Origin of the sequence: Streptomyces sp. TRM70350 (assembly GCF_019219825.1) — a bacterium.
Classification (GTDB): Bacteria; Actinomycetota; Actinomycetes; order Streptomycetales; family Streptomycetaceae; genus Streptomyces.
Genome location: NZ_JAHUXH010000027.1, coordinates 1 through 57,671, shown reverse-complemented (window position 1 = coordinate 57,671; position 57,671 = coordinate 1). Strand labels below are relative to the sequence as shown.

Sequence of the window (57,671 nt, the reverse complement as noted above, 5' to 3'; positions counted from 1 at the left end):
GCCGAGGGCGCTGCGAGGCGGTGCACCGCACCTTCGGGGGTGGGGTTTTCCTCAGTGAAAGAGGGGGCTGTGCACCATCGAGCGGTGCCCCCTCCTGCCGCGAGACTCATCGGCGTACCACTGCGCACGCGAGTGAACTGCTGACTGATATAGGAGACATACGGTGACATCGGCTGTAACCATTCCCAGGCACGGGGGCACTGGAGGGCGTACGGCCGTTGCCGCGCGGGCGCGGCAGGTCGTCAAGGCATACGGGGCCGGGGAGACCCGCGTCGTCGCCCTCGACCATGTCGACGTGGACATCGCCCGCGGCCAGTTCACCGCGATCATGGGTCCGTCGGGGTCCGGCAAGTCCACCCTGATGCACTGCCTGGCCGGGCTCGACACCGTCACCAGCGGGCAGATCTACCTCGACGAGACCGAGATCACCGGTCTGAAGGACAAGAAGCTGACGCAGCTTCGCCGGGACCGGATCGGGTTCATCTTCCAGGCGTTCAACCTGCTGCCGACGCTGAACGCGATAGAGAACATCACGCTGCCCATGGACATCGCCGGTCGCAAGCCCGACAAGGCGTGGCTGGACCGGGTCGTGGACACCGTCGGGCTCGCCGGGCGGCTGAAGCACCGGCCGGCGCAGCTCTCCGGCGGTCAGCAGCAGCGCGTCGCCGTGGCGCGGGCGCTGGCCGCGCGGCCGGAGATCATCTTCGGTGACGAGCCGACCGGGAACCTCGACTCGCGCGCGGGCGCCGAGGTGCTGGGCTTCCTGCGCCGGTCCGTGGACGAGCTGGGGCAGACCATCGTGATGGTCACGCACGACCCGGTGGCCGCGTCGTACGCGGACCGGGTGCTGTATCTCGCCGACGGCCGGATCGTCGACGAGATGCACCGGCCGACGGCCGAGGCCGTCCTGGACCGCATGAAGGACTTCGACGCCCGGGGGCGCACGTCATGACCGTGCTGAAGACCTCGATGCGCAACTTCCTCGCGCACAAGGGGCGCATGGCCCTGTCGGCCGTCGCCGTGCTGCTGTCGGTGGCCTTCGTGTGCGGCACGCTGGTGTTCACCGACACGATGAACACGACCTTCGACAAGCTGTTCGCGGCCACCGCCTCGGACGTCACGGTCAGCGCCAAGGGTTCGTCGGACACCGGTGAGACCACCGCCGACAACGGCAAGCCGCCGGTCATGCCGGCCTCCGTCGTCGACGAGGTCGGCAAGGCGGACGGCGTGAAGTCGGCCGAGGGGACGGTCTTCTCGACGTCGGTGACCGTCATCGACGCCGACAAGGACAGCCTCTCCCCGACCAACGGCGGGCCGACCATCGTCGGCAACTGGAACGCCAACGACGCCCGCACCATGGAGATCACCTCCGGTTCCGCACCCGAGGGCGCCGACCAGGTGATGGTCGACGCGGACACCGCCGACAAGCACGGCCTGAAGCTGGGCGACGAGATCGGCGTCATCACCGCCGTCGGCACGCACCGGGCGAAGGTCTGCGGCATCGCCGACTTCACCGTCACCAACCCCGGCGCCGCGATCTTCTACCTCGACACCAGGACCGCCCAGCAGACCCTGGTCGGCGAGACCGGGGTGTACACCAACGTCAACGTCACCGCCGCGCCCGGCGTCAGCGACGCCCAGCTGAAGAAGAACGTCGCCACCGCGCTCGACGGCGGCTACAAGGTGCAGACCGCCAAGGAGGTCGCGGACGCCAACGCCGAGGACGTCCAGGAGTTCATGGGCGTCATCAAGTACGCGATGCTCGGCTTCGCCGGGATCGCCTTCCTCGTCGGCGTCTTCCTGATCATCAACACCTTCTCCATGCTGGTCGCCCAGCGCACCCGCGAGATCGGCCTGATGCGGGCCATCGGATCGAGCCGCGGGCAGGTCAACCGCTCGGTGCTGATCGAGGCGCTGCTGCTCGGCGTCGTCGGCTCCGTGCTGGGCGTCGGCGCGGGCGTGGGGCTCGCGGTGGGGCTGATGAAGCTCATGGGCGCCATGGGCATGAACCTCTCGACGGACGACCTGACCATCGTGTGGACCACCCCGGTGGTCGGCCTCGTCCTGGGTGTCGTGGTCACCGTCCTGGCCGCCTACCTCCCGGCCCGCCGCGCCGGAAAGGTCTCCCCGATGGCCGCGCTGCGCGACGCGGGCGCCCCGGCCGACGCCAAGGCGGGCGCCGTCCGCGCCGTGCTCGGCGTGCTGCTGACGGGCGCGGGCGGGGCCGGCCTGTACCTGGCGGCCGCCGCCGACAAGGCGAGCGAGGGTGCCCTGTGGCTGGGCGCGGGCGTGGTGCTGTCGCTGATCGGCTTCGTCGTCATCGGTCCGCTGCTGGCGGGCGCGGTGGTGCGGGTGCTCGGCGTGATCGTGCTGCGGATGTTCGGCCCCGTCGGCCGGATGGCCGAGCGCAACGCGCTGCGCAACCCGCGCCGCACGGGCGCCACGGGCGCCGCGCTGATGATCGGGCTGGCGCTGGTGGCCTGCCTGTCGGTGGTCGGCTCGTCGATGGTCGCCTCGGCGACGGAGGAGCTCGACAAGAGCGTCGGTACGGACTTCATCGTGCAGTCCGACAGCGGCCAGCTGATCACGCCGCAGGCGGTCGAGGCCGTGAAGGCGGCCGACGGCGTGGACCGCGTCACCGAGTACAAGTGGACGCAGGCCGACTTCACCACCCCTGACGGCAAGACGTCCAAGGACACCGCCATCACGGCCGCCGACCCGACGTACGCGCAGGACCTGCGGGTGGAGACCGTCGCGGGCAACCTCGCCGACGCCTACCGGCCCGACTCGATGTCCGTGCACGAGGAGTACGCCAAGGACCACGGCATCAGCCTCGGCTCCAAGGTCGCCGTCGACTTCGCGGACGGCTCCACCGCCCAGCTGACGGTCCGGGCGATCACCAGCAGCGACGCGGTGATCGACCAGGGCGCGATGTACACCTCGATCGACACCCTCGCCAAGTACGTCCCGGCCGAGAAGATGCCCCTCGACAGGCTGCTGTTCGCCTCGGCGAAGGACGGCCAGGAGACGGCCGCGTACACGGCGCTGAAGGCGGCGCTGGACGACTACCCGCAGTACAGCGTCCGGGACCAGACCGACTACAAGGAGGCCCTCAAGGACCAGATCGGGCAGCTGCTGAACATGATCTACGGCCTGCTGGCCCTCGCGATCATCGTGGCGATCCTGGGCGTGGTGAACACGCTCGCCCTGTCGGTGGTCGAGCGGACCCGGGAGATCGGCCTGATGCGGGCGATCGGCCTCTCGCGCCGGCAGTTGCGCCGCATGATCCGCCTGGAGTCGGTCGTGATCGCCCTCTTCGGTGCCCTGCTGGGCCTGGGGCTGGGCATGGGCTGGGGCGCCACGGCCCAGCAGCTGCTCGCCCTGGAGGGGCTGAACGTGCTGGAGATCCCGTGGCCGACCATCGGCGCGGTGTTCGTCGGCTCGGCCTTCGTGGGCCTGTTCGCCGCCCTGATACCGGCCTTCCGGGCGGGCCGGATGAACGTTCTCAACGCCATCGCCACCGAGTAGCCACCGCACACGGGGGTTGCGGGGGAGGGCCCGGCGTCGAGGAGTCCTGGGGGACTCACGGCGCCGGGCCCGTCGCATGCGCGCGGCAGCGGGGCGTCGTCCTCCTGATCCGGTGTGTGGGTCGGCCAGGAGGGTGACACCCGCGGCGGCGACGTACTCTGGAGAACCCCGGCCCGCCCCGCGTGTCGGGTGGTTCGCGTTGCCCACCCCTGCCGCGAGCCAGCCCCTGACATCAGTTCCCTGTCATCCCGGACGGAAAGCCCCCCATGAGCCTGCACGGTCTGCTCGACGCCGTCGTCAAGGACGCCGCACTCGCGGAAGCGATCAAGGCGGCCACGGACGGCAACCGGATGCACGTCGACCTGGTCGGCCCCCAGGCGGCCCGCCCCTTCGCGGTCGCCGCGCTGGCCCGCGAGAGCGGCCGCCCGGTGCTGGCGGTGACGGCGACCGGACGCGAGGCGGAGGACCTGGCGGCGGCCCTGCGGTCGCTGCTGCCGCCGGAGGGCGTCGTGGAGTACCCGGCGTGGGAGACGCTCCCGCACGAGCGGCTCAGCCCCCGCAGCGACACCGTGGGCCGTCGCCTGGCCGTGCTGCGCAGGCTGGCCCACCCCCGCCCCGACGACCCCGAGACCGGCCCGGTCTCCGTCGTCGTGGCACCCGTGCGGTCCGTGCTCCAGCCGCAGGTCAAGGGCCTGGGCGACCTGGAGCCGGTGGCGCTGCGGACCGGGCAGAGCGCCGACCTCAACCAGGTCGTCGACGCCCTCGCCGCCGCCGCGTACGCGCGCGTGGAGCTGGTCGAGAAGCGGGGCGAGTTCGCCGTACGCGGCGGGATCCTCGATGTGTTCCCGCCCACCGAGGAACACCCCCTGCGCATCGAGTTCTGGGGCGACGACGTCGAGGAGATCCGCTACTTCAAGGTCGCCGACCAGCGCTCCCTCGAAGTCGCCGAGCACGGCCTGTGGGCCCCGCCCTGCCGTGAGCTGCTGCTCACCGACGACGTACGCGCACGCGCGCGTGCCCTCGCCGAAGAGCACCCCCAGCTCGGCGAGCTGCTCGGCAAGATCGCCGAGGGCATCGCCGTGGAGGGCATGGAGTCGCTCGCGCCGGTCCTGGTCGACGACATGGAGCTGCTGCTGGACGTACTGCCCAAGGGCGCCATGGCCGTCGTATGCGATCCGGAGCGGATCCGCACGCGTGCCGCGGATCTCGTGGCGACCTCGCGGGAGTTCCTGCAGGCGTCCTGGGCGGCCACCGCCGGCGGCGGTGAGGCGCCCATCGACGTCGACGCGGCCTCCCTGTGGTCCATCGCGGACGTCCGCGACCGGGCGCGTGAGCTGGACATGATGTGGTGGTCCGTCGCGCCGTTCGCCGCGGACGAGGAGCTGGACGCGGACACCCTCAAGCTCGGCATGCACGCCCCGGAGAGCTACCGCGGCGACACCGCCAAGGCGCTCGCGGACACCAAGGGGTGGCTCGCCGACGGCTGGCGCACGGTCTTCGTCACCGAGGGCCACGGCCCGGCCGCCCGCACGGTCGAGGTGCTCGGCGGTGAGGGCATCGCGGCCCGGCTGGAGGCCGACCTGGGGGAGATCTCCTCGTCCGTGGTGCACGTGGCGTGCGGCTCGATCGACCACGGCTTCGTCGACCCGGCCCTCAAGCTCGCCGTGCTCACCGAGACCGACCTGTCCGGCCAGAAGGCGGCCGGCCGCGACGGCGCCCGCATGCCCGCCCGCCGCCGCAAGACCATCGACCCGCTCACCCTGGAAGCGGGCGACTACATCGTCCATGAGCAGCACGGCGTGGGCCGCTACATCGAGATGGTGCAGCGCACCGTGCAGGGCGCGACCCGCGAGTACCTGGTCGTGGAGTACGCCCCCGCCAAGCGCGGCCAGCCCGGCGACCGCCTCTACATCCCCACCGACCAGCTGGAGCAGATCACCAAGTACGTCGGCGGCGAGGCGCCCACGCTGCACCGGCTCGGCGGCGCGGACTGGACGAAGACCAAGGCACGTGCGAAGAAGGCCGTCAAGGAGATCGCGGCCGACCTGATCAAGCTGTACAGCGCGCGGATGGCGGCGCCCGGGCACGCGTTCGGCGCGGACACCCCCTGGCAGCGCGAGCTGGAGGACGCCTTCCCGTACGCGGAGACGCCCGACCAGCTGACCACCATCGCCGAGGTCAAGGACGACATGGAGAAGTCGGTCCCGATGGACCGCCTGATCTGCGGCGACGTCGGCTACGGCAAGACGGAGATCGCGGTCCGGGCCGCCTTCAAGGCCGTACAGGACGGCAAGCAGGTGGCGGTCCTCGTCCCGACGACGCTGCTGGTGCAGCAGCACTTCGGGACGTTCAGCGAGCGGTACGCGCAGTTCCCGGTGAGTGTGAAGGCGCTGTCCCGGTTCCAGACGGACACCGAGGCCAAGGCGGTCCTTCAGGGCCTGCGGGAGGGCTCGGTGGACGTCGTCATCGGCACGCACCGCCTGTTCTCCTCGGAGACGAAGTTCAAGGACCTGGGGCTGGTCATCGTCGACGAGGAGCAGCGGTTCGGCGTCGAGCACAAGGAGCAGCTGAAGAAGCTGCGCGCCAACGTCGACGTGCTGACGATGTCCGCCACCCCGATTCCGCGCACCCTGGAGATGGCGGTGACCGGCATCCGCGAGATGTCGACGATCACCACCCCGCCCGAGGAACGGCACCCGGTGCTGACCTTCGTCGGCCCCTACGAGGAGAAGCAGATCGGCGCCGCCATCCGCCGTGAACTGCTGCGCGAGGGCCAGGTCTTCTACATCCACAACCGGGTCGAGTCCATCGACCGCGCGGCGGCCCGGCTGCGCGAGATCGTCCCCGAGGCGCGCATCGCCACCGCGCACGGGCAGATGTCGGAGACGGCGCTGGAGCAGGTCGTCGTCGACTTCTGGGAGAAGAAGTACGACGTGCTGGTGTCGACGACGATCGTCGAGTCCGGCATCGACATCTCGAACGCGAACACGCTGATCGTTGAACGAGGGGACACCTTCGGTCTGTCGCAGCTGCACCAGCTGCGCGGGCGCGTCGGGCGTGGGCGGGAGCGGGGGTACGCGTACTTCCTGTACCCGCCGGAGAAGCCGCTGACCGAGACCGCCCACGAGCGGCTCGCCACCATCGCCCAGCACACGGAGATGGGCGCGGGCATGTACGTGGCCATGAAGGACCTGGAGATCCGCGGCGCCGGAAACCTCCTCGGCGGCGAACAGTCCGGCCACATCGCCGGTGTCGGCTTCGACCTGTACGTCCGGATGGTCGGCGAGGCGGTCGCGGACTACCGGCGGCAGCTGGAGACCGGCGGGATCGAGGAGGAGCCGCCGCTCGAAGTCAAGATCGAACTGCCGGTCGACGCACACGTCCCGCACGACTACGCGCCGGGCGAGCGGCTGCGCCTGCAGGCCTACCGTTCGATCGCCTCCGCCAACTCCGAGGAGGACATCAAGGCCGTACGGGAGGAACTCGTCGACCGGTACGGCAAGCTGCCCGAGCCGGTGGAGAACCTGCTGCTGGTGGCCGGCCTGCGCATGCTCGCGCGCGCGTGCGGCGTGGGCGAGATCGTGCTCCAGGGGAACAACATCCGCTTCGCGCCGGTGGAGTTGCGGGAGTCGCAGGAACTGCGGGTCAAGCGGCTGTACCCCGGGACGGTCATCAAACCGGCGGTGCACCAGGTGCTGGTGCCGCGTCCGAAGACGGCGAAGGTGGGCGGGAAGCCGCTGGTCGGGCGGGATTTGCTGGGCTGGGTCGGGGAGTTCCTGGCGTCGATTCTGGGGTCGTAGGGGCGGAGGGCGTAGGGGTCGGGTCGTTGGGCTCGGGGTCGTAGGGCTCGGAGGTCGCAGGGCTCCGTGGTCGTAGGGCTCCCCGAAGGGTGGCCGGAAGGGGTGCCTCGGCGGCAAGGTCCCCACGGTCAGGCGGAGCGGAACAGCATTGTCGCCAGCGTCCGGAACACCGCCTCGGGGTCCCGGTCGCCCACCGGGTCGTCGAGGTGTGGACAGCCCCGACCTGGCGGAGGCCGCCGCCCTCGCCCGGCGTGCGGCCGAGGCGGCGAACCCGGCGGGCCGCCCGCTCGCCGCGGCCAACTCCGCGCTGCCATGGCCAAAGGCCCCGCACCGACAAGTGAAGCCGCCCGCGGATGTGGGCGCCGCGGACGGCTTCTCTTCCGGGGTGGCTCGGTGGGCCGCCGCCCGGGTGTCCTGCCCCGCGCGGTCGGCCAGGAGTCCCCGTGGGTCTCCGGCCTACTGCTGTTCGGGCCTGTCGCGGTCCATGCCGAGCCTGCCCTCGATGTTCTGCTGGGCGGCGTCGACCTGGTCCTGGTGCTTGCTGCCCGTCGCCTCGTTGGCCTTCTTCTCCGCGGCATCGGACATTTTCCTGGCCTTGTCCTGTGCCGCCCTGTTCTTGAACCTGTCGAAGATGCCCATCCAGAACTCCTTCCGGAGGTGACTCAGAACCGACGATACGCCGGAGATGCGAGGTATGCCGTGTTGGGCCCGCTGTGGTCTGGACCTCTCGGCCGCTACCGTGGCACCAGGCACAACCCGCCCGTGGGCGGGCGGAACAAGCTGGGCAGGGGGAGGGGCGCACCGTGATGCGTCTGAGGGGCGGGGCCGCGTCCGCCGCTGCGGCGCTGTGCGCCGTGGCAGGCTGCAGGAAGCGGGCTGTGACGCCCGTGCTATCTCTATGGTTCGGCCGTTCACGGAGGCGTTCGTGCCGTTGGCGCGGGGGAGGGGTGGGCTGTGCTGCGTGAGAGGCAGGTGAGGCACAACCGAGGGGCAGGCTCGCTTCTTCACACTGGCCTGGCGGTGTTCGCCGCCATGGCGTTCGCCGCAGGGTGCGACGGTCTTCCCAGCGGCGGCTCCTCGACCGGTGGTGGCGCGGGGGTGCCAGGGGGGCACGCCGTCAGCCCGTTGAAGAACCCCGACGGTACGAAGTCCGGCCTTGCGTCCGTGACGAACAAGGCCGACAAGGCTGAGGCCCGCAAGCTCATCGAGACCGTGCCGACGAAGGGGCGAGGGCCCAAAACGGGCTACGACCGGGACAAGTTCGGCTATGCGTGGATGGACACAGCCGACGGTGTTCCTTTGGCGCGGAACGGCTGTGACACTCGGAATGATCTTCTGAGTCGCGATGGCCGGAACCTGCGTTTCCGGTCGGGTTCCGACTGCGTGGTCGTCGCTATGACACTGCAAGACCCGTACACGGGCAAGACCATTGAATGGCGCAAGCAGCAGGCCGCCGAAGTGCAGGTAGACCACGTGGTGCCGCTGTCGTACAGCTGGCAGATGGGCGCCTCGCGCTGGCCGGAGAGCAAGCGCGAGCAGTTTGCGAACGACGTGCTCAATCTGCTTCCGGTCGAGGGCCGTGCCAACTCGGCGAAGGGTGACTCAGGGCCGGCTTCCTGGCTTCCCCCGAACAAGCCCATTCGGTGTGCGTACGTGGTCCGCTTCGCCCAGGTCGCCCTCAAGTACGAGATGCCGGTGACCGCAGCCGACCACCAGATGATGCTGCGGCAGTGCGCCGATTGAACTGCGGGCGGCCATGGCTCATCGGGGCAGGATCGGCCGCTTGGCGTTGACGTATGGAGCTGACGCAGCCCTGTCGTCGTCAACGACCCCGTGGGCAACGCCCATTACCCGCGGATCGCCGCCGAACTGCCGCAGTACGTTCAGTTTGCCCAGGACGAGCACGGTGAGGTCGTCGCGCACGCGCACAGCGTTCCCTTCGCGCTCGCCGCCCACGGTCGCGGCGAACTGCCCGGCCGGGGCTGGGACGAGGTGCTCGCGTGGGCCTTCTCCGACCTGCGCCACAGAGTCCGCCCCGACACGGTCAGCGCCATCTCGATCGTCGTCGCCCCGCACGCCCAGGGCCTCGGCCTGTCCGGCCGGATGCTCGCGGCGATGCGCGACAACGCCCGCGCCCTCGGCTTCCGCGAGGTCGTCGCCCCCGTCCGCCCCAGCGCCAAGCACCTCGAACCCCGTATGCCCATGGAGGAGTACGCCCGCCGGGTGCGCCCGGACGGGCTCCCGCACGACCCCTGGCTGCGCGTGCACGCCCGGGCCGGTGCCACGCTCCACTCCGTGGCACCGGCGTCGATGACGGTGGCCGCCCCCCTGGAGGAGTGGCGCCGCTGGACCGGGCTGCCCTTCGACACGGCGGGCGACATCGAGGTACCCGGGGCACTGGTGCCGGTGCGGTGCGAACCGGAGCACGGGTACGCGGTGTATGTCGAGCCCAACGTGTGGATGCGGCACGCCGTTTGAGCCCGGCGCGGGCCCCCGGGCGGGCGTCCCCCTGGGCGGACGGCTTCGGACCAGGTGGGTTCGGATCAGGTTGGTTCGGACAGGTGGGTTCGGATCAGGTGACCTCGGATCGAGCGGTTGGCTCAGCCCAGCTCGTCGAGGTCCAGGATCTCGCCGGAGGGCTTCTGCGCCGGGACCGGCTCGTCGTAGTCGCTGAACGTGAGGGTGCCCCGGTCGCCGGCCGACGTGCTGTCGACGCGCAGCAGATACGGCTTGCCCTCGGTGGCGACGTACACCGTGTAACGGTCCTTGCCGTCCTTCTCCCGCAGGGTGACCGCCGGTGTGCCGTCGACGGTGGTGGTCTTTCCACGGGTCGCGTCCGAGTTCACGTCCTCGGCGCCGTCGAGCATCGTGTCCAGGTCGCAGAAGCTCGCGATGTCCATGGCGTCCTCGCCCTTCGCGGACGTCTTCGTCCACTTCCCGGCCAGCATGTCCACCACCGCGTCGACCTCCGCCGCTGCCTCGCCCTTGCTCTGGGCGCGCAGGAACGCCTCGTCGTACCGCATGTAGATGGTGTCGCCCGTCTTGATCAGATCGGCTTTGCCCCCGTCCAGGCGCATGGTGCCGGCGCACTCGTTCCGCTTGTTCAGGGCCATGTCCATGTGGATCGTGCCGCCGGTCTCGTCGTCGGGGACGTCACCGGTCACGCGCAGCGACGAGGCAGCGGTCGTGGCATCGACGGCCCGATCGGCGATCTCACCGCCGGTCAGCCCGGCGAAGGGTTCCGGCTTGCTGTCCGCCTTGTCCTGGCCAGGCAGGCAGCCGGTGAGGCCGACAGCGGTGGTGGCGGCGAGGCAGAGGGCGGCAAGAGTGGTACGGCGCATGCGAGTTCCTTGGTCGTGATGAGCGGGCGCGTGGTGAGACGCGCTGGTGGTGGGTGTTGTTGGTGGTGGGTGTTGCGGAGTGGTGCTGGTGTGTGGGGATGCGCGGCGCGCGGAGTGGCCGGGACGCCGGGTGCTCTGACAGGCGGGCGTGGGGTGGCCGGGATGCCGGGTGCGCTGTGAGGCGCCCGCGCCCGTTGGCCGACCAGGCTCAGCCGGTGTTCTTCAGCCCTGGCAGCGGGACGTCTTGAAGTACGCGTCCGAACCGACCTGGAAGTCGCCGTCCCCCGGGAGCGCGGCCTTCTTCTCGGCGGCCTCACCGGCACCCGAGCCACCCTGCTCGTCGGCGGGCCTGCGCTCCGCGGACGCCGAAGAGCCGCTGTTGGCGCCGCTGGAGTCGCCGGTGCTGGCGTCACTGGAGTTCGCCGATACGGCGCCGATGACGGCGACGCCGACGATGACGCGGAACGCGATCTTTGCTGTCATGCCCATGGCTGCATCCCTCCCCGACTGCATGGTGACTGCCACCGTCCGGCAGTTCGCCCGTTCGCGAGGTCAATGAGAGCAGAGCCTGTGAACCCAGTCAACAACGTCCATGCGATTGAAGACATACACGGCGTGAACACCTGGATCTTCCGCAGCGCCGCTATGCTCGGCGTCACAAGGGGAATGAGCACGGGGCGACACCGGACGAGCACCGGACGAGGGGAGTCAGGCGGGTGCAGGACAACGCGACAGAGGTGACCGCCGCCGGAATCGCCCGGCTCGCCGGCGTCGGCCGGGCCGCCGTGAGCAACTGGCGCCGCCGCCACGCCGACTTCCCCAAACCGGTCGGCGGCACTGAGACCAGCCCCTCCTTCGCTCTCGCCGAAGTCGAGGCCTGGCTGCGCCGCCAGGGCAAACTCGCCGAAGTCCCGCTACGCGAACGGGTCTGGCAACAACTCGCCGGTCACCCCGAGGGCCCGGTCGTCGCACTCACGCACGCCGGCTGTGTACTGCTGCTCATCCATGACCGGCCGACGGTGTGGCTGGAGGTGAGCGCCGGTTCCGACGAGCGGCTGGCGGCGATGCTGCCGGGGGCGTTGGAGCAGGTGATCGTGCCTCGTTTCGGTGGGCGGCGGGTTCACGGTGGCGCGGCTGGGTCTGCCCGTGTGAACGCCGGTCCGCCTGTGAACGAGGCTCCGCCTGTTCACGCCACACCGGGCGGCGCCACCACACCAGGCGCCCCCACCGCACCTGATGTGAACGCCGCGCCTCGCGTGAATATCGCCGCCCCTGTTCACAGCGCGCCCAGCGCTGCCACAGCCGCTGCCGCTGCCGCAGCCAAAGCACCCACTGTGAACTCCCCGCTCCCCGTGAACACCACCCCCGCTGTTCACGTCCCCAACGGCCCCGCCCTCCTCCCCTCCGCCCCCCTCCTCCGCGGCACCGCCGAACTTGCCGCCGAGCTGGGCGCCCGTCAGACCTTCGAGTTCCTGCTCGGCCGCCACCTCGACGCCAACCCCCGCCAGTACACGCTCACCCCCACCGAACTCGCCCGCCTCATGGCCGACCTCGCCGGCCCCGCCCGCACCGTCCTCGACCCCGCCTGCGGCACCGGCGCCCTGCTGCGCGCCGTCGCCGCCGCCCCCGGCCAGGAGCTCTACGCCCAGGACAGTGCCCCCGAGCTCGCCGCGCTCACCGCGATCCGGCTCGCGATGCACGGGCGGGCCACAGTCCGCGGTGCCGCGGGCGACACCCTGCGCGCCGACGCCTACCCCGAGCTGCGCGCCGACGCCGTCCTGTGCCATCCGCCGTTCAACGAGCGCAACTGGGGGCACGACGAACTGGCGTACGACCCCCGGTGGGAGTACGGCTTTCCCGCGCGCACCGAGTCCGAGCTGGCCTGGGTTCAGCATGCGCTCGCCCGGCTGACGGACGGCGGCACCGCCGTGCTGCTCATGCCGCCCGCCGTCGCGTCCCGCCGCTCCGGCCGCCGTATCCGCGCCGATCTGCTGCGGCGCGGAGCCCTGCGCGCCGTCATCGCGTTGCCGGTCGGGGCGGCACCGCCGTACAACATCCCCCTCCACCTCTGGGTGCTGCGCAGGCCCGAGAAGGCGCCCGCGCAGCCGGAGGTTTTGCTGGCCGATGCGGGGCAGTTCGCGAGCGAGCGGCGTGGCGGGCCCGACTGGCGGGCCGTGCGTGACGCCGTGCTCGACACCTGGCGGGACTTCGACCGGGCGGGCACGCTCGCGGAGCGGCCGGGGCTGGCGCGTTCCGTGCCGGTCATCGAACTGCTGGACGACGACGTCGACTTCGCTCCCGCCCGGCACCTGCCGCCGCCCATCGCGGCCGACGGGGCCGAGCAGCTCACGGCGGTGCGCGAGCGCCTCGGCGAGACCCTCCGGCTGACCTCCGACCTCACCCCGCCGCCCGCGCACACCGCACCGCCCGCGCGCTGGCCGCTCACCACCGTCGGCGAACTCGCGCGCGGGGGCGCGCTGGTGATGCGTACCGGTGGAAACGGCGGCCACGCGCGCGTGCCCGTGCTCACCGATCACGACGTCCTCGCCGGAACCGCACCCTCCGGCACGCTTCCCGAGAGCGACGAGGAAGCCGTGCTGACGGAGGCCGGGGACGTCGTCGTGCCGGTGCTCGGTGGTGGCGCGGTGGCGCGCGTCATCGACGAGACGACGGCAGGTGCCGCCCTGGGGCGCAACCTCGCCCTGCTGCGCCCCGATCCCACGGCGCTCGACCCGTGGTTCCTCGCCGGGTTCCTGCGCGGCACCGCCAACAACCGCCAGGCCAGCAGCTACGCCTCCACCGCCACCCGCCTCGACGTGCGCCGCCTGCAACTGCCCCGGCTCGCGCTCGACGAACAGCGGCGCTACGGCGCACGGTTCCGCGCCCTCGACGAGTTCGAGCGGGCGCTCAGGCACGCGAGCCGACTCGGGGAGCAACTCGTACGCGGAATGTACGACGGCCTGACGGACGGCACGGTCCCGCCCGCGTAACCACCCCGCGGGCTCCACCCACCCGGTCACGCCGCACGAGTCGTACGAAGTGATCGGTGTGACAACGGTTCGGTACAACCCGGGACCGGTTGTCGGTGTCGACCTATACGCTCGAAGCGACCATCACCCGACTGGCGTTGCCCGACGCCGGTCGACCCGGTACGCGCACTTCAGGCACCAGGAGCAGTCATGCATGGCCACGGCTACCCGCAGCCGGTGAAGCAGCCGCCCCCGACGGCGTGGCTGGTGCTCGTGCGTGTGGTGTTCGTGGTGATCTCCATCCTCAGCCTCGGGTTCCTGACCTGGACGATGCTGCTGCGCCTGGCCATCGTCACGCGCAGGTCGCTGGACTGGGGCCTGTTCGTGGCCGTGCTGGCCATCGACATCCTCGCCATGGTGCTGCTCGGTACGGAACCCGGCGAGGAGATCCACACCGCGGGCGGCTGGACCGGCCTCGCGCTGCTGCTGGGCACGCTGGTGGCGGTGATCGCGTACTACCTCGCCGCGGAGGTACGCCACTTCCACCAGCTTCGTTACGGCAGCGGGTACGCGCCGGGCCCGCCCCCGGGGTACGGCACCCCCCAGCCGCAGCCGCCGTACACCACCTCGACGACCGTGCCGCCGACGCCGACGCCTCACACCGCGCCCACCCCTCCCACACCTCAGAGCGCCCCGCACGCCCCCCAACCCCCGCTCCCGCAGATCGCGGCCACCCCGCACACCCCGCCCCCCGCCACCCCCACACCCCAGCCCACCACCGCGCGCCCCCCGATACTCACCCCGCCCCCGCAGCGCCCCGCGCCCGCGCGCATCGACCAGGTGCGGGCCGAACTGGACGAGCTCAGCGACTACCTGCGTAAACAGGGCGGGCAGCGCGACGGCGAACACGAGGGCGGAAGGTGACCGTGACGACAGGACGTGTCGTCGCCGGCCGCTACGAACTGGCCACGCTCATCGGGCAGGGCGGCATGGGCCAGGTCTGGACGGCGTACGACCAGCGGCTGGACCGGCGCGTGGCGGTGAAGCTGCTGCGCCCCGACAAGGTGGCCGGGCAGGAGGCCGACGAACTGCGCCGACGCTTCGTGCGCGAGTGCCGGGTGACCGCGCAGGTCGACCACCCGGGCCTGGTGACCGTGCACGACGCGGGCAGTGAGGGCGAGGAGCTGTTCCTCGTCATGCAGTACGTCGACGGCGCCGACCTCTCCGACCATCTCGCCGAGCACGCCCCGTACCCGTGGCAGTGGGCGGTCGCGGTCGCCGCGCAACTGTGCGCCGTACTGAGCGCCGTGCACGCCGTGCCGATCGTGCACCGCGACCTCAAGCCGCGCAACGTGATGGTGAAGCAGGACGGCACGGTCACGGTCCTCGACCTCGGCGTGGCCTCGGTCATGGACACCGACACCACACGCCTGACGCACACCGGTTCGCCGATCGGCTCGCCCGCGTACATGGCGCCCGAGCAGGCGATGGGCGGCGCGGTCGGCCCGTACACGGACCTGTACGCGCTGGGCGTACTGATGCACGAACTCCTCAGTGGCGAGGTCCCGTTCGCGGGCTCCACGGCGCTCGGGGTGCTGCACCGGCACCTGTACGAGCCCCCGCTGCCCGTGCGCCGGACCCGCCCCGAGGTCCCCGAGGCGCTCGAAGCCCTGGTCCTGCGGCTGCTCGCCAAGGACCCGCAGCACCGGCCGGGCTCCGCGCAGGAGGTGTACGAGGACCTGGCGCTGCTGCTCCCCGCGCGCGGAACCCCCAGCGGTGCACCCCTCGATCCCACGCGCCCCTTCCTGCGCCCGCACGCCCCCTGGCCGGACCGCGCGCGCACGCCCGCGCCCCAGCCCGCCCCCGTGGCGCCGGTCGCCGAGAAACCGGACGTCGCGAGCGCTGTCGACGAGGTCAAACGCCTCCTCGGCGAGGGCCGTATCACCCAGGCCGTCGACATCCTCGGCGCGATCCTGCCGACCGCGGCCGAGCAGCACGGCGAGCACTCCCCGGTGGTGCGCACGCTGCGCAAGCAGTACGCCGCCACGCTCATGGACGACGGCCAGTACCGGCGCGCGCTGCCCGAACTGCGCCGCCTCGCCGACGAACGCGCCGCCGAGGCCGGGCAGGCCGACCCGCAGTCCCTGCGGTTCCGCTACGAGGCCGCCCAGTGCCTCGAACAGCTCGGCGAACCGGCGGCGGCGCTGGCGGCGTACCGGGCGCTGCTGCCGTACTACGAGAACCAGTACGTCTCCGGCGACCCGGAGCTCGCCCACGACGTCCGCCGCCGCATGGGGCACCTCCTGCTCGCCCTCGGCGACCGCGCCGCCGCGCACGACACGCTGGTACGACTGCTGCACGACGTCGAACGGCTGAACGGTCCGGGGCATCCGCTCGCGGTGGAGGTGCGGCGGACGTTGCAGTGGCTGGGACAGGTGCGCGGGTAGTCCCCCTGCGGCCGGGTGGCGTGGCGGTGCCCGAAGTCCTGGTGAATCGTTGGTCGAATGGGTTGGCCAAAGCTGGGCTGCTGCCTACCATCGATCACCGCAAGACTTTGTGCACCGTCGCACAATCTCCCGGGGAGGCTCCCTTGCACCGCCGTCGCCGCACCGCGCTCCTCCTGTCCGCCGCGATCGCCGCGGCTCCCGTCCTGACCGCATGCGGAAACGGCGCTCATCCGGGCGCGGCGGCCGTCGTCGGCGGCCAGCGGATCACCGTGGCGCAGCTGGAGACCCGGGTCAACGAGGTGCGCGAGGCGCAGCGGGCGTCGGTGGGCGACGAGGCGCAGTACGCGCAGGTGATCGCCAAGACCGGCAGCCTGACCCGCGACACCCTGCACGGCATGGTCCTCGACCGGGTGCTGCACCGCGCCGCCCAGGACGCCGGCGTCTCCGTCAGCCGCAAGGAGGTCCAGGAGATGCGGGACGGCCTGGAGGAGCAGGTCGGCGGTGCGAAGGCGCTGGAGACGACGTGGTTGCAGCAGTACGGCGTGGCGCCGCAGCGTCTGGACGAGAACCTCCGCCTCCAGCTGGAGGCCCAGAAGCTCGCCGCGAGGCTCGGCACCGACACCAGCCAGCCGGCCTTCTGGAAGGCCCTCTCCGACGCCTCCCAGAAGCTGAACGTCGACCTCAACCCGCGGTACGGCAGCTGGGACGTCCAGAAGAGCAGCCGCGTGGACGTGAAGACGCCGTGGGTGCGGGAGGTCACCACCGGGCAGGGGCAGCAGACGGCGTAGCGGGACGGCAGAGGGCTTTCGCGGTACGGCGCACGGCTCGGCGGAGGGTGCTCGCGTACGGCGCAGGGCGTTCGGCGGTATGGCGGACGGTCCTCGCGGTACGGCGCACGGCTCGGCGGAGGGTCCTCGCGTACGGCGCAGGGCGTTCGGCGGTATGGCGGACGGTCCTCGCGGTACGGCGCACGGCTCGGCGGAGGGTGCTCGCGTACGGCGCAGGGCGTTCGGCGGTATGGCGGACGGTCCTCGCGGTACGGCGCACCGCCCAGCGGTACGGCGCACCGCCCAGCGGTACGGCGCACCGCCCAGCGGTACGGCGCACCGCCCAGCGGTACGGCGCTCGGCGGCACGGCGAACGGCATTCACGGCACGGCCGTCCCACGGCCGCATACGCCGACACAGCGATCAGACGCCGTTCATCCGATGATCGCACCCCCGCCTGTGGATAACTCACGGCCTTGTCGGCGGCGTGGGTTACGTTCGGATCGTGAACGCAACCAGCTTCGACAGCGCTCCTGACGCCGGTCAGGGCAAGACCACGCACCCGGAGACCGGCACCCCCGCCCCCGGCCGTATCGTCCTGCTCACCACCAGCCACCGCGTCGCCCCCGGCCTGCTCTCCTGGCCCGCGTGGCAGGCCCTGCACGCCGCCGACCGTGTGCTGTGCGCGGACGGGGCGCACCCGCAGCTGCCGTATCTGCGCGAGGCGGGGATATCGGTGGAGGAGGCCGCCCCGACCGCCGAGGAACTGGTCGATGTGTGCGCCGACGGGCGGACCGTGGTCGTCGTCGCCACCGGTGAGGGCGAGCCGGAACTGACCGACGGCCTGGCGCGGCTCGCCGGCAGCGGGCGGTTCCGTATGCCGGAGCTGGAACTGCTCCCCGCCTCCTACGACCTGCCCGGCGCCCGACTGCTCGACCTCGTCCAGGTCATGGACCGCATCCGCGCCGAGTGCCCCTGGTCGTCCCGGCAGACCCACCAGGGCCTGGCGAAGTACGGCATCGAGGAGGCGTACGAACTCGTCGAGGCGATCGAGGACGGCGACCGCGACGAGCTCCGGGAGGAACTGGGCGACGTCCTCCTCCAGGTCGTCTTCCACGCCCGGATAGCCGAGGAGGACCCGGACGCCCCCTTCTCCATCGACGACGTCGCGGCCACCATCGTCGCCAAGCTCATCCACCGTCACCCGCACGTCTTCGGCGAGGAGACCGCCTCCACCCCCGAGGAGGTCAAGGAACACTGGCTGCGCACGAAGGCCCAGGAGAAGCAGCGGACCTCGGTGACCGAGGGCATCCCGCTGCACCAGCCCGGCCTGGCCCTCGCGGCGAAGCTGGCGTCCCGGGTGCGCACGGCGGGGCTGGACGTGCCGCTGCCGGTGGGCGAGGGCATCGGGTACGAACTGCTCGCGCTGGCGATACGCGCCGAGGCGGCGGGCGTGGACCCGGAGGCGGCACTGCGCTCGGCGGCCCGGGCCTACCGGGACGCGGTGCGGGCCGCTGAGGGGGTTGCCCTCGGCGACAACCCCGCCCCTCCGGATACCCCCGCCCCTCCGGATACCGTCGAGGAGTGACCAACCAGCACCACCCCGACACGCCCACACCCACACGCACGCCCGCCGCCACCCCGGCGCCCGAGCTCTTCACCTGGGAGTTCGCGACCGACCCCTACCCCGCCTACGCATGGCTCCGCGAGCACGCCCCGGTGCACAGGACCAAGCTGCCCAGCGGGGTGGAGGCCTGGCTGGTCACCCGTTACGTCGATGCCAAGCAGGCGCTGGCCGACCAGCGGCTGTCGAAGAATCCCGCGCATCACGACGAGCCCGCGCACGCCAAGGGGAAGACGGGTATCCCCGGTGAGCGCAAGGCCGAGTTGATGACGCATCTGCTCAATATCGACCCGCCGGACCACACCCGGCTGCGGCGGCTCGTCTCGAAGGCGTTCACACCGCGCCGCGTCGCCGAGTTCGCTCCCCGCGTGCAGGAGCTCACCGACGACCTCATCGACCGGTTCGCCCGCAACGGCTCCGCCGACCTCATCCACGAGTTCGCCTTCCCGCTCCCCATCTACGCCATCTGCGACATGCTCGGCGTCCCCCGCGAGGACCAGGACGACTTCCGGGACTGGGCGGGCATGATGATCCGGCACGGGGCCGGTCCCCGGGGCGGGGTCGCGCGGTCGGTGAAGATGATGCGCGGGTACCTCTCCGAGCTGATCCACCGCAAGCGCGAGGCGCTCCCCACCGAACCCGCCCCCGGCGAGGACCTCATCTCCGGCCTCATCCGCGCCTCCGACCACGGCGAGCACCTCACCGAGAACGAGGCGGCAGCCATGGCGTTCATCCTGCTGTTCGCCGGTTTTGAGACGACCGTGAATCTCATCGGCAACGGCACCTACGCCCTCCTCACCCACCCCGAGCAACGCGCCCGCCTCCAGCAGTCCCTGGCCCGAGGCGAACGCGTCCTGCTCGAAACCGGCGTCGAGGAACTCCTCCGCTACGACGGCCCCGTTGAGCTCGCCACCTGGCGGTTCGCCACGCAGCCGCTCACCATCGGCGGACAGCACATCGCACCCGGCGACCCCGTCCTCGTCGTACTCGCCGCCGCCGACCGGGATCCGGAGCGGTTCGCGGACCCGGACACCCTCGACCTCGCCCGCCGTGACAACCAGCACCTCGGCTACGGCCACGGCATCCATTACTGCCTCGGCGCGCCCCTCGCCCGCCTGGAGGGCCAGACCGCGCTCGCCACCCTCCTCACCCGCCTCCCCGACCTGCGACTCGCGGTGGATCCCGGCGAATTGCGGTGGCGCGGCGGGCTCATCATGCGGGGACTGCGGACGTTGCCGGTGGAGTTCATCCCCACTCCGTAGCCGACCGGCACCAACGCGGGGCACAAGCAGTGCACCAGCGCAAACGTGACACGCACTCAACTCTGTGATCTTCACGTGATCTGCGCGGCATTAACTTGTGACAAGTGATCGACTGCCGATACGTTCACCCATCAGCGCGGCGCCCCCCGGCATCACCCGCCGCGCAGGTCCCTGCAGTCTCGCGAAAGGCCCCCGCATGCTCTCCGGGAACGGTCGTCACCGTCGCCCCCGCCAGGCACCCGCCCTCGTCGTCGCCGCCGGCGTGACCGGCTCTGCCATCGCCATCCCCCTCCTCGGCGCCACCGGCGCGAGCGCGGCCAGCGGGACGACCTGGGACCGGGTCGCGGAGTGCGAGACCGGTGGCTCCTGGAGCGCCGACACGGGCAACGGCTACTACGGCGGGCTGCAACTCTCCCAGGAGGACTGGGAGAAGTACGGCGGACTCACCTACGCCGCGAGCGCGGACCGGGCCAGCCGTTCGCAGCAGATCGCGGTCGCCGAGAAGGTGCTCGCGGACCAGGGTGTCGGCGCATGGGCGACCTGCGGTCCGCTTGTGGGGCTCGACACGGACTCCGCGTCGGCGCGGGTCGACACCGGTGTGGCCGGTGACGCGTCAAGTACGCCGTTGAACACGAGATCCAGCGATTCGGGCGGTCTGTCCAACTCGCTGGGTTTGTCCAACTCGTCCGGCTACTCCGGCAGCACCGGCAGCGCCGACGACTCAAACGGGTCCAACACGTCCAACGGTGCCGACGACTCCAACAGCTCCAATGGGGCAAGCGGGACCAATGGGCCCACGGATTCCGCGGATTCCACAAGCTCCACCAAGCCTACCGAATTCGTCGAATCCACCCCATCTGTCGGCTCCGCCACTTCCATCCCGTCCACTCCCTCCACCTCCACCTCCGAGCCCGGTGGATCCACCGCATCCCCCAACGCCACCCAATCCCCTGAATCGGGCGAATTCCTCCCAACTTCCCCGTCCCCTGACGTGTCATCGAGCACGCCGAGCACCTCGAACCTGACCGACACGGGCGCCCTCCTCGGCATCGGCAAGCACCGCGGGTTCAGTGCGGACGAGGGTGCGGCTGGCGGTCGTACCGCCGAATCCTCCGGGCGGCACGCCTCGCGCGGTGGCGCCACCACCCGTGCGGCCGTCGACGGTTCGTACACCGTCCGGGAGGGCGACAGCCTCTGGGGGATCGCCGACTCCCTTGGTGTGCAAGGCGGGTGGTCCGCTCTCTACGCCGAGAACAAGGACTCCCTCGGTACCGACCCGGACCTCATCATCCCCGGTCAGATGCTGGATGTCGGCGTCGAGTCGGGTGGCTAGCGGGGGACGGAATCAGCCCGGGAGCAACGGGAGTTCACGTCATACTTCGCGCTGAATGTCCGATTTGGCGAAAGTGTGGGATGAGTCTCAGAAGCCCTGATCGTCTTTGAAATTCCGCCGATCGCGTGTCTACGGTCATGACCGCTCGCCAACACGAGCCCCGGTCGCCGCAACGCCGAATCCTGCCAGCGGCTGCCCGGGAACAGTCGTCGCGTCAAGCGCCGCAGGCAGGAGCGGGGGACCCAAGGTAAGTGCCGGGCCCGGCAGTTGAGGCAACTCAGCGCCGGAACCGGCTCGGGGTGAAGCCACGCCTCCCGCGGAGGTGTGGCCGGGCAACTCAACCGGCCCGAACCCGACAGCTCACCTCGCAGGCGTCGGTGAGGGGATCCAACCATGCTGTTTTCCGGCAAGGGCAAGCACCGTCGTCCGTCCAAGACCGCTCGCGCCATCGCCGCCGTCGGCGTCACCGGCGCCGCCGCCGTCGCCGCCCCGCTGATGGCTGCCGGCAACGCCTCCGCCGCCACGGCTGCCGAGTGGGACGCCGTCGCCCAGTGCGAGTCCGGCGGCAACTGGTCCATCAACACCGGCAACGGCTACTACGGCGGTCTGCAGTTCTCCGCCTCGACCTGGGCCGCGTACGGCGGTACGCAGTACGCCGCCACCGCCGACCAGGCCACCAAGGCGCAGCAGATACAGATCGCCGAGAAGGTGCTCGCGGGTCAGGGCAAGGGCGCCTGGCCGGTCTGCGGCAAGGGCCTGTCGAACGCCACCTACACCGGCGGCGGCTCCACCGGCAGCGGCTCCTCGCAGAGCACCCAGCAGAGCACCGAGACCAGCACGCGTGCGACCGAGCAGCAGTCGGCCTCCCGTTCGCAGGAGCGCCCGGCCGCCAAGGAGACGGTCACCACCCCGACCGGCGGCAAGGTCAAGAAGGGCGACGGCGAGTACAAGGTCGTCGAGGGCGACACCCTCAGCACCATCGCCGCCGAGCACGGCGTCAAGGGCGGCTGGCAGAAGCTGTTCCAGCTGAACAAGGACATCGTCGAGGACGCCGACCTCATCTACCCGGGCCAGCAGCTGCACCTGAAGTAACACGGGTTCGGCTACGGTCCGAGGGGCAGGCCCGTGAGGTTCCCCCCGTCCCCACGGGCTCCCCGCCCCGGTGCGTGTTCCCCCGTACGCACCGGGGCGGGGCTTTTCGTGTCACCGTTGGGCGTCAGCGTCTTTGTTCCGTTCGGAAACAATTTACTCTCGGTTCCGTCCACGGGGTGGGCGACCGGCTGGCCGATCGGCCCGAGCCGGTTAGGCTCGTCTCGCAGAGCCGCTGCGGTCCTGCTTAACCGCGTCACATCCACGAAGGAGATGCTCGTGCCGTCCATCGACGTCGTCGTAGCCCGGGAAATCCTGGACTCCCGAGGCAACCCCACGGTCGAGGTCGAGGTCGGCCTCGACGACGGCAGCACGGGCCGTGCCGCCGTCCCGTCCGGCGCCTCCACCGGCGCCTTCGAGGCCATCGAGCTCCGCGACGGCGACCCCAACCGTTACCTCGGCAAGGGCGTCGAGAAGGCCGTCCTGGCCGTCATCGAGCAGATCGGCCCGGAGCTGGTCGGCTACGACGCCACCGAGCAGCGCCTGATCGACCAGGCGATGTTCGACCTGGACGCCACCGACAACAAGGGCTCCCTCGGCGCCAACGCCATCCTCGGCGTCTCGCTCGCCGTCGCGCACGCCGCCTCCGAGGCCAGCGACCTGCCGCTGTTCCGCTACCTGGGCGGCCCCAACGCGCACCTGCTGCCGGTGCCGATGATGAACATCCTGAACGGCGGCTCGCACGCCGACTCCAACGTGGACATCCAGGAGTTCATGATCGCCCCGATCGGCGCGGAGTCCTTCTCCGAGGCCCTGCGCTGGGGCGCCGAGGTCTACCACACCCTGAAGAAGGTCCTGAAGTCCAAGGGCCTGGCCACCGGCCTCGGCGACGAGGGCGGCTTCGCCCCGAACCTGGACTCCAACCGCGCCGCCCTCGACCTCATCCTCGAGGCCATCAAGGAGGCCGGCTACACCCCCGGCGAGCAGATCGCCCTCGCCCTCGACGTGGCCGCGTCCGAGTTCTACAAGGACGGCGTCTACACCTTCGAGGGCAAGGAGCGCTCGGCCGCCGAGATGACCGAGTACTACGCCGAGCTGGTCGAGGCGTACCCGCTGGTCTCCATCGAGGACCCGCTGTTCGAGGACGACTGGGAGGGCTGGAAGACCATCACCGCCAAGCTCGGTGACAAGGTCCAGCTCGTCGGCGACGACCTGTTCGTCACCAACCCCGAGCGCCTCGCCCGCGGCATCGAGGAGGGCGCGGCCAACGCCCTGCTGGTCAAGGTCAACCAGATCGGCTCGCTCACCGAGACCCTGGACGCCGTCGAGCTGGCCCAGCGCAACGGCTTCAAGTGCATGATGTCCCACCGCTCCGGCGAGACCGAGGACGTCACCATCGCCGACCTCGCCGTCGCCACCAACTGCGGCCAGATCAAGACCGGCGCCCCGGCCCGCTCCGAGCGCGTCGCCAAGTACAACCAGCTGCTGCGCATCGAGGAGATCCTCGACGACGCCGCGGTGTACGCCGGCCGCAGCGCCTTCCCTCGCTTCAAGGGCTGACAACAGACCGTAGGCAGCGTCGTACGTACGTCCCCGCACCCGGTCCCGTACCGTGTGCGGGGACGTACGCGCGTGGACGGGAGGCGGAAGCCAGATGGCCGTGAAGGACCGGGACCGTTTCTCCACCGCGACCAGGATCCGGCTGCTCGGCGAGCAGACGGCCGCCCGCGTCTACCGCTCGCAGACCCGCCGCCAGGCCCGCCGCTCCCGGCTCACCGGCCGGGCCGCCCTGCTCGCCCTCGTCGTCTGCTCCCTGGTCGTCGCCCTCGCCTATCCGATGAGGCAGTACGTCGCCCAGCGCGCCGAGATCGCCGACCTTCAGCAGGAGAAGGAACAGGCCCAGCAGCGGGTCGAGGAACTGCGTGATCTCAAGGCACGCTGGCAGGACGACGCGTACGCGGAGCAGCAGATCCGTGAGCGGCTGCACTACGTCATGCCCGGGGAGACCGGCTACATCGTGATCGACCCGGACGCGGCCAAGCAGCCGCGCACCGACCTGGGCCTGGCCGACCGCCCCTGGTACGCGAACGTCTGGGAGGGCGTCGACAAGGCCGACGCCTCCCATCAGTGACCACAAGAGAAAGAACGTCATGGAAACGCCCCCGCCGCCCACCCCGCGCACCGAGCCCACCGACGCGGACGTCGAGGCCTTCAAGCAGCAGCTAGGGCGGCCGCCGCGCGGGCTGCGTGCCATCGCGCACCGGTGCCCGTGCGGGCAGCCGGACGTCGTGGAGACGGCCCCGCGGCTGCCCGACGGCACGCCCTTTCCGACGCTGTACTACCTGACGTGCCCGCGGGCCTCGTCGGCCATCGGCACGCTGGAGGCCGAGGGCGTGATGAAGGAGATGACGGCCCGGCTGGAGACCGAGCCGGAGCTCGCCGCCGCGTACCGCGCCGCGCACGAGGACTACATCCGGCGCCGGGACGAGATCGAGGAGCTGACGGGCTTCCCGAGCGCGGGCGGCATGCCGGACCGGGTGAAGTGCCTGCACGTGCTCGTGGCGCACAGCCTGGCCGCCGGGCCGGGCGTGAACCCGCTCGGCGACGAGGCCCTGGCCATGCTGCCGGAGTGGTGGCGCAAGGGGCCGTGTGTGTCCATGGCGGACTCCGTGGCGGACTCCGTGGCGAACGAGGAGGACGACAAGTGACCCGCGTGGCCGCCATCGACTGCGGCACGAACTCCATCCGGCTCCTCGTCGCCGATGTCGACCCGGCCACCGGGGAACTCGTCGACCTGGACCGCCGTATGACCATCGTGCGGCTCGGCCAGGGCGTCGACCGCACGGGGCGGCTCGCCCCCGAGGCGCTGGAGCGCACCTTCGCCGCCTGCCGTGACTATGCGGCGATCATCAAGGAGCACGGCGCCGAGCGGCTCCGCTTCGTCGCCACCTCCGCCTCCCGGGACGCCGAGAACCGGGACGTGTTCGTCCGGGGGGTCATGGACATCCTGGGCGTCGAGCCCGAGGTCATCACGGGGGACCAGGAGGCCGAGTTCTCCTTCACGGGCGCGACGAAGGAGCTGGCGGAGCACGATCACCTGCCCAAGCCCTACCTCGTGGTCGACGTCGGCGGCGGGTCGACGGAGTTCGTCGTCGGGGAGGAGCACGTCCGCGCGGCCCGCTCGGTCGACATCGGCTGCGTCCGGATGACCGAGCGTCACCTGGTCCGCGACGGCGTCGTCTCCGACCCGCCCTCCGAGGAGCAGATCACGGCGATGCGGGCCGACATCGAGGCCGCCCTCGACGTCGCCGAGGAGACGGTGCCGCTGCGCGAGGCGAAGACGCTGGTGGGGCTTGCCGGTTCGGTCACCACGGTGTCGGCGATCGCCCAGGACCTGCCCGAGTACGACCCGACCCGCATCCACCACTCCCGGGTCACCCTCGACCGGGTCCGCGAGATCACCGACTGGCTCCTGCACTCCACCCACGCCGAGCGCGCGGCCGTACCGGCCATGCACCCGGGGCGCGTCGACGTGATCGCCGCGGGCGCGCTGGTGCTCCTGTCGATCATGGAACGGATCGGCGCCGAGGAGGTCGTCGTCAGCGAGCACGACATCCTCGACGGCATCGCCTTCACGGCGGCAGAGGATGCGGAAGCGGCCAAGCACATCGACTGACCCGCGGTGACACGGAACGGCCCCGGTACCTCGCGGGGAGGGACCGGGGCCGTCGGGTCAGCCCATGCGGACTATCGGTCAGTTGCAGAGAAGGACGATGACGCCGCTGCACCCCCATCGTCGCCATAGCCGCCGAGGGCCGGGCTCGACTGGGCGGCCGCGGCCTTCGTGGCGACGTGGTGAACGGGTATCGCGGCGGCGGCGGTTGCGGCCGTCGCGGCCCCCACACCAAGGGAGATGCACAGGGCGGCGCCGACAGAGACTATTCGCATGGTGGCCCGCTTGAGGGCCTTCTGAGAAGTGATCATGGCTGCACGTTATGCGGCCTTGCGACCCATTTCGCGCGGAGTGTGGCCGACCGGGTGACGGCGACTCGGATCAGCGTCTGCGGGGTGTTCCGGGTCTCGTTTACTACCGGTCAGTAGCCATCGGCTGAGCAGGTCGGCTAGCGTATGAGCACTTCCGGGAGGGGTCCTCGGCCGCCTCGGCAACCCCTCGAAGACGCCCGCCGAAGAAACTTCGTGAAGTTCTTCACAAGGAATTCGGTCCTGTCGGACCACGGATGCGCGCCGGTTGACCCTTCCGAGGGGTGAACACGCACTTGAACATGTTCAGGTGGGCGGTGCAAGGGTGCTCCGGACGCCCCTGGCCTGAGGGTGTTTCGGCCCGCTCGCAGGGGGCTCCGCATCCCAGAGAGGCAGCTCACGCGGCCTTGACAACGGTCCGCCCTGCACGAAGGTTCCCCGCGGCCGCCATGATCTCGGTCACGCGGGCCGCGCAGTGTAGCAGAGGGCGTGGGCAAGCTTGTGAAGGGGCGCACGAGCTACCCCTCTGAGACGGGTGGATACTCGATGGCATGAGCACCACGGAGCGTCCCAGGATCCTCGTAGTAGGCGGTGGGTACGTAGGCCTGTACGCGGCTCGGCGCATCCTGAAGAAGATGCGCTACGGCGAGGCGACCGTCACGGTCGTCGACCCCCGGTCGTACATGACCTACCAGCCCTTCCTCCCCGAAACCGCCGCCGGCAACATCTCCCCGCGCCACGTCGTCGTCCCGCTGCGACGCGTGCTGCCGAAGGCGGAGGTGCTCACCGGTCGGGTCACCACCATCGACCAGGACCGCAAGGTCGCCACCATCTCCCCGCTGGTCGGCGAGGCGTACGAGCTTCCCTTCGACTACCTCGTCGTCGCGCTCGGCGCGGTCTCCCGCACCTTCCCGATCCCCGGCCTCGCCGAGCAGGGCATCGGCATGAAGGGCATCGAGGAGGCCATCGGCCTGCGCAACCACGTCCTTGAGCAGCTCGACAAGGCCGACTCCACGACGGACGAGGACATCCGCCGCAAGGCGCTCACCTTCGTCTTCATCGGCGGTGGCTTCGCGGGCGCGGAGACCATCGGTGAGGTCGAGGACATGGCCCGGGACGCGGCCAAGTACTACAACAACGTGTCCCGTGAGGACATGCGCTTCATCCTCGTCGACGCCGCCGACAAGATCCTTCCCGAGGTCGGGCCCAAGCTCGGCACCTACGGCAGGGAGCACCTGGAGAGCCGGGGCGTGGAGGTCTACCTCTCCACCTCCATGGACTCCTGCGTCGACGGTCACGTGGTGCTGAAGAACGGCCTGGAGGTCGACGCCAACACGATCGTCTGGACGGCGGGCGTCAAGCCGAACCCGGCGCTGGCCCGCTTCGGCCTGCCGCTCGGTCCGCGCGGTCACATCGACTGCGAGCCGACGCTCCAGGTCAAGGGCACGGACTACATCTGGGCCGCGGGCGACAACGCCCAGGTGCCCGACATCGCCGCCCGCAAGGCCGGCGTGGAGAACGCCTGGTGCCCGCCGAACGCCCAGCACGCGCTGCGCCAGGCCAGGGTGCTCGGCGACAACGTGGTCTCCGGGATGCGGGGCTTCCCGCAGAAGGAGTACAGCCACGCCAACAAGGGCGCGGTGGCGGGTCTCGGCCTGCACAAGGGCGTGGCGATGATCGTCATGGGCAAGATGAAGATCAAGCTCAAGGGCCGTCTCGCCTGGTACATGCACCGCGGCTACCACGGTCTGGCGATGCCGACCTGGAACCGCAAGATCCGCGTCTTCGCCGACTGGACGCTCGGCATGTTCCTCAAGCGCGAGGTCGTCGCGCTCGGCGCCCTGGAGTCTCCGCGCGAGGAGTTCTACGAGGCGGCGAAGCCCGCGCCGGTCGCTGCCGCCGCTGCGAAGACCGAGGAGAAGGCGAAGGCCTCCTGACCCCCGGTCACTCTTGAGCACCCCAGAAGGGGCCGCCTGCCATCCGTGGTGCGGGCGGCCCCTTCGGCGTGTGTGCGCACCGAGGGCTTTGGCGGTCAGGCGGCCCGGCCGCGCTTGTCGGCGGGCAGCTGGATGCTGTCGACGAGCTTCTCGTGGTCCCTTTCCACGGTGTCCGGCTGTACGTCGATGCCGATCGTCGCGATCTGGATCACGTGATCGCCCACGTGGATCAGGCCGAGGCGGCCGACGGTGCCGTCAGGGGACGTGACGTCCGCATGGATGGTGTGATGGCCGTCGGCCGTGGTGCCCTCGCGGACGTTGTCGCTGGTGAGTTTCTCGTTGGGGGACTGCATGGTCCCGTTGAAGCCGATCAGGTAGTTCTTGACGGCGTCCCTGAGATCGTTCCGACCGAGAGCGGTCGCGTCGAGGACCGAGAACTGGACGACCTCCGAGTCGGTCGTCGCTACGTACGTACGACCACCGGGCACCTTCTCGGCCTTGGCTTTCGCGGGAAGCTGGGCGGTGATGCCGCTCGGAGCGTCCCTGGCCTCCACCCATCGCGCCTCAGCCATGGCGACGCTCGTGGTCTGCGGCGCCGGGGCGGCGAACGCGGTGCCCGGCAGGAGGGCCCCTCCGGTGATCACCGTGGTGGAAGCGGTGAGCAGGGCGAAGCGCTGGAAGCGGGAAAGACGAGTCATGGCCGTTCACATCCGAAGGAAGTAGGGAAGGCGGATATGTCCATTACGGCCCGCCGCCCGAAGCCCGTCATGCCACGGCCTTCCGTGACAGGGAAACTCGGGACTTGACCCACGTCGGCGCGTCCCGCACCATGCCCTCGCCCTGATACGGACCGGGATGCCGAGACCGTCCTGGACAGCGCACGGGCGCTCTGACAATTTGCCCGAACGTGACGCCGTGGCGGGACGGCGTCGCGGGCATTCTGGTGTTTACGTGGTGACCGACATTCCGGGATCGCTGTCACGGAGGTGTGCGCCATGACTGACGCCGCGTCGCGGCTGAAGGGGCTGCTCGAGCAGCTGGTGGGAACTCCGCTCCTAGTGCGTATCCGCGCCTGGGACGGTTCGCAGGCGGGGCCGCCGGACGCGCCGGTCCTCGTCGTACGCAACCGGCGCGCCCTGCGCCGACTGTTGTGGAAACCCGGCGAACTGGGCCTGGCCCGCGCCTGGGTGGCCGGGGACCTCGAGATCGAGGGCGATCTGTACACCGCCCTCGATGTGCTCGCCGGCCTGATCTGGGAGCGCGGCGAGGACGCCCGCGGCCTCGGCGAGGCCCTGCGCGACCCCGAGGTACGCGCCGCCGTCCGGGGCCTGGTACGGCTCGCCGGACCCTCGCTGCCGCCCGCCCCGCCCCGCGAGGAGGTGCGCAGGCCCCGTCGTCACCTGCACACCAAGCGCAGCGACAAACGCGCCATCAGCCACCACTACGACGTGGGCAACGACTTCTACGAGCTCGTCCTCGGGCCGTCCATGGTGTACTCCTGCGCCTACTGGCCCGCCCCCGACGCCACGCTGGAAACCGCCCAGCGCGACAAACTCGAACTCGTCTGCCGCAAACTCGCCCTGACCCCCGGTCAGCGCCTGCTCGACGTCGGCTGCGGCTGGGGCTCCCTGGCCATCCACGCCGCCCGCGAGCACGGCGTGAGCGTCGTCGGCATCACCCTGTCCCAGGAACAGGCGGCGTACGCCCGCAAACGCGTCGCCGACGAGGGCCTGACCGACCGGGTCGAGATCCGGGTGCAGGACTACCGGGACGTCCGCGACGGGCCCTACGACGCCGTCTCCTCCATCGGCATGGCCGAACACGTCGGCGCCGAGCGGTATCTGCAGTACGCGCGGGACCTGTACGCCCTGCTCACCCCCGGCGGTCGGCTGCTCAACCACCAGATCGCAAGACGGCCGCAACAGGACGAGTCCACCTATCACGTCGACGAGTTCATCGACTCCTATGTCTTCCCCGACGGCGAGCTGCAGCCCATCGGCACCACCGTCACCCAGCTGGAACGCGCCGGCTTCGAGGTGCGCGACGTGGAGTCGATCCGCGAGCACTACGCCCTCACCCTGCGCCGCTGGGTCGCCAACCTGGAGGCGGACTGGGCCCGCGCGGTCAAGCTGACCAGCCCCGGTCGCGCCCGCGTCTGGCGGCTGTACATGGCCGCCTCGGCGCTGTCCTTCGAGCGCAACCGCATCGGCGTCAACCAGGTCCTGGCCGTGCGGACCCCCGACTCCGGCGCCTCCGGAATGCCGCTGCGCTCGCGCACCTGGAACGCCTGAACAACCAAGGGCCCCGCCTCCTGAGGGAAGCGGGGCCCTGATCGCCGTACACCCCGACGGACTACTCCGACTTGATCGCCGCGAGCATGTTCAGGCGCGCCGCCCGGCGGGCCGGCCACAGGGCCGCGAGCACGCCCACCGTCGCGGCCAGCAGCAGGAAGACCGCCATCCGGGCCCAGGGCAGGACCAGTTCGTACGTCGGCATCTTCGTGCTCAGCAGCTCACCGGCCGCCCAGCCGAAGAACACGCCCAGGCCGATGCCGAGCACGCCGCCGAACAGGGAGATGACCACGGACTCCAGGCGGACCATCCGCTTGATGCCCTTGCGGTCCAGGCCGATCGCGCGGAGCATGCCGATCTCCTGCGAGCGTTCGAAGACCGACATGGCCAGGGTGTTGATGACACCGAGGACCGCGACGATCACCGCCATCGCCAGCAGGCCGTACAGCATGTTCAGCATCAGCGTGAACATCGACGCGATCTCGTTGGAGATGTCCTTCTTGTCCTGGACCTTGATGCCGGGGTTGGTGCCGAGGGCCTTCTCCAGCCGGTCCTTCGTCGCCTCGGACGCGCCGTCGGACGTCTTGACCATGACCCGCATGTCGGTCGGGTCGGACAGATGCGGCGTGAGGGTCGCGTTGTCGAGCATGATGCCGCGGATCAGGTCGTTGCCCTCGTAGACCCCGGCGACCGTGAACTGCTGCTTCTCGCCGTCCTCGAACGAGGCGCCGAACGTCGAGCCGGCCGTCCAGTCGTGCGACGCCGCGGTCTCCGCGTCGACGACGACGTCCGTGCCGCCCACCTCGAAGGTGCCGCTGTCGACCTTGAGGTCGGTCAGTTCACCGATCGTGGAGCCGGTGACACCGGTGACGTACTCGGTCTCGCCGCCGATGCGCGCGGGCGCGTTGCGCAGCGGGCTGGTGGCGGTGACGCCCTCGGTCTGCCGCAGCTTCTCGTCGACGTCCGGGGAGAGGAAGTTGCCGTTCGCCATCGAGACGACGTAGTCCGCGCGGATCGCGGCCGAGGCCATCTTGTCGATCGACTTCTGCAGGCTGCCCGCCATCACTGTCATACCGGTGATCAGGGTGAGGCCGATCATCAGGGCGGAGGCGGTGGCGGCCGTACGGCGCGGGTTGCGCACCGAGTTCTGACGGGCGAGCTTGCCCGAGACGCCGAAGACGCGCAGGACCGGTGCCGCCGCCGCGATCAGCGGGCGGGACAGCAGCGGGGTCAGGACGAACACGCCGATGATCAGCAGCACCGCGCCGAGGCCCATCGGAGCCTGACCGTCCGAGCCGCTCATCGTCGTGGCCGCGAGGATCACCGCGACGCCGGCCGCGGAGAACAGGGCACCGATGGTGTTGCGCAGCACCAGCGACTTCACGCTCGCCTGGGCGTGCACGCTGCTCATCGCCGCGACCGGCGGGATCTTCGCGGCCCGGCGGCCGGGCAGCCAGGCCGCCAGCATGGTGACGAGGACGCCGACCGCGAGGGCGGTGCCGATGGTGCCGGGGGAGATCACCAGCGGGCCGTCGGGCACGGTGGCGTCGAGCGTGCCCATCAGGGAGCGCAGCCCGGCGCCGATGCCGACGCCGGCGATCAGACCGGTCACGGCGGCGATCGCGCCGACCAGGAACGCCTCGATCAGCACGGACCGGGTGACCTGCCTGCGGGAGGCGCCGACGGCGCGCAGCAGGGCCAGTTCCTTGGTGCGCTGGGCGACCAGCATGGTGAAGGTGTTGGCGATGATGAACGTACCGACGAAGAGCGCGATACCGGCGAAGACCAGCAGGGCCTGCTTCAGTCCGCTCATCGACTCGGCGATCATCATCGCCTGGTCGTCGGCGAGTTCGCCGGCGGTGGTGGTCTCGACGACGTCCTTCGGCAGCGCCTTGTCCAGCTCCGCCTTGAGCGCGGCCTGGCTGACGCCCGCCTTCGCGGTCACGTCGATCTGGTCGTAGGTGCCCGTCGTGCCGAACAGGCGCTGCGCGGTGGCGGTGTCGAAGAGGGTGAGGCTGCCACCGGCGGCGACGTTGCCGTCGTCGGTGGTGAAGATGCCGGTGATCTTCGGGGTGAGGACCGGGCCGTCGATGGACAGCCGGACCGTGTCGCCGACCTCGTATCCGACGCGCTTGGCGGTCTCCGAGTCGACGAGCACCTCGTCGGGGCCCTTGGGGGCGCTACCGCTGACCAGCGGGTAACGGGGGTCCTTGTCGCCCCAGTAGTTCCCGCCCTGCGTCTGGAAGCCGTCGCCGATCAGCTTGCCGTCCTTGTCGGCCATGGCGGTGAAGCCGCTGACGACACCGATGGCGTCGGCGGCCCCCGGCACCCGCGCGGCGTCGTCGAGCAGCGCCCGGGTCAGCTCGGGGGCCTTGCCGAGGGTGTCGCCGGTGTCCTGGCGTCCCTCGGCCGTCACGGCCACGTCGACGTGCTCGAAGCCCTTGGCGGAGCTCTTCTGGAGGGCGTCCGAGATGGTGTTGGTGAAGACCAGCGTCCCCGAGACGAACGCCACGCCGAGCATGACGGCGAGCACGGTCATCAGGAGCCGGGCCTTGTGCGCGAGTACGTTGCGCAGGGCGGTGCGGAACATGGAAGTCTCAGTCCTGGATCTGTGGATGAGGGAGCGTCAGCTCGTGCGGCCCTTGGCGTCGAATCCGGGGGTCTGGGGGGTCCCCCCAGAAAGATGCAGCATGCGGTCGAGGACCGAGTCCGCGGTCGGCCCGTACATATCGTCGGTGATCCGGCCGTCGGCGAGGAAGACCACCCGGTCGGCGTACGCCGCCGCCACCGGGTCGTGGGTGACCATGACCACCGTCTGGCCCAGCTCGCGCACGGAGTTGCGCAGGAAGCCCAGCACCTCGGCGCCGGAACGGGAGTCGAGGTTTCCGGTCGGCTCGTCGCCGAAGACGATCTCGGGGCGGGAGGCCAGGGCGCGGGCGACGGCGACGCGCTGCTGCTGGCCGCCGGAGAGCTGGGACGGGCGGTGGCTCAGCCGGTCCTTCAGACCCACCATCTGGATCACGGTGTCCAGCCACTGCTGGTCCGGCTTGCGGCCGGCGATGTCCATCGGAAGGGTGATGTTCTCCAGGGCGGTCAGCGTCGGCAGCAGGTTGAACGCCTGGAAGATGAAGCCGATCTTGTCGCGGCGCAACTTGGTGAGCTGCTTGTCCTTCAGGGAGCCCAGTTCGGTGTCGCCGATGCGCACGGAGCCGGAGGAGAAGGTGTCCAGGCCCGCCACGCAGTGCATGAGGGTGGACTTGCCGGAGCCGGAGGGGCCCATGATCGCGGTGAACTCGGCCTGCCGGAAGTCGACGGAGACCCGGTCCAGGGCGACCACCTGGGTCTCGCCCTGTCCGTAGATCTTCGACAGATCCGTGGCGCGCGCGGCCACGGTGGTGGTCCGGCCGGCGACGGGTGTGGTGGTCACGGGGTGGCGCTCCTGTCGGGACGACGGGTGGTTCTTGGGACGTGCTCCATCGTCTCGGCCGTACGGCGCCGTGTAGTCAGTCGCTGTTCCGGTTCCGGGGGCAGACTCCGGTGGGACTGCGGACGCCCGTCTCATACCTGGGGATGACGGACGGTCCCTACGGGGTCCCGGATGGGGGCACCTGTCGAGAACAGGGGGAACCCCCTCGTTCGGGCGGTGTTGGGACGGTGAAATTCCGTCATTCCGCATGCGCGGCCGACCCTCGGCGGTAAGGCTATTGGCAAGTGCGGACGGCTCGTACCGAGTGCTGATGCACCCTCAGACGTCAATAAAATAAGACAACATCGGTCCGCCCTTCCGCTGTTCGGGGGATGTATCCCGATAGGCTCGAACCTCGACGCGGAGCCCATGGCCTGCCCGGATGGTGGAATGCAGACACGGCGAGCTTAAACCTCGCTGCCCCTCGCGGGCGTACCGGTTCGAGTCCGGTTCCGGGCACAAACGTCCCACGTCGTCTGACCTGGCGAAAAGGCCGGGACTCGCGGTCACTCGGCCGTGTCGCCGGCGCACCGCTGGCGCACGGATTGGCCCAGCTCCTCAAGGGCGAGTCGGTCATGGCCCGTCTCACCCGCCAGCGGCTGTCGGAGCAGACGTCAGGCGAGGACCGAATAGGCCAACAGCGTCCCCCTGAGGTGCGGCCCCCTTCGTCGTACCGGAACCCCTGCCTCCTGCCGTGGCAAACGTGTACACCTCGCCCGGCCGCCACGCCCGATTCGAAGGTGGAGAAGGCTGGGCTCGGGCTGCTGAAGGACCGTGTGCCCAGGGTGTGCGCGGCAGGGGTGAGCGAGGCGTGAACTCGCCTTGATCTCGCCCCTGGTGTGGGGCTGCGCCCCGAGATCACCTACGCCCAGTGCCTTGCCCGTGTGGTCGACGGCCTGCTGCGGCACCTGGAGATCCTGCGCGCTGAGCAGCCGTGACGCGGATGCTGGGAGACCCTCGCCGACTACCTGGCCAAGGTCAGCCCACGACTGACACAACCAAGCAGAAACAAGACTCAGGGTTCCAGAGGCATGACACTAGGCAAGCTCCGGCACCTGGTCCGCCGCCAGGTGAGGCGCGCCCATACCCGCGTGCCAGGCGATGCGAGCGGCATGGAGCCGGGGCCGGCTCCGGCGGCATCATGCTGCGCTCCACCGCCGAGGCGCTCCAGCTCCCGATCCAGACCGACGGCCCCGGTCATGGTCACCGGCGTCTCCGCCGACCGGGCCCATGCCCTGCAACAGGCCGTCATCAACGCCGGCATGGACGCCGGCGCCGTCCTGATCCACGTGAAACCGGACGATCCCGTGCCCCCTGCGGCACTGCTGGCCACCGCCGTGGGCCTGGTGGTCCTGGCGCTCTTCGCCGTCCTGGCCGCCACCCGCAGCCAGACCCGCATTCTGCGCCGATACGTGGCCCGCCTGATCGCCGCCGGCATCCCCCCCGCGCTGGGCGCGCCACGTCCTGCTCTGCCAGCACGGCGCCCTCATCGCGGTGAGTACCGTACTCGGCCTGGTGATCGCCGTAGTGCCGAGCGTGGTCCTCGCCTCGCAGATCTCCGGCTTCGTCCTGAGCGTCCCGTGGTGGCAACTGGCCGTCCTCGCCGTGGCCCTCTACCTGGCCGCCTTCCTCGCCGCGCTTCACTCCGCCCACAAGCTCAGCGTCACGGAGGCGGGATCGGGCTGAAACGGCCAAGGGTGTCGGCGTGTCCGCCCATGACGTCGACAGCGGTGACAGCGACTGCACACCCCGCCGACTCGGGCCTGCGCCGCCACGGGTTCCGCGATACCGCGTGACGCAGTCATGGAGGACCGCGTGCCCGCCGCCCGGGTGCAGCGCCCCGGCCGCCTGTCGTAGCAGCAGGCCACGCATGTGTGCAGCAGCTCGGCCGCCGCGCATGGCTCGCCGAGCCGGACCCGGGTGAGCGCCTGGTAACGACGATGGCCCGCTGCACATGCTCCCGTGGAGCCGACAACACCTGCGCGGAACGGGCGAAGCGATCGTGCAGGTGATCGGGCTGAGAACGAGGTGGGCGCCGGGTCGTCGGTGTGATGGGCCTCGATGCCGTACCAGGCGAACGCGAGTGCCGCCTGTGCCTGCCGCGCGTGTCCGGCCCGTGCGGCGATGTCCGCTCCAGGCCCTGCGTCGAGTGCAGAGTGGGGTGTCGTCTCCGGTTCGAATCCGTTCCGGGCACTTACGATGAACGCCGTTTGTCCGCATCGTCCATGGAGGACTTCAGCCCGCAGACCCGTTGACACTCGGCGGATGGGAGCGGAGACTCACGTCCCGAGGAGGGTGAAGTTAATTTCACCTTGCGAACTTCACAACAGGCGAAGGGAACCGCCCGATGCGCACCACCGTCGGCATCATCGGAGCCGGCCCGGCCGGCCTGCTGCTCGCGCGGCTGCTGCACAACTCCGGGATCGACTCGGTCGTGCTGGAGAGCCGCGACCGGGCCTACGTCGAACGGCGGCAGCGCGCCGGGATCCTGGAGCAGGGGACGGTGGACGTACTGCGCGCGGCCGGGGCCGGGGAGCGGATGGACCGGGAGGGGCTGCGGCACGACGGCATCGAACTGCGCTTCGACCGACGCCGCCACCGCGTCGACTTCCCCGCCCTGACCGGCGGCCGCTCCGTGATGGTGTACGCCCAGACCGAGGTGTGCAAGGACCTCATCGCCCTGCAACTGAAGGAGGGCGGCCCGCTGCTGTTCAAGGCGGAGGCGCTCGCGGTCGAGGACGCGCAGAGCGATCGGCCGCGTGTGCGATTCCGGCAGGAGGGAAGCGAAGGCGTACTGGAGTGCGAGTACGTCGTCGGATGCGACGGCTTCTGGGGCGTCGCCCGCAAGGCCGTACCGGCCTCACTCTCCCGGGTGTTCGAACGGATGTACCCGTTCGGGTGGCTTGGCGTCCTCGCCGATGTACCTCCCTCGCACGACGAGCTGGTCTACGCCCGGCACGACCGCGGCTTCGCCCTGCTGTCCATGCGGTCGACGTCCGTGTCCCGCCTCTACCTCCAGGTGCCGGACGGCACGGACGCCGAGGAGTGGGACGACGACGACATCTGGGCGGAGTTGGAACGGCGGTTCGAGACCGCCGACGGATGGCGGCTGCGACGCGGGCCGATCACTCAGAAGTCGGTCACGCCCATGCGGTCCTTCGTGCACGAGCCGATGCGGCACGGGCGGCTCTTCCTCGCCGGTGACGCCGCGCACATCGTGCCGCCGACCGGCGCCAAGGGCCTCAACCTGGCCGTCGGCGATGTCGTCACCTTCGCGCGGGCCCTGACGCACCAGCAGAAAACGGGATCGGCCGAGCTGCTCGACGCCTACTCGGAGACCTGCCTGCGCCGCGTCTGGCAGGCCGAGCGGTTCTCCTACGACATGACGACGCTGCTGCACAAGGCCCCGGACGCCACTGACTTCGAGGACCGGCTCCAACTCGCCCGGCTGGACCGGATCGTGACCTCACGGGCCGCGGAGACCGACCTGGCCGAGGCGTACACCGGGTTCCCGATCGGCTGACCTGTCCGGCGGATCACCGACCGGTTCCGGCCAGGTAGCGAGTTCGTCAGGAATGACGCCCTCCGGTGGCGGGAATCACGCACCCGGCTAGCGTGTTGCCCAGCACGGCGGGGGAAAGATCCTCCCCAAGCACTAGGGTGATTCCTTTGCCTGTCCATTACTCTTGGGCCAGAGCCACGCAGGGTGGCCATGGAGGAGTGAAATGAGGAGCAGCAACCCGGTCTTCTCGCGACGGGGGTTCAGCCGCGACAACGGCTACGCGGGCTTCAACACCGCGCCGCAGGCCGGGGGCGCCGCTGTAGGCACCCAGGGCAACCCCTACGCCCAGCCCGGCGCCGGCAACCCCTACGCGCAGAACCCGTACGCCCAGAACCCCTACGCGCAGCAGGACCTGCAGTACGGCGCGCCGCCGCAGGCTCCGGCCGGCACCGGCCGGATGACGATGGACGACGTCGTCATGCGCTCGGCGATGACGCTCGGCACGGTCGTCGTCGGTGCCGTCCTCGCCTGGGCCGTGCTGCCGGTGTCGTCCAGCAGCTTCGGCCTGGCGATCGGCGCCGCGATCATCGCCTTCGTCCTGGCGATGGTCCAGTCGTTCAAGCGCAAGGCGTCGCCCGCGCTGATCCTGTCCTACGCCGCGTTCGAGGGTGTCTTCCTCGGCGTGTTCAGCGAGATGTTCAACAGCCGCTGGTCCGGCGCGCCCTTCCAGGCGGTGCTCGGCACCATGGCGGTCTCCGGCGCCACGCTGCTCATCTACAAGGCCGGCTGGGTCCGCGTCACCGCGCGCTACGCCCGGATCGGCATGGCGATCGCCTTGGCCTTCATCCTGGTCATGGCCGTCAACCTGCTGCTGGTCGCCTTCGGCGTCGCCGAGGACGGCGGACTGCGCAGCATGGGCCCGCTCGGTGCGATCGTCGGCATCATCGCGATCGTGCTCGGTGCGTTCTTCCTGACCCTCGACTTCAAGCAGATCGAGGACGGCATCGCCTACGGTGCGCCGCGCGAGGAGTCCTGGCTGGCCGCGTTCGGTCTGACCATGACCCTGGTGTGGATCTACATCGAGATGCTGCGGCTGGTCGCCATCTTCAGCGGCGACGACTGAGGCACCGCGCGGCTGAACTCCGATGGGTGAAGGGGCCCCGGATTCTTCCGGGGCCCTTTTCCATGGTGTGTCGCACGGTCAGAGCAGTTTGCGCGCGGCCCTCCTCAGGTCGTACTCGTGGATGATCGCCTTGGCGTGGCCGTACGCGAGGTCGTACTCGTGACGCAGCCAGCTGACCTTCTCCTCGAAGCGGAGAGCGGGTCCTTCTTCTACGGTGCGCAGCCAGTCGGAGACTTCACGACCGGTGCAGTGCGGGATACGGGCGAGCAGATTGCGGTGGGTCTCCTCGGAGAAGACTTGGGACATCGGCGCCTCCGGTTGCCATCGGGTGTAAGCCGGTCCTTCAGGTCACGGTGCCTGAGCGTTCGTCTGTTGGCAACAGTGCGGGTAGCCTGCCGGCGTGGTTGATACGACGCGTCTGATCAGTGCGGTTGATCAATTTGCGGATCGGTTGAGGGCGGCGCCGCAGAGTCGGTTGCAGCGGGGAGCCGCGGCGGAGGCGTTGGCGCTGGCCAGGGAACTGTCTCGGTGGGCGCAGTCGGTGGAGGCGCCGGGGAGTGAGCCTCGGGAGATGCCGGATGCGGGGATGTTCGCGGCGGCGGACCAGATCAGCGTTGCGGGGCGGGATCTCGCCGTCGTGTTGACGAGCGAGGCCGAGGTGGAGGAGGCCGTACGGGTGGTGGGGGAGGCGCAGAAGCGGGCGGGGGTGTGACGGTTTGGTCGCGGGTGCGGGTGCGGGTGCGTGGTGGGTTGCTCGCGCCCACGCGGCGGAGCCGCATATTGATACAGCCCCGCGCCCCTGAAAGCGCGTCGCCGTGCTCGGCGTCCTAGAAGGACGCGATCACCCTGTCCGCCAGGAGGTACACCGTCTCCTCGCCGCAGGTGAACGTCAGCGTGTACGCGCCCGAGATGCCCGAGCCGCCCAGGAGGACCGGGGTCTCGCCGGAGCGGAGGGCCGCGGCGAGGCGTTCGGCGGTTTCCCGGTGGCCGGGGGTCATGCAGAGCGTCGTACCGTCGGCGAAGACATAGACGTCGAGGGTGCCCAGGGGGCCGGGGCGGACGTCGGTGAGTTCGACTCGGGACGCGGCCAGCCGCTCCAGGATGGACACGGTGCGTTCGTGGTCGTTGACGACCGGTGACGGGGTCGGAGTGAAGTCGGGGTGGGAGGGGTGGCGGCGGCGGGCCGCGGCCAGTTCGGGGGAGTCTCCGGCGAACTCGTCGGGCTCGGCGCCGGGCTCGGCCACCGGCTCCAGGCCCGCGAAATCGGCCTGCCGGGGAAGAAAGAGGTCGTTGTCGGGCAGCCCCAGCAGCGAGGGCGCGTCGGAGACGTCACGCGCCTCCTGGGCGGCCCAGAAGGCGCGCGCCTCGGCCAGCTCCCGCTCCCGCTCCTCGGCCAGCGCCTCGGCCACGGCCGCGCGTATCTCCTCGGCGTCCGCCGGGGTGCGGGCGGCGGGCAGCAGGGTGCGGGCGGTGGCGCGGCCCTCGGCGAGTTCGGTGTGCAGGGCCGCGACCTGGCGGCGCAGCTGCAGGAGGGTGCGCAGGACGGCTACGCCCACGGCGCCCGTGGCGGCCGTGGTGACCAGCAAGGCGATCGGCATGGCGCTCACTGACGTACTCCCGGTTCAAGGTCGACCCCCGACTTCCTACATCAGCTTGATGGGTGAACTAACCAGCTGTCAGTGCGTAACGTCACGAAACGGACAGGACTTTGCGTCGGATGTTTCCTCTGAATCCGCTCTGACCTGCGGTGATCCCTGTGGCGAGGGAGATAGGTCACATCCTGGGGGAGATTGGGTCACAAACGGCCCGGAACCCCCGGGTTCCGGGGTTCCGGGCCGATGCGTGACGGCGGGTGCCGTGCCGGTCACGCGGGGGGTACGGGTGTCAGCTGAGGCGCTCGATGACCATCGCCATGCCCTGGCCGCCGCCGACGCACATCGTCTCCAGGCCGAACTGCTTGTCGTGCCACTGCAGGGAGTTGATGAGCGTGCCGGTGATCCGGGCGCCGGTCATGCCGAAGGGGTGGCCGACGGCGATGGCTCCGCCGTTGACGTTCAGCTTCTCCAGCGGGATGTTCAGGTCGCGGTAGGAGGGGATCACCTGGGCGGCGAACGCCTCGTTGATCTCGACCAGGTCGATGTCGTCGATGGTCAGGCCCGCGCGGGCGAGGGCCTGCTTCGAGGCCTCGACGGGGCCGTAGCCCATGATCTCGGGGGACAGGCCGGAGACGCCGGTGGAGACGATCCGGGCGAGCGGGGTCAGGCCCAGCTCGCGGGCCTTGGTGTCCGACATGATGACCAGGGCCGCGGCGCCGTCGTTGAGGGGGCAGCAGTTGCCGGCGGTGACCAGGCCGTCGGGGCGGAAGACCGGCTTCAGGCCCGCGACGCCCTCCATGGTGACGCCCGGGCGGGGGCCGTCGTCCTTGCTGATGACCGTGCCGTCGGGGAGGGTCACCGGGGTGATCTCGCGCTCCCAGAACCCCTTCTTGATGGCCTCCTCGGCGAGGTTCTGCGAGCGGACGCCGAACTCGTCCATCTCCTGGCGGGTCACGCCCCAGGAGCGGGCCAGGTTCTCGGCCGTCTGGCCCATGGCGATGTACGGGTCGGGCAGCAGGCCGTCCTCGCGCGGGTCGTGCCAGGACGTGCCCTCGGACGCGGCGACGGCGGCCGTACGGGCCTCGGCGTCGGCGAAGAGCGGGTTGTGGGTGTCGGGCTGGTCCGAGGTGCCGTACTGCGAGCGGGAGACCATCTCCACGCCCGCGGAGATGAAGACATCGCCCTCGCCGGCCTTGATGGCGTGCAGCGCCATCCGGGAGGTCTGGAGGGAGGAGGAGCAGTAGCGGGTGATCGTGCAGCCCGGCAGGTGGTCCATGCCCATCTGTACGGCGACGATCCGGCCGAGGTTGTGGCCCTGCTCGCCGCCGGGCAGACCGCAGCCGAGCATCAGGTCGTCGATGTCCTTCGGGTCCAGCTCGGGCACCTTGGCGAGGGCCGCCTGGATGATCGTGGCGGTGAGGTCGTCGGGGCGCAGGTCCTTGAGGGAGCCCTTGAAGGCGCGGCCGATGGGGGAGCGGGCGGCAGAGACGATCACGGCTTCGGGCATCACGGCTCCATTGGCATGCGGGGATGAGGCAGGGCTGGTTGGGAAGTTACCCGTACGTATGGTCGAGGTCACGGGTGTCGTGGTGTGACTCAGGCCGCAATTTTCTAAGCGCTTGCTTTTCTGTCGTGGCTGCTTGGCTAACGACGGCTGCGGGCGCTACGACGGCTGCGGTGACGGCTCCGCCTCCGTCACCCGCCGCCTGCGCCTGCGCTTCAGCAGGGCCCACGGCCCGCGCGGCCCCGTCGGCATCGCCGCCGTGACCTCCGTACCGGCCTCCGAGGCCGCCTCCGCCGCGGCCCGGGCCACCGGCAGGAAGCCCTCGCGGCGGGTGAGGTCGGGGCGCTCCTCCTCCGCCGGCCACAGGCCCAGGGCGGCGCAGACCGTGGGCAGCATGGCCATCGCGGCGGTGGCGTAGCCCTCGGCGGAGGGGTGGTAGTTGTCGGGGCCGAACAGCTCGCGCGGGTTCGCGGCGAACTCGGGGCCCAGCAGGTCGCCCAGCGACACCGTGCGGCCGCCCTGTTCGACGACTCCGATCGTCTGGGCGGCCGCCAGCTGGCGGGAGGCCCGTCTGGCCAGCCAGCGCAACGGCTGCTGCACCGGCTCGATCGTGCCCAGGTCGGGGCAGGTGCCGACGACCACCTCGGCGCCGGACGTGCGCAGTCGTCGGACCGCCGCCGACAGGTGCCGTACCGAGCGGGTCGGCGGGATGCGGTTGGTGACGTCGTTCGCGCCGATCATGATCACGCAGACGTCGGGGGTCCGGTCCTGGTCCGCGAGGACCAGCGTCACCTGGCGGTCCAGATCGTCGGACATCGCGCCCGGCACGGCGACGTTGCGCAGGTCGACGGGGCGCTCCGCGACCGCCGCGAGGCCCGAGGCCAGCAGCGCGCCCGGGGTCTGGCCGGCCCGGTGGACGCCCTGGCCGGCGGCGGTGGAGTCGCCGAGCATGGCGAGCAGGAGGGGCGGGACGCCCGGAGTGTCGTACGTCCGTCCGTACCGCCCGTTGGCGTTCGGCACGTACGGCGTCGCGCCGTTGCCCACCTGGCGGCGGGCCAGCTGCACCTCGGCCAGCACCAGACCGACGACCGCGGCACCGGCCAGGCCGATGCCACCACCGCCGTACGCCGCACCGGCTGCGATGCGCCGGGCCACCCTCGCCCTCGACATCCTGGTCATGCGTCGCCGACACCTCCTCGCACCCGTACATCCACTCCTTGCCCCGAAGCGAGCCCCCGCCAATCTCAACGGTGAGTGAACGCCGGTGCCAGGCCTCAGGGCCTGCCCGGCGGACCAGGCCACCAGACGCGGGGGCCGGCACGCACATCTGCCGCGTTGTCGTCAGTCGCCGACTCCCCCACGCTCGAATGCGCTCGCGCGGGGGCACCCCCATCGCCCCCGCTCACCGGCGTGATCACCGGCCGTAGCTTTCCTGAGGCCTGATCCGCCGGGCAGGCCCTAGGCTGGCGCTACTACCACGACCACCTCTTCTGCAGCATCCGGAGACAACGGTGCAGTTCCACGACTCGATGATCAGCCTCGTCGGCAACACCCCACTGGTGAGGCTCAACAACGTGACCAAGGGCATCCGGGCGACCGTCCTGGCCAAGGTCGAGTACTTCAACCCCGGCGGTTCGGTGAAGGACCGCATCGCGCTGCGGATGATCGAGGCGGCGGAGGAGAGCGGCGCGCTCCGGCCCGGCGGCACGATCGTGGAGCCGACCAGCGGCAACACCGGGGTGGGGCTGGCGATCGTGGCGCAGCAGAAGGGCTACAAGTGCATCTTCGTGTGCCCCGACAAGGTGTCCACGGACAAGATCAACGTGCTGCGGGCGTACGGGGCCGAGGTCGTCGTCTGCCCGACCGCCGTGGCACCGGAGCACCCGGACTCGTACTACAACGTCTCCGACCGGCTGGTGCGCGAGACGCCGGACGCCTGGAAGCCCGACCAGTACTCCAACCCCAACAACCCGCTGTCCCACTACCACTCGACCGGCCCCGAGCTGTGGGAGCAGACGGAGGGGAGGATCACCCACTTCGTGGCCGGCGTCGGCACCGGCGGCACCATCTCCGGGACCGGTCGCTACCTGAAGGAGGTCAGCGACGGCCGGGTCGAGGTCATCGGCGCCGACCCCGAGGGCTCCGTGTACTCGGGCGGTTCCGGGCGGCCGTACCTCGTCGAGGGCGTCGGTGAGGACTTCTGGCCGACGGCGTACGACCGGACCATCGCCGACGAGATCGTGGCCGTGTCCGACAAGGACTCCTTCCAGATGACCCGGCGCCTCGCCAAGGAGGAGGGCCTGCTGGTGGGCGGCTCCTGCGGCATGGCCGTGGTCGCCGCGCTGCGGGTCGCCGAGCGGCTCGGCGAGGACGATGTGGTGGTCGTCCTGCTGCCGGACAGCGGGCGCGGATATCTGAGCAAGATCTTCAACGACGAGTGGATGGCCGACTACGGCTTCCTGGAGGACACCGGTCCGAGCGCGCGCGTCAGCGACGTGCTCAACGACAAGGAGGGCGGCGCCATGCCGTCCCTGGTCCACATGCACCCGGACGAGACGGTCGGCCAGGCCATCGAGGTGCTGCGCGAGTACGGCGTCTCGCAGATGCCGATCGTCAAGCCGGGCGCCGGGCACCCGGACGTGATGGCCGCCGAGGTCGTGGGCTCGGTCGTCGAACGGGAGCTGCTGGACGCGCTGTTCACCAAGAGCGCCTCGCTGGACGACCCGCTGGAGAAGCACATGTCGGCGCCGCTGCCGCAGGTCGGCTCCGGCGAGCCGGTCGGCGACCTGATGTCCGTGCTCGGTACGGCGGACGCGGCGATCGTGCTCGTGGAGGGCAAGCCGACCGGTGTGGTCAGCCGGCAGGACCTGCTCGCCTTCCTGGCCAAGACCGCGAAGTAGCGGCGAACCGCCGGTGAACGGCCCATGCCGGCGGCCAACTCGCCGTGACGTGCGCGTTTGTTGGTCTTCTCGGAAGTGGTACGAGCGCGTCACGTCCGCGCAGCACCCGCTTAACACGGGTCCGGCACATTAGTGCCTGTCGGCAGGGCGGGAGCGGCTCCCCGCCCCGGCCGGCCCGTACGGCGCCAAGGACCTCCGGAGCGGCTCCCGGACCTCCATGGACGCCACGGACGCGCAAGCCCGGCCCTGACCCGGCCCGCGTCCCTCGCGGGGACCGCCGTCGTCCCGCCCCCCGGCAACGGGGGTGCGGCGGTCCCCGCGCACAGCCTTTCCCCGCGGTCAGTCTTCCCAGTCACTGTCCTGGTTCGGCTTGCGGCGCCTGCCGAACAAGCCGGGGTTGACGCGGGCCGCCTGGAAGACGTTGACGCCGACGATGCCGGCCCAGGCGACGAGCAGGCCCGGCAGACCGGCCACGCCGCCGCCGATCGCGGAGAGCGGCACCGCCAGGACCAGCGAGACGATGCCGAAGCCGAAGCGCTCGCCCCAGGAGTCCGTCGGCTGCGACGACCGCGAGTCCCGGGCCACCACCATCTGCTGCTCGGCCACCTGCCGCCGCACCCGGCGCTCCACGGCCCCGTCGATGCGCTGGTCGACCTTCTCCAGGAACGAGTCGACCAGCGCGGACTCGTACTCCTCGCCCAGTTCCCTGCGCGCCTGCAGGGTGGCGTTGAGTTCCTTCTTCAGCTCGGCGTCCCGCGCGTCCATTCCGCTCATGCGCTTCACGGTAGGCAGCGCCGAGGCGGGCCGCACTGGGGTTAGCCCCCCTGTTGGCGGCGGGTGGGAAGCGCTTGTGGACCGCGTCGTGAGAGCGGCCGCTGGAAATGAGAGTTGACAAGGCCTCTGACCTGCTCACTATCACTTTCACGGTCATCGAAGTAGCTTGAGTTCGTGAAGCTGAAAATGAGAGTGGGCCTGACCAGCTCATATCAGGAGGGCGACGGCATCGCGCAACGGTTGGCGCCGTGATCGACTCCTGTTGTCAGAGCTGACCTCGCATCACTTCGAGGCCCGTGGCCCGGGCCGCGTTCGATCGATCTCGCGGATATGGAGTGCCGAGGTTCATTCCACCGTCGGTGGGGATCGGCGGTTGCTGCCAGGCGGAGACTCATCTGCGCTGACCGGGCCATGGGAGGGGTGAGGGGTGGGGCATCGTCCGCGCCGGGACGAGCTCGGGGGTGGGGCATCGTCCGCGCCGGTCAGACCGAGTCGCGGACGATGACCCGCCCCCGCGCCGGGACGAACTCGCCGACGTCGAGCCCGAGGACGCTGCGTGCGGCGAGCGTCCCAGGGCCTCAGTGTCGTTGCCACGCTCGTCGCGGCCGTGTCACGCAGCGTCACCCGCCCTGAACGGCCCAAGTACCACCACACTCCGCACTGCCGAGCACCGCACCGCTGGTCGCACGAAGTCCCGGCGACGGTGGACGCGGTACGCGTCGCCGAGGCATGGAACGCGCTGTACCCCGAGAGTGCCGCCGGGGCGTGCCCCACGAAAGCCGGTGGCGGCCACCCGCACTGCCACCGTGCTGCCGGTGTACGGCAGTTTCCGGAAGTGGAACCGGCCGTGCTCGTCGGTCAGGCCAGCCGCGAGCACCGCGCCGTACACGTCCGTCACGGTCACGGCAGCTGCCTGTGAGGGAGCGGCCGGCCTCCCTCTGGGCATGGTTGCCGAGCGGCTGGGGATGACGTATGAACGCTGTCAGTGGGCTCCGGCTCCAAGCGTTCCGTCGCCGTCGGACGGAGCCTGTGGTGCGGTGCGCCGGGTGACGACGGCCAGCGCCGCGACCGTCACGGCGACGAGCAGCGGGTGCTCGACCAGCCACGTCTGGATGCCTTCGAAGGGGTCGAACGATGTCAGGGCGGCGCGTTCGAGCGTCCAGGAGACCGAGAACAGCAGGCCGATCAGGGCCACCCCGACGCGGAGCGCAGGGTAGAGGGCGGTGCGGGCCAGGACGATCAGGGAGGGCATCATCAGGGCGACGACGAGAAGCTGGGTCAGCTCGATGCCCAGGTTGAAGCCCAGCAGCGTGGTCACGAGCGAGCCGCGGTCGAGGCCGAGGTCGCTGATCAGGGAGGCGAACGCCAGGCCGTGGACGAGACCGAAACCGGCTGCGATGAGTACTTCGCCGCGGGCCACCAGGGGGCGTAGAGCATGGACCGCGGACACCGCGATCGACAGGGCGATCAGGGTCTCGACCGGGTGGGTCGGCAGGTCGATCACCCCGGTGGCCGCCAGCGCCAGGGTGAGCGAGTGGCCGATGGCGAACGCCGTGACGACGTGGACCACACGGACGATGCTGCGGCGCGCTGACGGTGCCGCACGCCATCGCCCCCCTGCGGCTACCAGGGGGGCCGGGATGAGCAGCATGAGCAGGAACAGCAGGTGGTCGGCGCCCTCGCCCACGTGCTCGATGCCCAGGCCGGCGGTGGTGGCGAAGCCTCGTAGCCATGAGCCCTCACCCGCGGGGACTTCGAGGCTCTGGGTGTCGAAGCCGACGACCCCGAGGGTCTCGGCGTCGTCGGTCTTCAGGATGCCGCGGTCGAAGTCGTACCGGACGGTGACGACAACCTTGTGGGTCAGCAGTTCCTCGACGATGACGTCGTAGCGCAGACGGAAGTCGGTGACCCGGCCGTCGGGCGGGCGGAGTCCGAGCGGATAGACGAGGTGTGCGACCCCGTCGATCGTGCGGACCGACCCGGTGCCGAGCGTGACGGTCCAGGGCCGGTCGTCGTCGCCGACGGCCGCGATGTGCTCGGCGGTGTAGCGCTTGAGGAACGTCCGATCGGCGCCGAGGACGCTCGCCCGGGTGAGGTCCCTGTCCACTGCGACGGCCAGGCGGTCGACGGGCAGCTGTACCTCCCCCTCGACCCGGTCGTCGCGGACGTCGAGGAGGACGGCGGAGGTGCTCATCGGGTGGGCGCCGGCCGGCGACGCGAGGCCGCCGACCAGCATGAGTGCCGCGAGCAGGAACACCGGCAGCAGACGCGCCGCAGGCGTACGTGCGGGCAGGAGACGGGGCACTGTGAGGATCCCTTGCTCCGGTCAGTTCCAGCCGTAGTCGGCGGTCTGGTCGCGGAAGATCGTGTGCTGGTGCACTCCGTCGACCACGATGCCGCCCTGGTTGGAGAACTCGATCCAGACCGACGGGCCGTCGATCCGTACGTACGTCTCCTTGTTGTCGATGCTCGTCGCGCCGCTCCAGCCGAGGTACGTCTCGTCGTACTCGGAGACGTACTTGGCGACGAGCGCCTCCGCGGCCTCCTCGTCCAGGTCGTCGACCCAGGTGCGGATCATCGCGGTGACCTTGTCCTGCTGCTTCTCGGTGAGATCGCCGACCACGACACCCTCGGGGTCCGGGAACGGGCCGTCGTTGCCGGGGCCGAGCAGCAGGTCGTCGAAGCTGCCGTCGATCTCGGCCTTCTCCAGTTCGTCGTCGCTGAGCGATCCGATGGCCGCGATGGTGGTGTCCCGCTTGTCCTGGAGAGGGGCGTACGACTTACCGTCCGTCTCGAACTCCGACGGCTCGATGGCGGTCAGTGTGGGCGAGAGGCTGACGTCGTCCTTGTAGTACGTGAGGTTGTAGGCCGCGTGGTGGCCGCCGAACTGGACCATGAACTGCTCGGTCTCGCTGGGCTCGCCGAAGAATGCCAGGAAGTACTTGTCCGCGCTGTAGTCGTCGCCCCCGCCGGGGCCACCCCCGTTGCCGGACGACCCGACCTCGCCGAGGTAGTCGTCCGCGATGCGGATCTCCTCCAGCTCCTCGTAGCCCTGCTCGCTGAGGGCGGCCTCCATGACCTTGAGTGCCGCGGCCTTCTGGTCGTCGTCGAGGTCGGCGAACTCGATGCCGTTGCGCTCCACGAACGAGGTCGGGAAGTTCGACCAGCCCTTCGCCTTGGCCTCGTCGTCGAAGTCGTAGAGGGCGGTGTCCTTCTCGTCGTCGGAGAGCGTCTTGAGGAACGCGTTGGCGGCGGTCACGACCTCGGCGGTGTTCGCCTTTCCGGCGCCCGTGCTCGCCGTCGCGGACGAGCTCTGGCTCGACGACGTCTCCGACGAAGAGGAGGACGAGGAGTCGTCGGAGCCGCAGCCGGCGACGCCGAGACCGACGCACGTGGCGAGGGCGGTGGCGCGGCGCACGAGTGCCCGCCTCCGTCGTCCGCCGTGCGGCGGCCATCCGTGCGTGGCGGGGCCGGCGGGGCCAGAGGCAGTGAGGGAATGGGTGACGCTGGACATGGCGCTCCTGGAACGGTGCATGGAGGGGACCCCCATCGTGATCGAGCCGAATAGGACCTGCATGGGAGCCGTTTGGGAATTGGGTAAAGTCCGGGTTCACCCCGCAGGAGCCGAAAGCGTCCGGAGTGCTTCGAGGGGGACTTGGTTTCCAGGGGCACCGGCCGCTGGACAACGGGCGGTTTTCGGCCATCATGTGGGGGTGCCGAACCGTGTCCTCATCGCCGACGACGATCGAGCGGTCCGCGAGTCCCTCGCACGAGCGCTGAAACTGCAGGGGTATGAGGTCGTCACCGCCGCCGACGGGGTGGAGGCACTGACCCGAGCCCGTCGGGAGTCGTTCGACGTCCTCGTGGTCGACGTGCTGATGCCGTACGTCGACGGCGTGGTGGTGTGCCGTGTGCTGCGCGCCGACGGTGACCGGACCCCGGTGTTGATGCTCACCGCGCGCGGTGACACGGCGGATCGGGTCGCGGGCCTGGACGCGGGCGCCGACGACTATCTGCCCAAACCCTTCAAGGTCCCCGAACTGCTCGCTCGCCTGCGCGCGCTGCGGCGCCGGGCCACCTTCGCGCCTCGGGCCCAGGGGGAAGAACCCGTCGGCGGCGTGCTGCGGTTCGCCTCCCTGCGCATCGACCCGGACGCTCGCCGCGCTTGGTGGGCCGACGAGGAACTGCGGCTGTCGAAGACCGAGTTCGACCTGCTGGAGCTGATGGTGCGCAACGACGGGATCGTGCTGGCCCACTCGACGATCTCCAGTCGCATATGGGGTTACGACTGTGGGCCGCACACGAACAATCTGGCGTGCTACATCGGCTATCTGCGGCGCAAGCTCACCGACGCCGGCGCGCCCGACCTGATCCACACGGTGCGTGCCGTGGGCTACGGAGTGCGGCGGCCATGAGCCTGCGTCTGCGTTTCACCCTCGCCTTCACCGCCGTCGGAGCCCTGGTGGCGGTACTCGTCGGTGTACTGAGCTTCCGTGTCGCCTCCGAGCGCGTCATCGACGGGGCCAACCGGACGGTCCGACTGGTCGCGCTGGCCGTGGCCGAGGAGCAGGACACGGCACAGGCCCTCCCCGACACGGTCACCCGGGACTCGGACGGCTACCCCGGCACGGGCGACGAAGCGGAGCAGCCTGCGATCGTGCGGGCTGTGGCGCCCGACGGCACGACCACCCGTCTGGGCGGCCCGGACGTGGCGCTGCCGGTGTCCGACACCGGACGTGCCCTCGCGGCCTCCGGAGCCGCCGGGCAGGAGGAGGCCACCATGATCGAGGTGGGCGGCGACACCTACTGCCAGCTCATCATCGCCCTGGGCGAGGGCCAGGGGGCCCTGCAGGCGGCCATCCCCCTGGAGCCGACGCGTGACGTGCTGGTCGGCATCGCCAAGGAGATCGCGGAAGCCATCCTCGTGGTCATGCTGGCCGCGGCGGGCGCGGGCTGGCTGCTCGCGCGGCGCATCACCCGGCGCCTGGTGCGGCTGGCCGGGGCCGCCGAGGAGATCAGTGCCGACGATCACGCCGACCGCGAGGTCCCGGTGGACGGCCGCGACGAAGTCGCCCGGCTCTCGGCGTCCTTCAACACGATGACCCGCAGGCTCGCCGCCTCCCGCGCCCTGCGGGAGAGGCTGGTGCAGGACGCCGCCCACGAAGTCCGCAACCCGCTGACCAGCCTGACCACCAACGCGAGCGTGCTGCGCTACGTCACCGAACTCTCCCCGGACGACCGTGACCGGCTTCTCGATGATGTCGAGGACGAGACGCGCGAACTCGGCCACCTGGTCGACGAGCTGGTCGGGCTGGCCCTCTCGCGGAGCCGCCACGAAGCCGAGGAGCCCGTGGAACTGGCCGAGGTGGCCGGCCGGGCCGCACAGCGCCTGCAGCGGCGCACCGGCCGGCTCGTCCTGCTCGACGCCGACGACTGCGTGGTCAGCGGCCGCCGCCAGGGACTGGAACGCGCCGTGAGCAACTTGCTGGAGAACGCCGCCAAGTTCGACGGTGACGGTGACGAACCCATCGAAGTGCACATCCGTCGAGGCACGATTACGGTCTCCGACCGGGGACCCGGTATCGACGCAGACGACGCCAAGCGGGTGTTCGACCGTTTCTATCGGGCCGATACGGCCCACGGCCTGCCCGGGTCCGGGCTCGGCCTGGCCATCGTCCGCGATGTGGCGGAGATGCATGGCGGCACCGTCTTCGCGGGAACACGATCCGGCGGCGGGGCCGCCGTGGGGTTCACCGTGGACACCTCCCGGCTCCTGCCGGAACGGGCACCGGATTTCGCCGAGCCGCAGGACAAACGGCTGTCACCCGAACGTTCCGCGGAGCGGCGTTCGGGCTGAGAGCGGCGGCACAGGCAGCACCTGCCGGACCCGCAAACCCTCCCCCCGCACGCGGGCAGCCGCCTCCCGCTCCTCCAGCATTCCCAGCACCGACGCCACCGCGCGCGACCGCCGTCACCGGGCACAAGCTCGTCCGGTCCTTCTGCGAGTGGGGCACCGGACTGCCCTGGAACTGGGCTCGGCGGCCGTATCGGGGCGACAGGTTCTCACGTTCCGTGCAAGAGCCCGCCTCGTTGGCGGCGGCGATCTGCTTGTAAGTGGTCTCCTGGTCCAGGCCCTCCACGCGGCCGCCGCACCAGTCGATCTTGACGTAGTCGAAGCCCCAGCGCTGGAAGGTCTCCAGGTCCTGCTGGTAGTGGCCCTCCATGCCGGTGTTGGGGGCGGCGGGGCGGGTGGTGGGGTAGTAGTAGCCGCAGCCGTTCTTGCCGGCGTCGGTGTAGATGCCGGCCTTCAGGCCCTTGCTGTGGATGTAGTCGGCGATGGCCTTCATGCCGCCGGGCCACAGGGTCTCGTCGACGGCGATGGAGCCGTCGGCGTTGCGGTCGCCCTGCCACCAGCCGTCGTCGAGGTTGACGTACTGGTAGCCGGCCGCCGCCATGCCGGAGGAGACCAGGGCGTCGGCCTGCTGCTTGATGACGTCGTAGTCGATGCTGCTTGCGAAGCTGTTCCAGGACGCCCAGCCCATCGGCGGCGGGGCGATGGTCAGGTGGGTGGCGTCGAAGGAGCGGACTGTGTAGTTGCGGAGGCTCAGGTCGATGTTGCGGTAGAGCGGATAGGCGTAGAAGAGAACGAGGGAGAGGATCACCGGGGCGAGGAATGCCCAGGCGGCCCACTGCTGGGAGGCCGGACGGCGCCGTGCTCGCGCGGGGGCCGGGGACGGGGCGGCGATGTCCGACCCGTTCCGGGCGCGCGCGGCCCGGCGGTCCGACAACGGTGTCGTGTGGTTCACCTGCGGACCAGGAATCCTGGGCTACTTGACGGCGGACAACGACGAACAGGCCGCGTTCAAACTGGAGTCGGCGGAGGGGAACCTCGACTCCACGTACTTCGCCTGGTCGGGCTCCACGTCGAGCGACCAGCCGATCTACTACCGCGTCCAGAGCCCCGACTTCACCATCGAGTTCGCCCACCAGCAGAACATGGGAGGCACCAGCCACATCCACGCCATCTACCGCGAGAACGGCAACGACTACGGCGCAGAGGACTGATCCGTGACCGTGATCGCTCTCGGCACGGCGGTACTGTTCGCGGGCCCGCCGAGGACGTGGCACACCTTGTCGTGCAGTCCGGAACCGGCCCCCGCGAAGGCGACCGCCCCGAGGTAGGTGCCGAAGAGGATCTCGCGGCGGGCCGCCATGTCCTGCCCGTCGGCGACGAGGCGCGGCAGCGCGGAGATCAGGGACCTCACGCCCTCGACGGCCAGGGCGGAGCTGATCGGGTTGTGCAGGGCGCCCACCACACGTCGACGCAGCGGGCGAGCGCGTTGAGGCCGGACGCCATCGACAGCCATGTCGGCAGCGACAGCATCAGCGTGGTGTCGTGGACGACGACCCAGGAGAGCACCTTGGGGGGCGACGCCGGTGTGCTTGTGGCCGTCCTCGGTGAGGCCCCGGACGGGGGTGGCCTCGGAACCGGCGTAGGTTGTGGGGACGGCGAGACAGGCAGCCCCGTGGTGAGGGCCGCCGCCTTGGCGGTGCCCGTCGTCGGGCAAGCCTGCCGATGCTCAGCGGCAGGTCGGCCGCGTGCTCGCGGGCCGCGATCCGCACCGCCTCAGCTACCTCGGCCGGCACGTGCGGTCGGACACCGCCGGAGACGGCCACGACGGGGACGTCCTCGCAGATGTCCTCGGCCAGGGCCGCTCGGCGTCGGCCGCGATCACCAGGACCCGGCTCGCGCCGAGCCTGAACAGCCCGAGGCGTCGACGAGCCCCGGCCCGTCATAGGGTCGACTCGCTGCTCCGAATGGCACCCTCCGGTCTCTGGCGCCACCCCGTGATCACCGCTTGCGGCTCTCAACCGCTCTATGTCGCCGCTGAGTTGGCGGTGTCCGTCGACTGGTCCCGATCGTACGGCTCACACGTCGTCGCCGCGTGTCGCCTTTCACACTCGGGACATGTCGCCGCAGGGGGCTCGGTCGGCCCGGGCCGTGCGTGCCGACGGGTGGTCAGGGTCCAGGCGGTGGCGGCGAGTGCGGTCACCGTGAGGGCGGCCAGCATCGCAGTGGTGTGGGATCCGGCGCTGTCGGCCGCCCGGGCGACGGGGTTGGGCAGGCCGAGGCGGTCGGCCAGCCAGCCGACGGCCGCCGTGGCGGTGAGCAGGGCGCCGGCCAGTCGTAGCGTGGGCTGGATGCGCAGGCGGGCGAGGACCAGCAGCGAGGGCAGGGTGAGGCAGACCAGCAGGAGCTGGACCAGCTCGATGCCGAGGTTGAAGCCGAGGAGGCTGGTCACGAGCTGTCCGGTGGACAGGTGCATCTCCGCGAGTACGAAGGAGAACGCCATGCCGTGGCCGAGCCCGAAGACCCCGGCCACGAGTGCCTCCTTGCCCGGGAAGAGGGGGCGGATGGCGTGGATCGCGCCGACGAGGATGCTGCCGGCGATGAACGCCTCGACCGGCCAGTCGGGGATGTCCAGGCGGCCGAGCGCGGTGACGGCCAGTGCGACGGAGTGGCCGGCGGTGAAGGCGAGCGTGATGCGGCCGATCCGCAGAAGCGCGGACCGGGCGCCGACCAGGCCGTCCCAGCGGCGGCCGGTGGCCGCGAGCGGCGCGGGCAGGAGCAGGATCAGCAGGAAGAGCAGGTGGTCGGTGCCGGTGAGGATGTGGTCGCCGCCCAGCTTCAGCATGGCGAGGAAGCCGCGCCAGGCGCTGCCCTCGCCGAGGTCGACCTTCAGGGCCGGGACGGTCATGGTCCGGGTGTCGACCCGGATGGTGCCGACCTGGGTGGTGCCCTCGTCCTCGATCTGCCCGGCGGCCCAGTCCTGACGGACCGTCACCAGGGCGGTGTGCGTGATGACCTGGTGGACGATGACGTCGTAGTCGAAGGTGAAGCGCCGTACGTCGGTGCCGGCCGGCGGGGTGAGCACGGCCTCGGCGACCAGCTCACGGTAGGGGCCGGTGGAGGTCTGCTCGGTGCTGCTGAGGCTCAGTTCGCCGATGCTGACCTGCCAGGCCTTGCCCCCGGTGCTGGTCGGGTGGATGTGCTTGCCGAGGTAGGTCCGGATGGCCTCGGCCTTTCCGGACAGCGTGGCCTGGGTGGTGTCGCTCAGGTCGATCCCGCTGGCCCGGGAGAAGTCGTCGGCCGGCAGTTCCAGACGAGCACTCACCGAGGCCTGGTACACGTCGAGTTCCACCACCGAGTGCGGCATCGGATGCGCGGCGGCCGGCGACGCCCCGAGGAGGAGCGCCGCCGGTACCGCGATCGCGATCCCGGCCACCAGACGCAGTGCTGTGGTCAGCCAGTTTCGTGGTCGGGTCATGAGAAGGAGAACTCGTTGCCGTAGTCGCGGGTGTGGTCCCGGTAGACGGTGTGGTAGTGGACCTTGTCCTGGTAGACGAAGCCGTTCTGGCAGACGAACTCGATCCACACGCTGGGGCCGTCGATGCGGACGTAGTCTCCCTGGGTATCCAGGCCCGTGCCGCCGGAGTAGCCGATGTAGGTCTCGTTCAGCTCACGCGCGTAGGTCTTCATGAGCTTCTTCGCGGTGGCGTCGTCCACGCCCGCGACCCAGGGGTGGATCGCCTCCAGGACCAGCTTCTGCTGCTTGGGCGACAGCTCGCTGGCCTTGATGCCCTCCTTGGTCTCCGGGAACTGACCGTCCTCGCCCGGGCCGAGCAGCACGTCGTTGAAGGACTCGGACAGCTTGGCCTTGGCCAGCTGCTCCGTGCTCAGGCTGCCGGTCAGGGCGAGCATGCCGTTGCGGAACTTCGCCATCGGCTCGTACGTGGTGCCGTCGTCCGCGGTCCAGCTGGTGGGCTCCACGCCGGTGAAGAACGGGCTGGCGCCGGCCACCTTGCCGTCCTTGTAGGTGACGTTCACGGCGAGGTGGTGGCCGCCGAACTGCAGCTGCCAGGTGCCGTCGACCGACGGGGTGCCCAGGAAGGCCATGAGGTAGATGTCGCTGCCGTACCCGGCGCCGCCGCCTGCGCCGCCGCCGGGGTCGCCGGACGGTGGGGTGCCCGTGGGGGCGTCGGTGGCCGTGGCGCTCGGGTCCGCCGAGGCGGAGGGGTCGGCCGAGGCCTCGCTCGACGCGCTGTCCGTCGGCGCGGCGGGTCCGGAGCCGGAGCTCTCCGCCGAGGCCAGCTGGTCGTCGGCCAGGAGGGTCTCAAGGACGTGCTCGTAGCCGGTGCCCTTGCCGGTCCCCAGGGCCACCTTCAGCACGTTCTTCAGGGCGGCCAGCTGGTCGTCGCTCAGCGAGCCCGTCTGGATGCCGACCCGGCAGGACGACCCGCACGGCAGGTTCGACCACGCGGTCGCGTTCGCCTGGGAGTAGTCCAGGACCGTCGCCGCCTGCTGGTCGGAGTCCAGCGTGTTCAGGAACGCGTTGGCGGCGCTGACCACGGCCGCGACGCCGTTGGCCTTCTTGTCGACCGGGTAGTGGACACCGGCCTTCCTCGCGGCGCCCGTGGTCGTCGCGGCGTTGGCCGCCACGAATCCGCCCCCGACGAGGACCACACCGGCGGCCACGCCGGCTATGCCCCGCCAAGTCCGTCGGTTACGAGCCCGACTTGTTCTCTCTTTGCTCACGAACACTCCCTGAAGAAAAGGGTGGGGGACGGTGCGCCGACTCTGCGGGCGGCGGCGTCCAGAACACGCGCGCGCTGGATGAGAGAGCTATCAGCAATATTGTTGACGGCTCAAGGCGCGAGCCCTTCGGGCCTGTCCCAATTGGATGGCGGGCACCCTATATATGGGAAATATCCTGTGCTCGTTGACAGGTTTTTCTCATCGCGGCCTAAGCCGCCGAAACGGGCGCGCGTCACGAGAAGACCGCCGGCCCGGCACCTTCTCCACCGTCGGCAGGACCTCCGCGCTCCGGCCCGCTGAACAGCGTCCGACGCGTGATCGCGTCGACTGCGACCGGCCCTGACACGGCGGTCGCGGCCGGTTTCCCCGGTCGTCGGTGCGGTAGAAGGAGGCCGGTGCGATGCCTGTGGCGACGAGTCTGAACAGCAGGCGGGTGAACATGTCGGGCACGTTCAGCTGATCGGCCGCCCGATCCGCCTGCCCGACCTGGACCGCGACGACGCCTCGGCCATCTGGCCCGGTCCGTCCTCCCACTGATTTCGGGCGGTGCAGCCGCCCGGCAGACGACACCGCCCGCCGCCGGGACCGGTTCGACGGTCGGCCCGGCGACGGGCGGTGTGGCGGTGCAGGTCAGGTCAGTTGAGGGTCCACTGCTGGTTGGTCTGCCCGTTGCAGGTCCAGAGGAGCAGTTTGGTGCCGTTGGCGGTCGCCGCCCCTTCGGCGTCGAGGCACAGTCCCGACAGGTCGTTGGTGATCGTGCCGTCGGAGTGGACGGTCCACTTCTGGTTGGTGCCGCCGTTGCAGTCCCAGATGATGACCTTGGTGCCGTTGGCGGTGCCGTTGTTGTCGGCGTCGAGGCACTTGTTGCCGTAGACGACGAGTTCGCCGCGTGAGGTCTGCGTGAAGGTCTCGTTCTGCCCGCCGAAGCAGTCCCACAGGATGGCCTGAGAGGTGTTGGTGATGGTGTTCTTCTCCAGGCCGACGCAGCGGTTCGAGGCGGCGCCGACGAGGGCCACGCCGTTGGTGCCGGGGATGCCCTGGACACGGATCGCGTCGATGTTGGGCGCGGTGCTGCCGGAGACCGTCGCGAAGCGCACGGTGTTGGTGCCCTTGGCCAGGTGCGCCAGTACGGACACCGTGCGATGGGTCGTGGCCGAGCCGGTCGGCGGGAAGGCGACGACGTAGCTGTACTGGCCGTTGACCTTGATGGTCGCCTTACGGGCCGTGCTGCCGCCGTTGGCGTAGGTGATGTCCACCAGCTTGGTGCCCGCCGCGCCGGTCGTGACGGCACTGAACGTGGGTGTGGTGGCCGTGGTGGTGTCCTCGTAGGTCGACCCGGACGCCTCGATGCCGGAGACGGTGAGCAGGACGGCGTCGCCCGCCGGGACGGTGGTGGAGTAACTCGTGGAGTGGGAACCGGCGTTGGTGCCGGTCCACACGTTGCGTACAGACGCCGAGGCACTGGTCAGGCCGAGGTCGGCCCAGCGGACGGTCATGGACGCCGACGAGGACGTGCGGTTGAGCAGCAGCACGGCGCGCTTGCCCGTGCCGGCGAGGACCTTGCCGTACACCTGCAGGTTGCGGGTGTCCTCGGCGACCTTGACGCCCTGCAGCCCGCGTGGGTCCTGGTCGATGGCGATGACCTCGCGGTTGGTGAGGATGTCGCGGGTGGTAGTGCTCATCGTGGCCAGGTTGTTGCCGGCCAGCAGCGGGGCGCCGGAGATTGCCCACAGGCCCATGTGCAGCCGGTTCTGGGCGGCGGTGAGGCCGCTCATGCCGACCATCAGCATGTCGGGGTCGTTGTAGTAGCCGGTGTGCTGGGCCGCGGGGTGCAGCCCCTT

At 70.5% G+C, this 57,671-nt stretch carries 43 protein-coding genes, 1 tRNA gene, 3 pseudogenes and 1 riboswitch; of the genes and pseudogenes, 29 read left to right on the top strand and 18 right to left on the bottom strand.

Going from position 1 to position 57,671, the window contains the following annotated elements; genetic code table 11:
- Window positions 1-163 precede the first annotated feature (163 nt).
- From KWI83_RS29745 to KWI83_RS40445, 4 genes and pseudogenes are all read left to right on the top strand, one after another.
- Complete coding sequence (locus KWI83_RS29745) at window positions 164-952, top strand: ABC transporter ATP-binding protein (protein WP_218517467.1); 789 nt, start codon at window positions 164-166, stop codon at window positions 950-952.
- The gene (locus KWI83_RS29740) at window positions 949-3,528 is read left to right on the top strand and encodes an ABC transporter permease (RefSeq protein ID WP_218517466.1); all 2,580 of its coding nucleotides are present in this window, start codon (window positions 949-951) and stop codon (window positions 3,526-3,528) included. Before KWI83_RS29745 ends, KWI83_RS29740 begins: the two co-directional genes overlap by 4 nt.
- A 266-nt stretch (window positions 3,529-3,794) precedes the next feature.
- Window positions 3,795-7,328 carry a transcription-repair coupling factor gene (gene mfd, locus KWI83_RS29735; RefSeq protein WP_218517465.1) on the top strand — a complete coding sequence of 1,178 codons (3,534 nt, stop codon included), beginning with the start codon at window positions 3,795-3,797 and terminating at the stop codon, window positions 7,326-7,328.
- Window positions 7,329-7,536: 208 nt separating this feature from the next.
- A pseudogene (locus KWI83_RS40445) lies at window positions 7,537-7,605 on the top strand (hypothetical protein); the annotation flags it as partial.
- Window positions 7,606-7,784: 179 nt separating this feature from the next.
- Here KWI83_RS40445 and KWI83_RS29730 read toward each other — a convergent pair.
- On the bottom strand, window positions 7,785-7,967 hold the full coding sequence (locus tag KWI83_RS29730) for an Rv0909 family putative TA system antitoxin (RefSeq protein ID WP_218517464.1): 183 nt from the start codon (window positions 7,965-7,967) through the stop codon (window positions 7,785-7,787).
- Window positions 7,968-8,360: 393 nt separating this feature from the next.
- Between KWI83_RS29730 and KWI83_RS29725 the strand changes: the two genes are divergently transcribed.
- Together KWI83_RS29725 and KWI83_RS29720 are read left to right on the top strand one after the other, a co-directional pair.
- Window positions 8,361-9,071 carry an HNH endonuclease family protein gene (locus KWI83_RS29725; protein ID WP_218517463.1) on the top strand — a complete coding sequence of 237 codons (711 nt, stop codon included), beginning with the start codon at window positions 8,361-8,363 and terminating at the stop codon, window positions 9,069-9,071.
- Between the two features lie 75 nt (window positions 9,072-9,146).
- Window positions 9,147-9,806: pseudogene (locus tag KWI83_RS29720) on the top strand (N-acetyltransferase family protein); the annotation flags it as partial.
- A gap of 122 nt (window positions 9,807-9,928) precedes the next feature.
- Here the strand turns inward: KWI83_RS29720 and KWI83_RS29715 are convergent.
- On the bottom strand, window positions 9,929-10,669 hold the full coding sequence (locus tag KWI83_RS29715; protein ID WP_218517462.1) for a hypothetical protein: 741 nt from the start codon (window positions 10,667-10,669) through the stop codon (window positions 9,929-9,931).
- A 222-nt stretch (window positions 10,670-10,891) separates the two neighbouring features.
- Entirely contained in the window at window positions 10,892-11,158 is a 267-nt protein-coding gene (locus tag KWI83_RS29710; RefSeq protein WP_218517461.1) for a hypothetical protein, read from the bottom strand.
- A gap of 227 nt (window positions 11,159-11,385) precedes the next feature.
- Here KWI83_RS29710 and KWI83_RS29705 point away from each other — a divergent pair, with 227 nt between their 5' ends.
- The 13 genes from KWI83_RS29705 (at window position 11,386) to KWI83_RS29645 (ending at window position 28,078) form a co-directional block, all read left to right on the top strand.
- Window positions 11,386-13,659, top strand: a complete 2,274-nt coding sequence (locus KWI83_RS29705; protein ID WP_218517460.1) for an N-6 DNA methylase — start codon at window positions 11,386-11,388, stop codon at window positions 13,657-13,659.
- A gap of 189 nt (window positions 13,660-13,848) precedes the next feature.
- On the top strand, window positions 13,849-14,562 hold the full coding sequence (locus KWI83_RS29700; RefSeq protein WP_218517459.1) for a hypothetical protein: 714 nt from the start codon (window positions 13,849-13,851) through the stop codon (window positions 14,560-14,562).
- A 38-nt stretch (window positions 14,563-14,600) separates the two neighbouring features.
- On the top strand, window positions 14,601-16,085 hold the full coding sequence (locus KWI83_RS29695) for a serine/threonine-protein kinase (RefSeq protein WP_256362992.1): 1,485 nt from the start codon (window positions 14,601-14,603) through the stop codon (window positions 16,083-16,085).
- A 143-nt stretch (window positions 16,086-16,228) separates the two neighbouring features.
- A complete protein-coding gene (locus tag KWI83_RS29690; RefSeq protein ID WP_218517457.1) occupies window positions 16,229-16,873 on the top strand; it encodes a SurA N-terminal domain-containing protein in 645 nt (214 codons plus the stop codon).
- Window positions 16,874-17,357: 484 nt separating this feature from the next.
- Window positions 17,358-18,440, top strand: coding sequence for a nucleoside triphosphate pyrophosphohydrolase (locus tag KWI83_RS29685; RefSeq protein WP_374106405.1), 1,083 nt, complete (start codon window positions 17,358-17,360; stop codon window positions 18,438-18,440).
- On the top strand, window positions 18,437-19,738 hold the full coding sequence (locus KWI83_RS29680) for a cytochrome P450 (protein ID WP_218517456.1): 1,302 nt from the start codon (window positions 18,437-18,439) through the stop codon (window positions 19,736-19,738). The genes KWI83_RS29685 and KWI83_RS29680 overlap by 4 nt, the downstream gene beginning before the upstream one ends.
- Before the next feature lie 196 nt (window positions 19,739-19,934).
- Window positions 19,935-21,071: a transglycosylase family protein gene (locus tag KWI83_RS29675; protein WP_218517455.1), complete on the top strand. Its 1,137-nt coding sequence runs from the start codon at window positions 19,935-19,937 to the stop codon at window positions 21,069-21,071.
- Between the two features lie 209 nt (window positions 21,072-21,280).
- A riboswitch (cyclic di-AMP (ydaO/yuaA leader) is annotated at window positions 21,281-21,460 on the top strand.
- A gap of 4 nt (window positions 21,461-21,464) precedes the next feature.
- Complete coding sequence (locus KWI83_RS29670) at window positions 21,465-22,163, top strand: transglycosylase family protein (protein ID WP_218517454.1); 699 nt, start codon at window positions 21,465-21,467, stop codon at window positions 22,161-22,163.
- Between the two features lie 276 nt (window positions 22,164-22,439).
- A complete protein-coding gene (gene eno, locus KWI83_RS29665) occupies window positions 22,440-23,720 on the top strand; it encodes a phosphopyruvate hydratase (protein WP_218517453.1) in 1,281 nt (426 codons plus the stop codon).
- Window positions 23,721-23,814: 94 nt separating this feature from the next.
- Window positions 23,815-24,291, top strand: coding sequence for a septum formation initiator family protein (locus tag KWI83_RS29660; RefSeq protein WP_218517452.1), 477 nt, complete (start codon window positions 23,815-23,817; stop codon window positions 24,289-24,291).
- A gap of 19 nt (window positions 24,292-24,310) precedes the next feature.
- Window positions 24,311-24,868 (top strand): DUF501 domain-containing protein, encoded by a 558-nt coding sequence (locus tag KWI83_RS29655; protein ID WP_218517451.1) that lies wholly within the window; start codon window positions 24,311-24,313, stop codon window positions 24,866-24,868.
- Window positions 24,865-25,836 carry a Ppx/GppA phosphatase family protein gene (locus KWI83_RS29650; RefSeq protein ID WP_218517450.1) on the top strand — a complete coding sequence of 324 codons (972 nt, stop codon included), beginning with the start codon at window positions 24,865-24,867 and terminating at the stop codon, window positions 25,834-25,836. The genes KWI83_RS29655 and KWI83_RS29650 overlap by 4 nt, the downstream gene beginning before the upstream one ends.
- 856 nt (window positions 25,837-26,692) lie before the next feature.
- Complete coding sequence (locus KWI83_RS29645) at window positions 26,693-28,078, top strand: NAD(P)/FAD-dependent oxidoreductase (RefSeq protein ID WP_218517449.1); 1,386 nt, start codon at window positions 26,693-26,695, stop codon at window positions 28,076-28,078.
- A 95-nt stretch (window positions 28,079-28,173) separates the two neighbouring features.
- Here KWI83_RS29645 and KWI83_RS29640 read toward each other — a convergent pair whose 3' ends face one another.
- Window positions 28,174-28,776 carry a hypothetical protein gene (locus KWI83_RS29640; RefSeq protein ID WP_218517448.1) on the bottom strand — a complete coding sequence of 201 codons (603 nt, stop codon included), beginning with the start codon at window positions 28,774-28,776 and terminating at the stop codon, window positions 28,174-28,176.
- A 297-nt stretch (window positions 28,777-29,073) separates the two neighbouring features.
- Here KWI83_RS29640 and KWI83_RS29635 point away from each other — a divergent pair, with 297 nt between their 5' ends.
- Window positions 29,074-30,369, top strand: a complete 1,296-nt coding sequence (locus tag KWI83_RS29635) for a cyclopropane-fatty-acyl-phospholipid synthase family protein (RefSeq protein ID WP_218517447.1) — start codon at window positions 29,074-29,076, stop codon at window positions 30,367-30,369.
- A 61-nt stretch (window positions 30,370-30,430) separates the two neighbouring features.
- Here KWI83_RS29635 and KWI83_RS29630 read toward each other — a convergent pair whose 3' ends face one another.
- Together KWI83_RS29630 and KWI83_RS29625 are read right to left on the bottom strand one after the other, a co-directional pair.
- Window positions 30,431-32,959, bottom strand: a complete 2,529-nt coding sequence (locus KWI83_RS29630; protein WP_218517446.1) for an ABC transporter permease — start codon at window positions 32,957-32,959, stop codon at window positions 30,431-30,433.
- 36 nt (window positions 32,960-32,995) lie between these two features.
- Complete coding sequence (locus KWI83_RS29625; protein WP_218517445.1) at window positions 32,996-33,796, bottom strand: ABC transporter ATP-binding protein; 801 nt, start codon at window positions 33,794-33,796, stop codon at window positions 32,996-32,998.
- 415 nt (window positions 33,797-34,211) lie between these two features.
- On the opposite strand from KWI83_RS29625, the gene KWI83_RS29620 reads away from it, so the two are divergent.
- From KWI83_RS29620 to KWI83_RS29605, 4 genes are all read left to right on the top strand, one after another.
- A tRNA-Leu gene (locus KWI83_RS29620) sits at window positions 34,212-34,294 on the top strand.
- 1,035 nt (window positions 34,295-35,329) lie between these two features.
- A complete protein-coding gene (locus KWI83_RS29615) occupies window positions 35,330-35,521 on the top strand; it encodes a hypothetical protein (RefSeq protein WP_218517444.1) in 192 nt (63 codons plus the stop codon).
- Between the two features lie 661 nt (window positions 35,522-36,182).
- Entirely contained in the window at window positions 36,183-37,358 is a 1,176-nt protein-coding gene (locus tag KWI83_RS29610) for a 4-hydroxybenzoate 3-monooxygenase (protein WP_218517443.1), read from the top strand.
- A 202-nt stretch (window positions 37,359-37,560) separates the two neighbouring features.
- Window positions 37,561-38,460 carry a Bax inhibitor-1/YccA family protein gene (locus KWI83_RS29605; protein ID WP_218517442.1) on the top strand — a complete coding sequence of 300 codons (900 nt, stop codon included), beginning with the start codon at window positions 37,561-37,563 and terminating at the stop codon, window positions 38,458-38,460.
- 78 nt (window positions 38,461-38,538) lie between these two features.
- On the opposite strand, the gene KWI83_RS29600 is transcribed toward KWI83_RS29605, so the two are convergent.
- Window positions 38,539-38,766: a DUF4287 domain-containing protein gene (locus tag KWI83_RS29600; RefSeq protein WP_141311429.1), complete on the bottom strand. Its 228-nt coding sequence runs from the start codon at window positions 38,764-38,766 to the stop codon at window positions 38,539-38,541.
- Between the two features lie 94 nt (window positions 38,767-38,860).
- Here KWI83_RS29600 and KWI83_RS29595 point away from each other — a divergent pair, with 94 nt between their 5' ends.
- Entirely contained in the window at window positions 38,861-39,172 is a 312-nt protein-coding gene (locus KWI83_RS29595) for a hypothetical protein (protein WP_218517441.1), read from the top strand.
- A 115-nt stretch (window positions 39,173-39,287) separates the two neighbouring features.
- Here the strand turns inward: KWI83_RS29595 and KWI83_RS29590 are convergent, their stop codons facing one another.
- The 3 genes from KWI83_RS29590 to KWI83_RS29580 all read right to left on the bottom strand — a co-directional run bounded on the left by KWI83_RS29590 (window position 39,288) and on the right by KWI83_RS29580 (window position 42,738).
- Complete coding sequence (locus KWI83_RS29590) at window positions 39,288-40,067, bottom strand: hypothetical protein (RefSeq protein ID WP_218517440.1); 780 nt, start codon at window positions 40,065-40,067, stop codon at window positions 39,288-39,290.
- A gap of 277 nt (window positions 40,068-40,344) precedes the next feature.
- A complete protein-coding gene (locus KWI83_RS29585; protein ID WP_218517439.1) occupies window positions 40,345-41,562 on the bottom strand; it encodes an acetyl-CoA C-acetyltransferase in 1,218 nt (405 codons plus the stop codon).
- 156 nt (window positions 41,563-41,718) lie between these two features.
- Window positions 41,719-42,738, bottom strand: a complete 1,020-nt coding sequence (locus tag KWI83_RS29580) for an SGNH/GDSL hydrolase family protein (protein WP_218517438.1) — start codon at window positions 42,736-42,738, stop codon at window positions 41,719-41,721.
- A 332-nt stretch (window positions 42,739-43,070) separates the two neighbouring features.
- On the opposite strand from KWI83_RS29580, the gene KWI83_RS29575 reads away from it, so the two are divergent.
- A complete protein-coding gene (locus KWI83_RS29575) occupies window positions 43,071-44,459 on the top strand; it encodes a cystathionine beta-synthase (RefSeq protein ID WP_218517437.1) in 1,389 nt (462 codons plus the stop codon).
- Window positions 44,460-44,798: 339 nt separating this feature from the next.
- On the opposite strand, the gene KWI83_RS29570 is transcribed toward KWI83_RS29575, so the two are convergent.
- The 3 genes from KWI83_RS29570 to KWI83_RS29560 all read right to left on the bottom strand — a co-directional run bounded on the left by KWI83_RS29570 (window position 44,799) and on the right by KWI83_RS29560 (window position 48,651).
- A complete protein-coding gene (locus KWI83_RS29570) occupies window positions 44,799-45,233 on the bottom strand; it encodes a hypothetical protein (RefSeq protein WP_256362983.1) in 435 nt (144 codons plus the stop codon).
- Window positions 45,234-46,215: 982 nt separating this feature from the next.
- The gene (locus KWI83_RS29565; RefSeq protein ID WP_308122254.1) at window positions 46,216-47,538 is read right to left on the bottom strand and encodes a HupE/UreJ family protein; all 1,323 of its coding nucleotides are present in this window, start codon (window positions 47,536-47,538) and stop codon (window positions 46,216-46,218) included.
- Between the two features lie 21 nt (window positions 47,539-47,559).
- Complete coding sequence (locus tag KWI83_RS29560) at window positions 47,560-48,651, bottom strand: DUF3500 domain-containing protein (protein WP_308122253.1); 1,092 nt, start codon at window positions 48,649-48,651, stop codon at window positions 47,560-47,562.
- 295 nt (window positions 48,652-48,946) lie between these two features.
- On the opposite strand from KWI83_RS29560, the gene KWI83_RS29555 reads away from it, so the two are divergent.
- The gene (locus tag KWI83_RS29555) at window positions 48,947-49,648 is read left to right on the top strand and encodes a response regulator transcription factor (RefSeq protein WP_218517435.1); all 702 of its coding nucleotides are present in this window, start codon (window positions 48,947-48,949) and stop codon (window positions 49,646-49,648) included.
- Complete coding sequence (locus KWI83_RS29550; protein WP_218517434.1) at window positions 49,645-51,090, top strand: HAMP domain-containing sensor histidine kinase; 1,446 nt, start codon at window positions 49,645-49,647, stop codon at window positions 51,088-51,090. The genes KWI83_RS29555 and KWI83_RS29550 overlap by 4 nt, the downstream gene beginning before the upstream one ends.
- A 199-nt stretch (window positions 51,091-51,289) precedes the next feature.
- Here the strand turns inward: KWI83_RS29550 and KWI83_RS29545 are convergent.
- Window positions 51,290-51,841 (bottom strand): annotated as a pseudogene (locus KWI83_RS29545) (glycoside hydrolase family 27 protein); the annotation flags it as partial.
- 223 nt (window positions 51,842-52,064) lie between these two features.
- Here KWI83_RS29545 and KWI83_RS29540 point away from each other — a divergent pair.
- Entirely contained in the window at window positions 52,065-52,298 is a 234-nt protein-coding gene (locus tag KWI83_RS29540; protein ID WP_218517433.1) for a DUF3500 domain-containing protein, read from the top strand.
- On the opposite strand, the gene KWI83_RS29535 is transcribed toward KWI83_RS29540, so the two are convergent.
- The 4 genes from KWI83_RS29535 to KWI83_RS29520 all read right to left on the bottom strand — a co-directional run.
- Window positions 52,280-52,600, bottom strand: coding sequence for an iron-containing alcohol dehydrogenase (locus tag KWI83_RS29535; protein ID WP_218517432.1), 321 nt, complete (start codon window positions 52,598-52,600; stop codon window positions 52,280-52,282). The two genes, KWI83_RS29540 and KWI83_RS29535, sit on opposite strands and share 19 nt — an antisense overlap.
- 510 nt (window positions 52,601-53,110) lie before the next feature.
- Window positions 53,111-54,562, bottom strand: a complete 1,452-nt coding sequence (locus KWI83_RS29530) for a HupE/UreJ family protein (RefSeq protein ID WP_218517431.1) — start codon at window positions 54,560-54,562, stop codon at window positions 53,111-53,113.
- Window positions 54,559-55,770 (bottom strand): DUF3500 domain-containing protein, encoded by a 1,212-nt coding sequence (locus KWI83_RS29525; protein ID WP_308122251.1) that lies wholly within the window; start codon window positions 55,768-55,770, stop codon window positions 54,559-54,561. The genes KWI83_RS29530 and KWI83_RS29525 overlap by 4 nt, the downstream gene beginning before the upstream one ends.
- Window positions 55,771-56,465: 695 nt before the next feature.
- On the bottom strand, window positions 56,466-57,671 hold a 1,206-nt coding region (locus KWI83_RS29520), incomplete at its 5' end, for an RICIN domain-containing protein (protein WP_218517430.1).

What these genes read in the sequence shown, in the direction of transcription:
- KWI83_RS29630 (WP_218517446.1), bottom strand. Translation starts at nt 32,959, where the DNA reads ATGTTCCGCACCGCCCTGCGCAACGTACTCGCGCACAAGGCCCGGCTC.
- KWI83_RS29710 (WP_218517461.1), bottom strand. Translation starts at nt 11,158, where the DNA reads ATGGGCATGACAGCAAAGATCGCGTTCCGCGTCATCGTCGGCGTCGCC.
- KWI83_RS29570 (WP_256362983.1), bottom strand. Translation starts at nt 45,233, where the DNA reads ATGAGCGGAATGGACGCGCGGGACGCCGAGCTGAAGAAGGAACTCAAC.
- KWI83_RS29655 (WP_218517451.1), top strand. Translation starts at nt 24,311, where the DNA reads ATGGAAACGCCCCCGCCGCCCACCCCGCGCACCGAGCCCACCGACGCG.
- KWI83_RS29715 (WP_218517462.1), bottom strand. Translation starts at nt 10,669, where the DNA reads ATGCGCCGTACCACTCTTGCCGCCCTCTGCCTCGCCGCCACCACCGCT.
- KWI83_RS29700 (WP_218517459.1), top strand. Translation starts at nt 13,849, where the DNA reads ATGCATGGCCACGGCTACCCGCAGCCGGTGAAGCAGCCGCCCCCGACG.
- KWI83_RS29645 (WP_218517449.1), top strand. Translation starts at nt 26,693, where the DNA reads ATGAGCACCACGGAGCGTCCCAGGATCCTCGTAGTAGGCGGTGGGTAC.
- KWI83_RS29635 (WP_218517447.1), top strand. Translation starts at nt 29,074, where the DNA reads ATGACTGACGCCGCGTCGCGGCTGAAGGGGCTGCTCGAGCAGCTGGTG.
- KWI83_RS29585 (WP_218517439.1), bottom strand. Translation starts at nt 41,562, where the DNA reads ATGCCCGAAGCCGTGATCGTCTCTGCCGCCCGCTCCCCCATCGGCCGC.
- KWI83_RS29605 (WP_218517442.1), top strand. Translation starts at nt 37,561, where the DNA reads ATGAGGAGCAGCAACCCGGTCTTCTCGCGACGGGGGTTCAGCCGCGAC.
- KWI83_RS29730 (WP_218517464.1), bottom strand. Translation starts at nt 7,967, where the DNA reads ATGGGCATCTTCGACAGGTTCAAGAACAGGGCGGCACAGGACAAGGCC.
- KWI83_RS29610 (WP_218517443.1), top strand. Translation starts at nt 36,183, where the DNA reads ATGCGCACCACCGTCGGCATCATCGGAGCCGGCCCGGCCGGCCTGCTG.
- KWI83_RS29660 (WP_218517452.1), top strand. Translation starts at nt 23,815, where the DNA reads ATGGCCGTGAAGGACCGGGACCGTTTCTCCACCGCGACCAGGATCCGG.
- KWI83_RS29740 (WP_218517466.1), top strand. Translation starts at nt 949, where the DNA reads ATGACCGTGCTGAAGACCTCGATGCGCAACTTCCTCGCGCACAAGGGG.
- KWI83_RS29550 (WP_218517434.1), top strand. Translation starts at nt 49,645, where the DNA reads ATGAGCCTGCGTCTGCGTTTCACCCTCGCCTTCACCGCCGTCGGAGCC.
- KWI83_RS29675 (WP_218517455.1), top strand. Translation starts at nt 19,935, where the DNA reads ATGCTCTCCGGGAACGGTCGTCACCGTCGCCCCCGCCAGGCACCCGCC.
- KWI83_RS29670 (WP_218517454.1), top strand. Translation starts at nt 21,465, where the DNA reads ATGCTGTTTTCCGGCAAGGGCAAGCACCGTCGTCCGTCCAAGACCGCT.
- KWI83_RS29580 (WP_218517438.1), bottom strand. Translation starts at nt 42,738, where the DNA reads ATGACCAGGATGTCGAGGGCGAGGGTGGCCCGGCGCATCGCAGCCGGT.
- KWI83_RS29725 (WP_218517463.1), top strand. Translation starts at nt 8,361, where the DNA reads ATGGCGTTCGCCGCAGGGTGCGACGGTCTTCCCAGCGGCGGCTCCTCG.
- KWI83_RS29530 (WP_218517431.1), bottom strand. Translation starts at nt 54,562, where the DNA reads ATGACCCGACCACGAAACTGGCTGACCACAGCACTGCGTCTGGTGGCC.
- KWI83_RS29600 (WP_141311429.1), bottom strand. Translation starts at nt 38,766, where the DNA reads ATGTCCCAAGTCTTCTCCGAGGAGACCCACCGCAATCTGCTCGCCCGT.
- KWI83_RS29640 (WP_218517448.1), bottom strand. Translation starts at nt 28,776, where the DNA reads ATGACTCGTCTTTCCCGCTTCCAGCGCTTCGCCCTGCTCACCGCTTCC.
- KWI83_RS29535 (WP_218517432.1), bottom strand. Translation starts at nt 52,600, where the DNA reads ATGGCTGTCGATGGCGTCCGGCCTCAACGCGCTCGCCCGCTGCGTCGA.
- mfd (WP_218517465.1), top strand. Translation starts at nt 3,795, where the DNA reads ATGAGCCTGCACGGTCTGCTCGACGCCGTCGTCAAGGACGCCGCACTC.